This window comes from Niallia sp. FSL W8-0951, assembly GCF_038006525.1.
Lineage (GTDB): Bacteria > Bacillota > Bacilli > Bacillales > Cytobacillaceae > Niallia > Niallia circulans.
Genome location: NZ_JBBOVK010000004.1, coordinates 1 through 57,671, shown reverse-complemented (window position 1 = coordinate 57,671; position 57,671 = coordinate 1). Strand labels below are relative to the sequence as shown.

58 protein-coding genes and 2 pseudogenes (1 of these 60 running past the window's edge) are annotated in these 57,671 nt (G+C 34.7%); 19 read left to right on the top strand and 41 right to left on the bottom strand.

The window, feature by feature from the left end; translation table 11 throughout:
* The 3 genes from NSS71_RS24735 to NSS71_RS24725 all read left to right on the top strand — a co-directional run.
* Positions 1 to 688, top strand: the 3' portion of a protein-coding gene (locus tag NSS71_RS24735; RefSeq protein ID WP_061797771.1) for a fatty acid desaturase. Its footprint begins 344 nt before the window's first position; 688 of the gene's 1,032 nt are visible here — the last part of the coding sequence; the start codon falls outside the window, past its left edge; the stop codon is at positions 686 to 688.
* A 152-nt stretch (positions 689 to 840) separates the two neighbouring features.
* The gene (locus NSS71_RS24730; RefSeq protein ID WP_061797773.1) at positions 841 to 1,974 is read left to right on the top strand and encodes a sensor histidine kinase; all 1,134 of its coding nucleotides are present in this window, start codon (positions 841 to 843) and stop codon (positions 1,972 to 1,974) included.
* A complete protein-coding gene (locus NSS71_RS24725; protein ID WP_047942777.1) occupies positions 1,971 to 2,570 on the top strand; it encodes a response regulator transcription factor in 600 nt (199 codons plus the stop codon). Before NSS71_RS24730 ends, NSS71_RS24725 begins: the two co-directional genes overlap by 4 nt.
* 59 nt (positions 2,571 to 2,629) lie before the next feature.
* On the opposite strand, the gene NSS71_RS24720 is transcribed toward NSS71_RS24725, so the two are convergent.
* From NSS71_RS24720 to NSS71_RS24685, 8 genes are all read right to left on the bottom strand, one after another.
* Positions 2,630 to 3,334 carry a hypothetical protein gene (locus NSS71_RS24720; protein WP_061797777.1) on the bottom strand — a complete coding sequence of 235 codons (705 nt, stop codon included), beginning with the start codon at positions 3,332 to 3,334 and terminating at the stop codon, positions 2,630 to 2,632.
* A 158-nt stretch (positions 3,335 to 3,492) separates the two neighbouring features.
* On the bottom strand, positions 3,493 to 4,407 hold the full coding sequence (locus NSS71_RS24715; RefSeq protein ID WP_341152128.1) for a class I SAM-dependent methyltransferase: 915 nt from the start codon (positions 4,405 to 4,407) through the stop codon (positions 3,493 to 3,495).
* 318 nt (positions 4,408 to 4,725) lie between these two features.
* The gene (locus tag NSS71_RS24710) at positions 4,726 to 6,018 is read right to left on the bottom strand and encodes an apiosidase-like domain-containing protein (protein WP_061797788.1); all 1,293 of its coding nucleotides are present in this window, start codon (positions 6,016 to 6,018) and stop codon (positions 4,726 to 4,728) included.
* 110 nt (positions 6,019 to 6,128) lie between these two features.
* Positions 6,129 to 7,547: a PTS transporter subunit EIIC gene (locus NSS71_RS24705; RefSeq protein ID WP_053215706.1), complete on the bottom strand. Its 1,419-nt coding sequence runs from the start codon at positions 7,545 to 7,547 to the stop codon at positions 6,129 to 6,131.
* Positions 7,548 to 7,692: 145 nt separating this feature from the next.
* Complete coding sequence (gene glpK / locus NSS71_RS24700; protein WP_061797800.1) at positions 7,693 to 9,177, bottom strand: glycerol kinase GlpK; 1,485 nt, start codon at positions 9,175 to 9,177, stop codon at positions 7,693 to 7,695.
* A 12-nt stretch (positions 9,178 to 9,189) separates the two neighbouring features.
* Positions 9,190 to 10,155, bottom strand: a complete 966-nt coding sequence (locus NSS71_RS24695) for a transketolase family protein (protein ID WP_047942785.1) — start codon at positions 10,153 to 10,155, stop codon at positions 9,190 to 9,192.
* Positions 10,152 to 10,982: a transketolase gene (locus NSS71_RS24690; protein WP_412759303.1), complete on the bottom strand. Its 831-nt coding sequence runs from the start codon at positions 10,980 to 10,982 to the stop codon at positions 10,152 to 10,154. Before NSS71_RS24690 ends, NSS71_RS24695 begins: the two co-directional genes overlap by 4 nt.
* Positions 10,983 to 11,001: 19 nt before the next feature.
* Positions 11,002 to 12,438, bottom strand: a complete 1,437-nt coding sequence (locus tag NSS71_RS24685) for an L-fucose/L-arabinose isomerase family protein (protein ID WP_095258729.1) — start codon at positions 12,436 to 12,438, stop codon at positions 11,002 to 11,004.
* A 353-nt stretch (positions 12,439 to 12,791) separates the two neighbouring features.
* Between NSS71_RS24685 and NSS71_RS24680 the strand changes: the two genes are divergently transcribed.
* Entirely contained in the window at positions 12,792 to 13,841 is a 1,050-nt protein-coding gene (locus tag NSS71_RS24680; RefSeq protein ID WP_144546739.1) for a LacI family DNA-binding transcriptional regulator, read from the top strand.
* A gap of 145 nt (positions 13,842 to 13,986) precedes the next feature.
* Here the strand turns inward: NSS71_RS24680 and NSS71_RS24675 are convergent, their stop codons facing one another.
* Positions 13,987 to 14,238: a hypothetical protein gene (locus tag NSS71_RS24675; RefSeq protein WP_144546741.1), complete on the bottom strand. Its 252-nt coding sequence runs from the start codon at positions 14,236 to 14,238 to the stop codon at positions 13,987 to 13,989.
* Between the two features lie 211 nt (positions 14,239 to 14,449).
* On the opposite strand from NSS71_RS24675, the gene NSS71_RS24670 reads away from it, so the two are divergent.
* Complete coding sequence (locus NSS71_RS24670; protein ID WP_047942789.1) at positions 14,450 to 14,806, top strand: MmcQ/YjbR family DNA-binding protein; 357 nt, start codon at positions 14,450 to 14,452, stop codon at positions 14,804 to 14,806.
* A 450-nt stretch (positions 14,807 to 15,256) separates the two neighbouring features.
* Here NSS71_RS24670 and NSS71_RS24665 read toward each other — a convergent pair whose 3' ends face one another.
* The 8 genes and pseudogenes from NSS71_RS24665 to NSS71_RS24630 all read right to left on the bottom strand — a co-directional run bounded on the left by NSS71_RS24665 (position 15,257) and on the right by NSS71_RS24630 (position 21,000).
* On the bottom strand, positions 15,257 to 16,159 hold the full coding sequence (locus tag NSS71_RS24665; RefSeq protein ID WP_144546747.1) for a DMT family transporter: 903 nt from the start codon (positions 16,157 to 16,159) through the stop codon (positions 15,257 to 15,259).
* 35 nt (positions 16,160 to 16,194) lie between these two features.
* A complete protein-coding gene (locus NSS71_RS24660) occupies positions 16,195 to 17,019 on the bottom strand; it encodes an AraC family ligand binding domain-containing protein (RefSeq protein ID WP_047942791.1) in 825 nt (274 codons plus the stop codon).
* A 271-nt stretch (positions 17,020 to 17,290) separates the two neighbouring features.
* Positions 17,291 to 17,617 (bottom strand): antibiotic biosynthesis monooxygenase family protein, encoded by a 327-nt coding sequence (locus NSS71_RS24655; protein ID WP_047942793.1) that lies wholly within the window; start codon positions 17,615 to 17,617, stop codon positions 17,291 to 17,293.
* A gap of 68 nt (positions 17,618 to 17,685) precedes the next feature.
* A complete protein-coding gene (locus NSS71_RS24650) occupies positions 17,686 to 18,237 on the bottom strand; it encodes a hypothetical protein (RefSeq protein WP_047942795.1) in 552 nt (183 codons plus the stop codon).
* 11 nt (positions 18,238 to 18,248) lie between these two features.
* Positions 18,249 to 19,163, bottom strand: coding sequence for an alpha/beta fold hydrolase (locus NSS71_RS24645; protein ID WP_236691796.1), 915 nt, complete (start codon positions 19,161 to 19,163; stop codon positions 18,249 to 18,251).
* Between the two features lie 210 nt (positions 19,164 to 19,373).
* Positions 19,374 to 19,787 carry a YjdF family protein gene (locus tag NSS71_RS24640; protein ID WP_047942797.1) on the bottom strand — a complete coding sequence of 138 codons (414 nt, stop codon included), beginning with the start codon at positions 19,785 to 19,787 and terminating at the stop codon, positions 19,374 to 19,376.
* A gap of 269 nt (positions 19,788 to 20,056) precedes the next feature.
* Positions 20,057 to 20,194: pseudogene (locus tag NSS71_RS24635) on the bottom strand (cysteine hydrolase); the annotation flags it as partial.
* Positions 20,195 to 20,253: 59 nt separating this feature from the next.
* Entirely contained in the window at positions 20,254 to 21,000 is a 747-nt protein-coding gene (locus NSS71_RS24630; RefSeq protein ID WP_047942799.1) for an SDR family NAD(P)-dependent oxidoreductase, read from the bottom strand.
* A gap of 167 nt (positions 21,001 to 21,167) precedes the next feature.
* Between NSS71_RS24630 and NSS71_RS24625 the strand changes: the two genes are divergently transcribed.
* Positions 21,168 to 21,545, top strand: coding sequence for a winged helix-turn-helix transcriptional regulator (locus tag NSS71_RS24625; RefSeq protein ID WP_047942800.1), 378 nt, complete (start codon positions 21,168 to 21,170; stop codon positions 21,543 to 21,545).
* A 701-nt stretch (positions 21,546 to 22,246) separates the two neighbouring features.
* On the opposite strand, the gene NSS71_RS24620 is transcribed toward NSS71_RS24625, so the two are convergent.
* Positions 22,247 to 23,032 (bottom strand): ketopantoate reductase family protein, encoded by a 786-nt coding sequence (locus NSS71_RS24620; protein ID WP_047942801.1) that lies wholly within the window; start codon positions 23,030 to 23,032, stop codon positions 22,247 to 22,249.
* 131 nt (positions 23,033 to 23,163) lie between these two features.
* Here NSS71_RS24620 and NSS71_RS24615 point away from each other — a divergent pair, with 131 nt between their 5' ends.
* The gene (locus NSS71_RS24615) at positions 23,164 to 23,691 is read left to right on the top strand and encodes a TetR/AcrR family transcriptional regulator (protein ID WP_047942802.1); all 528 of its coding nucleotides are present in this window, start codon (positions 23,164 to 23,166) and stop codon (positions 23,689 to 23,691) included.
* A 446-nt stretch (positions 23,692 to 24,137) separates the two neighbouring features.
* Here NSS71_RS24615 and NSS71_RS24610 read toward each other — a convergent pair whose 3' ends face one another.
* From NSS71_RS24610 to NSS71_RS24595, 4 genes are all read right to left on the bottom strand, one after another.
* On the bottom strand, positions 24,138 to 25,661 hold the full coding sequence (locus tag NSS71_RS24610) for a hypothetical protein (RefSeq protein ID WP_341152127.1): 1,524 nt from the start codon (positions 25,659 to 25,661) through the stop codon (positions 24,138 to 24,140).
* 374 nt (positions 25,662 to 26,035) lie between these two features.
* Positions 26,036 to 26,710 carry a DUF421 domain-containing protein gene (locus NSS71_RS24605; protein WP_341152126.1) on the bottom strand — a complete coding sequence of 225 codons (675 nt, stop codon included), beginning with the start codon at positions 26,708 to 26,710 and terminating at the stop codon, positions 26,036 to 26,038.
* 341 nt (positions 26,711 to 27,051) lie between these two features.
* A complete protein-coding gene (locus NSS71_RS24600) occupies positions 27,052 to 27,570 on the bottom strand; it encodes an NUDIX hydrolase (RefSeq protein ID WP_328282854.1) in 519 nt (172 codons plus the stop codon).
* Positions 27,571 to 27,890: 320 nt separating this feature from the next.
* Entirely contained in the window at positions 27,891 to 28,388 is a 498-nt protein-coding gene (locus NSS71_RS24595) for an AAA family ATPase (RefSeq protein ID WP_047942806.1), read from the bottom strand.
* Positions 28,389 to 28,733: 345 nt separating this feature from the next.
* Between NSS71_RS24595 and NSS71_RS24590 the strand changes: the two genes are divergently transcribed.
* From NSS71_RS24590 to csaA, 4 genes are all read left to right on the top strand, one after another.
* Positions 28,734 to 29,075: a PadR family transcriptional regulator gene (locus NSS71_RS24590; RefSeq protein WP_047942807.1), complete on the top strand. Its 342-nt coding sequence runs from the start codon at positions 28,734 to 28,736 to the stop codon at positions 29,073 to 29,075.
* On the top strand, positions 29,068 to 29,550 hold the full coding sequence (locus NSS71_RS24585; RefSeq protein WP_047942808.1) for a hypothetical protein: 483 nt from the start codon (positions 29,068 to 29,070) through the stop codon (positions 29,548 to 29,550). Before NSS71_RS24590 ends, NSS71_RS24585 begins: the two co-directional genes overlap by 8 nt.
* Complete coding sequence (locus tag NSS71_RS24580) at positions 29,547 to 30,074, top strand: permease (RefSeq protein WP_047942809.1); 528 nt, start codon at positions 29,547 to 29,549, stop codon at positions 30,072 to 30,074. The genes NSS71_RS24585 and NSS71_RS24580 overlap by 4 nt, the downstream gene beginning before the upstream one ends.
* A gap of 1,155 nt (positions 30,075 to 31,229) precedes the next feature.
* Entirely contained in the window at positions 31,230 to 31,559 is a 330-nt protein-coding gene (csaA, locus tag NSS71_RS24575; RefSeq protein WP_095258702.1) for a chaperone CsaA, read from the top strand.
* A gap of 448 nt (positions 31,560 to 32,007) precedes the next feature.
* Here the strand turns inward: csaA and NSS71_RS24570 are convergent, their stop codons facing one another.
* From NSS71_RS24570 to NSS71_RS24555, 4 genes are all read right to left on the bottom strand, one after another.
* Positions 32,008 to 32,478: a GNAT family N-acetyltransferase gene (locus NSS71_RS24570; RefSeq protein ID WP_341152125.1), complete on the bottom strand. Its 471-nt coding sequence runs from the start codon at positions 32,476 to 32,478 to the stop codon at positions 32,008 to 32,010.
* Positions 32,479 to 32,809: 331 nt separating this feature from the next.
* Positions 32,810 to 33,280, bottom strand: a complete 471-nt coding sequence (locus NSS71_RS24565) for an NUDIX hydrolase (protein ID WP_341152124.1) — start codon at positions 33,278 to 33,280, stop codon at positions 32,810 to 32,812.
* Between the two features lie 198 nt (positions 33,281 to 33,478).
* Positions 33,479 to 33,751 carry a hypothetical protein gene (locus NSS71_RS24560; protein ID WP_172885222.1) on the bottom strand — a complete coding sequence of 91 codons (273 nt, stop codon included), beginning with the start codon at positions 33,749 to 33,751 and terminating at the stop codon, positions 33,479 to 33,481.
* A 461-nt stretch (positions 33,752 to 34,212) separates the two neighbouring features.
* The gene (locus NSS71_RS24555; RefSeq protein ID WP_341152123.1) at positions 34,213 to 35,106 is read right to left on the bottom strand and encodes a putative RNA methyltransferase; all 894 of its coding nucleotides are present in this window, start codon (positions 35,104 to 35,106) and stop codon (positions 34,213 to 34,215) included.
* A 395-nt stretch (positions 35,107 to 35,501) separates the two neighbouring features.
* Here NSS71_RS24555 and NSS71_RS24550 point away from each other — a divergent pair, with 395 nt between their 5' ends.
* The 5 genes from NSS71_RS24550 to NSS71_RS24530 are packed head-to-tail and all read left to right on the top strand — an operon-like array spanning position 35,502 to position 37,815.
* A complete protein-coding gene (locus NSS71_RS24550) occupies positions 35,502 to 35,747 on the top strand; it encodes a hypothetical protein (protein ID WP_047942817.1) in 246 nt (81 codons plus the stop codon).
* A 16-nt stretch (positions 35,748 to 35,763) separates the two neighbouring features.
* Positions 35,764 to 36,132, top strand: coding sequence for a spore coat protein (locus NSS71_RS24545; protein ID WP_047942818.1), 369 nt, complete (start codon positions 35,764 to 35,766; stop codon positions 36,130 to 36,132).
* Positions 36,133 to 36,150: 18 nt separating this feature from the next.
* Complete coding sequence (locus NSS71_RS24540) at positions 36,151 to 37,287, top strand: zinc-dependent alcohol dehydrogenase (RefSeq protein WP_047942819.1); 1,137 nt, start codon at positions 36,151 to 36,153, stop codon at positions 37,285 to 37,287.
* Positions 37,288 to 37,303: 16 nt separating this feature from the next.
* Positions 37,304 to 37,498: a hypothetical protein gene (locus NSS71_RS24535; RefSeq protein ID WP_336045160.1), complete on the top strand. Its 195-nt coding sequence runs from the start codon at positions 37,304 to 37,306 to the stop codon at positions 37,496 to 37,498.
* 17 nt (positions 37,499 to 37,515) lie between these two features.
* Positions 37,516 to 37,815, top strand: coding sequence for a spore coat protein (locus tag NSS71_RS24530; protein ID WP_047942823.1), 300 nt, complete (start codon positions 37,516 to 37,518; stop codon positions 37,813 to 37,815).
* Positions 37,816 to 37,962: 147 nt separating this feature from the next.
* Here NSS71_RS24530 and NSS71_RS24525 read toward each other — a convergent pair whose 3' ends face one another.
* Positions 37,963 to 39,060, bottom strand: a complete 1,098-nt coding sequence (locus NSS71_RS24525; RefSeq protein WP_336045159.1) for an L-dopachrome tautomerase-related protein — start codon at positions 39,058 to 39,060, stop codon at positions 37,963 to 37,965.
* 574 nt (positions 39,061 to 39,634) lie between these two features.
* Here NSS71_RS24525 and NSS71_RS24520 point away from each other — a divergent pair.
* Complete coding sequence (locus NSS71_RS24520; RefSeq protein WP_336045414.1) at positions 39,635 to 40,213, top strand: CBO0543 family protein; 579 nt, start codon at positions 39,635 to 39,637, stop codon at positions 40,211 to 40,213.
* A 275-nt stretch (positions 40,214 to 40,488) separates the two neighbouring features.
* On the opposite strand, the gene bglX is transcribed toward NSS71_RS24520, so the two are convergent.
* From bglX to NSS71_RS24505, 3 genes are all read right to left on the bottom strand, one after another.
* Positions 40,489 to 42,732 (bottom strand): beta-glucosidase BglX, encoded by a 2,244-nt coding sequence (gene bglX / locus NSS71_RS24515; protein ID WP_341152122.1) that lies wholly within the window; start codon positions 42,730 to 42,732, stop codon positions 40,489 to 40,491.
* Positions 42,733 to 42,748: 16 nt separating this feature from the next.
* Positions 42,749 to 44,152, bottom strand: a complete 1,404-nt coding sequence (locus NSS71_RS24510; protein WP_047942829.1) for a sucrose-specific PTS transporter subunit IIBC — start codon at positions 44,150 to 44,152, stop codon at positions 42,749 to 42,751.
* A gap of 110 nt (positions 44,153 to 44,262) precedes the next feature.
* Positions 44,263 to 45,099 (bottom strand): AraC family transcriptional regulator, encoded by an 837-nt coding sequence (locus NSS71_RS24505; RefSeq protein ID WP_047942830.1) that lies wholly within the window; start codon positions 45,097 to 45,099, stop codon positions 44,263 to 44,265.
* Between the two features lie 364 nt (positions 45,100 to 45,463).
* On the opposite strand from NSS71_RS24505, the gene NSS71_RS24500 reads away from it, so the two are divergent.
* The gene (locus tag NSS71_RS24500) at positions 45,464 to 46,444 is read left to right on the top strand and encodes an aldo/keto reductase (protein WP_336045527.1); all 981 of its coding nucleotides are present in this window, start codon (positions 45,464 to 45,466) and stop codon (positions 46,442 to 46,444) included.
* 60 nt (positions 46,445 to 46,504) lie between these two features.
* Here the strand turns inward: NSS71_RS24500 and NSS71_RS24495 are convergent, their stop codons facing one another.
* From NSS71_RS24495 to NSS71_RS24475, 5 genes are all read right to left on the bottom strand, one after another.
* On the bottom strand, positions 46,505 to 47,410 hold the full coding sequence (locus NSS71_RS24495; RefSeq protein WP_341152121.1) for a phosphotransferase: 906 nt from the start codon (positions 47,408 to 47,410) through the stop codon (positions 46,505 to 46,507).
* Between the two features lie 356 nt (positions 47,411 to 47,766).
* Positions 47,767 to 48,282 carry a hypothetical protein gene (locus NSS71_RS24490; RefSeq protein WP_047942835.1) on the bottom strand — a complete coding sequence of 172 codons (516 nt, stop codon included), beginning with the start codon at positions 48,280 to 48,282 and terminating at the stop codon, positions 47,767 to 47,769.
* Between the two features lie 168 nt (positions 48,283 to 48,450).
* Complete coding sequence (locus NSS71_RS24485) at positions 48,451 to 48,843, bottom strand: DUF454 family protein (protein WP_047942837.1); 393 nt, start codon at positions 48,841 to 48,843, stop codon at positions 48,451 to 48,453.
* A gap of 58 nt (positions 48,844 to 48,901) precedes the next feature.
* Complete coding sequence (locus NSS71_RS24480; RefSeq protein ID WP_156485448.1) at positions 48,902 to 49,075, bottom strand: hypothetical protein; 174 nt, start codon at positions 49,073 to 49,075, stop codon at positions 48,902 to 48,904.
* A 223-nt stretch (positions 49,076 to 49,298) separates the two neighbouring features.
* Complete coding sequence (locus NSS71_RS24475) at positions 49,299 to 49,787, bottom strand: CBO0543 family protein (RefSeq protein ID WP_144581168.1); 489 nt, start codon at positions 49,785 to 49,787, stop codon at positions 49,299 to 49,301.
* A 115-nt stretch (positions 49,788 to 49,902) separates the two neighbouring features.
* Here NSS71_RS24475 and NSS71_RS24470 point away from each other — a divergent pair.
* Positions 49,903 to 50,197 (top strand): annotated as a pseudogene (locus tag NSS71_RS24470) (hypothetical protein).
* Between the two features lie 93 nt (positions 50,198 to 50,290).
* On the opposite strand, the gene NSS71_RS24465 reads toward NSS71_RS24470, so the two are convergent.
* From NSS71_RS24465 to NSS71_RS24440, 6 genes are all read right to left on the bottom strand, one after another.
* The gene (locus NSS71_RS24465) at positions 50,291 to 50,692 is read right to left on the bottom strand and encodes a hypothetical protein (RefSeq protein WP_095320157.1); all 402 of its coding nucleotides are present in this window, start codon (positions 50,690 to 50,692) and stop codon (positions 50,291 to 50,293) included.
* 635 nt (positions 50,693 to 51,327) lie between these two features.
* Positions 51,328 to 52,503: a sporulation protein YhbH gene (yhbH, locus tag NSS71_RS24460; RefSeq protein WP_047942843.1), complete on the bottom strand. Its 1,176-nt coding sequence runs from the start codon at positions 52,501 to 52,503 to the stop codon at positions 51,328 to 51,330.
* Positions 52,504 to 52,761: 258 nt separating this feature from the next.
* Positions 52,762 to 54,657 (bottom strand): PrkA family serine protein kinase, encoded by a 1,896-nt coding sequence (locus tag NSS71_RS24455; RefSeq protein WP_047942845.1) that lies wholly within the window; start codon positions 54,655 to 54,657, stop codon positions 52,762 to 52,764.
* A gap of 212 nt (positions 54,658 to 54,869) precedes the next feature.
* Entirely contained in the window at positions 54,870 to 55,625 is a 756-nt protein-coding gene (nfsA, locus tag NSS71_RS24450; RefSeq protein ID WP_095320156.1) for an oxygen-insensitive NADPH nitroreductase, read from the bottom strand.
* 210 nt (positions 55,626 to 55,835) lie between these two features.
* Entirely contained in the window at positions 55,836 to 56,309 is a 474-nt protein-coding gene (gene trmL / locus NSS71_RS24445) for a tRNA (uridine(34)/cytosine(34)/5-carboxymethylaminomethyluridine(34)-2'-O)-methyltransferase TrmL (protein WP_095320213.1), read from the bottom strand.
* 80 nt (positions 56,310 to 56,389) lie between these two features.
* Positions 56,390 to 57,268, bottom strand: a complete 879-nt coding sequence (locus NSS71_RS24440; protein ID WP_328282858.1) for an amidase domain-containing protein — start codon at positions 57,266 to 57,268, stop codon at positions 56,390 to 56,392.
* Between the last annotated feature and the right edge of the window lie 403 nt (positions 57,269 to 57,671).

Below are 57,671 nucleotides of genomic sequence, written 5' to 3'. Positions count from 1 at the left end.
CAGCAACCTGGATAAACGAGGAGTCGGCGATTTATGGATGATGACGATAGAAGAGTACGAGAATGCCTCTTTAATGGTAAAAATCCAATATCGTTTATACCGTAATCCGTTCATCATGTTTATACTAGGACCAATTTATGAATTTCTTTTAGCCAACCGCTTCAACCGTAAAGGAGCTAGATTGAAGGAAAGACTAAATACTTATATAACGAATATGGCGATTGTATTATTGGCTGTGCTTCTTGGCAGTACGCTTGGCTGGTCATCTTTCTTGCTTGTACAGCTGCCGATTTTTCTTATATCCGGCTCTGTTGGCGTATGGTTATTTTATGTACAGCATACTTTTGAAGACACGTACTTTGAAGAAGATAAAAATTGGGATTATGTAAAGGCTGCTGTAGAAGGAAGCTCCTTCTATCACCTTCCCAAATGGATGCAGTGGCTGACTGGCAATATTGGCTATCACCATGTCCATCATTTAAGTCCGAGGGTTCCTAATTACAACTTAGAACTAGTCCATAAACAGACAGAGCCCCTGCAAAATGTTCCAACAATAACACTTGCAAGCAGTCTTCGCTCTTTAAAGTTTCGTTTATGGGACGAAAAGGACAAAAAATTTATCAGCTTCTATGAATGGAAGAAGCAAAAGAAATCCCTTTCCATATCTGCAAGATCAGAAATGCAATAAATAAAAGCTTCTATCAGTCAGGTCCACTATCTTTAAAGCAAAAAGATTCCGTTTGCTTTAAGCAACTATCTGAGCAGCAATTAGGCCATTAATTGCTGCTCCATTATGTTAAAATGAATAAATAACAGTCAATAAAACGAGGTTAGAAACTGATGATGAAAAGATTAGAGGTTTTAAAAAAAAGCACGGGGATCTCTCCTTATATTTGGACATTGCTGACCATTCTGCCATTTTATTTCATATTCCATGCCTCTTCTGCAGTTGATGTAATATCAGGCATCATCCTTACCATTTTATTTTTTATTTTTTATAGAATTGCTTATCTGTCAAAAGGCTGGACAATCTATTTATGGCCGTCCTTATTAATCGGAATCTCCACCTTTGCTATTTATACATACAGCTATGTGTATTTTTCCTTTTTTCTTTCCTATTTTATTGGCAATATTAAAAAGCGGATTCCTTTTTTTATCCTTTATTTTATCCACTTGGCAGTTACTACATTTGCCATTTACTTCAAAATTATAATAGGCGATGCCTTGCTGATAAAGCAGCTGCCTTTTGTACTGATCATCTGGTTTGGCGTAATTTTATTGCCATTGAATATCCAGAACCGCAAAGAGAAAGATCAGCTGCAGGAACAACTAGAAGATGCGAATAAGCGTATTTCACATTTAGTGAAACTCGAAGAAAGACAGCGAATTGCCAGAGATCTTCATGATACTCTCGGCCAAAAGCTATCTCTTATTGGTTTAAAAAGTGATTTAGCAAGAAAACTTATCTATAAGGACCCAGAACAAGCCCGCATAGAATTGAAAGATATTCAGCATACTTCTCGATCTGCGCTGAACGAAGTCCGAAAAATGGTCTCTGAAATGCGCGGCATACGATTAAAAGACGAACTCCTTCTTGTCCAAAAAATATTAGGTGCGGCAGAGATAAGCCTGACATGCAATATAGCTTCCAATCTAAGAATTTCATCGATTGCAGAAAACATTATCAGCATGTGTCTAAAAGAGGCGGTTACCAATGTGGTTCGACATAGTAATGCCACCGCTTGCTCTATAAGCATCAGCCAGAACAAAAAAGAAACAATCATGGAAATTAAAGATAATGGAAGCACTCCTTTTCAAGAAGAAAATATGCACAAAGGAAACGGACTAGCGGGCATGAGAGAAAGATTAGATTTTATCAATGGTACTTTAGAAATTAGTGCCGAGGAGGGAACCATCGTAAAAATTGCGGTTCCACGTGATGGAAAAATAATAGAAAAGGAGGAATTAATATGATCCGCATTGTCATTGCCGAAGACCAGCGCCTGCTTTTAGGTGCTTTAGGTTCATTGCTTGATTTAGAAGACGATATCACGGTTGTGGGCAAAGCAAACAATGGAGAAGAAGCCATTCAGCTAGTCAAGGAAAAGAATCCAGATATTTGTATAATGGATATTGAAATGCCTGCAAAAACAGGCTTAGAAGCAGCGGAAGAACTTATGAGCCACCCTTGCAAAGTCATTATCTTAACTACTTTTGCAAGATCTGGTTATTTCCAGCGCGCATTGAAGGCTGGCGTATCTGCCTATTTGCTCAAGGACAGTCCTAGCGACGATTTAGCCAATAGCATCCGCAGTGTAATGGAAGGAAGAAGAATTTACGCACCAGAATTGGTTGATGATGTTTACAAAGAAGAAAATCCTCTTACTGAACGGGAAAAAGAAGTTCTGATGCTTGTTGCGAACGGCAAAAACACAAAAGAAATAGCCCAAGAGCTCTCCATTAAAACAGGCACTGTGCGAAACTATATCAGCATGATCCTCGATAAACTCGAAGTAAAAAACCGCATAGAAGCCATCACTAGATTTAAGGAAAAAGGATGGTTTAAATAGAAAAAGGACTGGATTCCCAGTCCTTTTCTATTTAAAGTAGATTTCTAACCATAGCCAATTTACTGAGCAAAAAACTCAGGCAGTTGACCTTCACGTTTATCGAGCATAATCTGTTCCGGCTTGATGCCCTGTTCACGCAGTACTTCAATGTTCTGTATCAAGAAGTCATCACTGCCAACAACATAGAATAGACCATCCTTGTCTGCAGCTAAATTTTTCACTTCTTCATAATAATCATTACGGTTATCAACAAACTGGGCTTCAAACTTTTTGTCAGGTACAGATGTAAAAATATCTGTAAATAAAAAGGCTTTTGATGAATCAATATTCAAAGAATGAATGCGAGTGACGTTGTCAGCGCGGTCGAAATAATCCAGTACAATCGGTCGAAAAGTTGCCAGTCCAACCCCTGATGACAGTAGATAAACATTTTTGTTTTCTCTTTTAAGCGGTAAGTTTGAATGTGTTTTAAAGATAGCGACTTCATTTCCGACTTCAAGATTTCTTAAAATCGATTTAAATTCTGAGCACTGCTCTCTGATACGCGTTGTAATTGCGATTACATTTTCGTGTGGTAAAGAAGAGATAGACATATGGCGAATCAAACTGCGGTTTGGTTTGTCTCCGGCATTGAAACCTCTCAAAGCGAAATGGGTGTGGGAACCTTCTTCCCATGTAAAGTCTTGCGGACGGTCAAGCAAGTAAGTTTTAACCTCTGGGTTTTCCTCAATAATCTTATTTATTTTCGTCCAGTATATTTGCATGCTATATTCTCCTCTACGGTAACAATATTGTACTATCTACTATACAACAAATGATAATTATTCTCAATTAAAAAGATTACTTTTATAAAGAAAAGCAAAAATCCTTACCCGCCTATCATAAATAGGAACAGGTAAGGATTGGTAAGATTAGAACATAATTATTTTTTCACAGCATGTATATAGTGAATGGTTTCAAATGCTTGCAGGTTATCATCCCGATTAGAAAAAAACTGCTGTTGAATTTTTTGTGGTGATAGATGTTCATAGATTAATAATTCCTCATTAGCAAGTAAATCTTCTAATTCTGCAAGAGAAGCAGCAAACTTCATTGGTTCTCCGGCAGCTTGTGCCATCTGGACCATATTTTGCACACGATTAAAAATACCAGGTTCTGTAAACAAACCCTCATCGGCAAAATCAAAAATAATCGAACTTCCTTTTGAAAGGTCTTTAAAGAAGCCATGCAGCAACTGCTGAAGCACATCTTTTGTTAAATAATAAGATACCCCAAGTAAACTAAACACTGTTTTCTTAGATAGGTCCAATCCTGCCGCAGCTAGTTTTTCTAACGAAAGCTCTTTCGTGAAATCCATTGCTACAAACTTTAAATGAGCAGGAATTTCATAGCCCGCTTGCTCTAACCGTTCTATCTTAAATTTCTGTGTAGATGGGTGGTCAACTTCATATACAGTAACATTTGGTAATGTATCGTAACGCCAAGCAAAAGTATCTAAACCTGCACCCATAATGACATATTGTTCAGCCCCAAGCTGACATTCGTTCCGAACAACATTTTCTGCGTAGGCCGCTCTAGCAAGTGGTGTTGGTGATAGTTGAATTTGTGTAACCCACTTTAATATTGCGTCCTGATCACCTTTTAATTTTTCAGCCATTTCAGAACTAAAAAAAGTAATGCCATTAGACATATTTACTGCAATGGCTTGATATTCTTCTGATGATAAGAAATCTTGCGCTATATAATCATTGAATATAATCGGGCAGTCCTCTTTCACATGATATGCTCGACTAAATGCTGAAATTAAAGAAGTTAAACTTGATTCATTATTCTTCATCGCTAACACCCCAAAAAAAAGATTCCCCCCTGGCCAGGAGAATCTTATTATATCAGCAATGTTTATTATTGTGAATTATAGCACAAATTGATTTTTTTGTCAAATATTTCAACTTATCTCATAACTATTTTCCAGGAAATACCTTTAAAACAAAAGACGTAAATAAAAGTGCGAATCTCATATACTACATGGATTTAGACACTTCTTTTAGTACTGACCTTCTCATTCCCAAACGTAGACAAGGGCTTTTCCAAACAATAGAGTTTTGTTTAGCATTTTTTATACGCCGTTTTATTCCTAACTCTCAAAACTATCCCATTAGCTTCCCAGCTTTTTCTCCCCAATAATTACAACATCTGCTTCAAAATTATGCATTCCAATAACGGTTATATTATCTTTAAAGGAAACATCCGCTTCCGCAAATCTTCTTTGCTCTAAATCTATTATGGTGAATTCATAGTTTTCTAATAGCTTATTTAATTTCAAGGTAGTGTTAACTGGCATATAAATAGCTATCTTATTTAACCCTGCAGTACTCGCAACCCTAATTTCTTCTGTATTTTTTAACACAATATCCAATGGCTGCAGATCATGGAGACTAAATAATTTAAATAAACTTTTTGCAAAAGCATAATCCCACGCACCTTCAAATTTCACTGCGTCTCTCCAATCAAAAGGCTTATCAAATGCCTCACCAACTAAGCCAAATCCTTTCCCTTTCTTGTGCCAGCTCCATATACCATGGGCTCCGTATGTAATCCCTGCTTCTGCTCCTGATAATAAACTTTGCCACGCTGCTTTTCTCACATCAAATCTAGTAAATCTTCCGTATAAATTTCTGCTATAACCCATTTGCTCGTAACATGGTTCTGAATTAATAGAAGGTCTTTTTACCGGCTTATTACTAAACTCTTCTGCGAGCTGGTAAGACATACTTTGAAACTGAATATTATGACCAGATTGAAACATATAAAAATCCAAATTATCACTATATAGTAGCTCATCAGGTATTTCCATTAGCCTCCCTCTAACATGTAAAGTAGTTAAACATTGAGGACTTAACTTTTTAATGGTATTTAAGGCTAAAGAATAATAGGTAATAGTAAGTTCAGTTGGAAAATCAGTATCCCCACTTACTAAATAAATAGGATTATACTTAGAAAATTTTCCATCGACGTATGTTACATAATCCTCAACTACATCTAAAGGCATATTATTCACACTACTAATTTCTGACCCCCAAGTTTCTGGTACATAGTTGCACCATAATAAAACCAATGCAGGAACAAATCCTTTCTCAACTGCCATTTGCACCATTTTTTCTGCTCGTTCAAAGTATGCTTCATTTCTCTTGGAAAAATCGAATGATCCATCCTCTTTATATTCAAATGGCTTCATATTTAACTCAGTTTCACTCGCATCCCACTGTTGAAGAATATTAATTTGAAGTACATTAAATCCTTGAGTCTTTCTAAGCTCAAGATAATCATTCCACTCTTCTAAAGCTGCATTAGTAAAGGCACTCCAAACCGTATCTGCCAGGTAAAAAAACTTTTCTCCATTGGTTGTTTCCAAGCATTTTTTATTCTCCGCAACTCTTAATTTAATCAATTGATTCCCCTCCAAATTAAATAGTAAAGAGAAAATAGTTTCATTACTATTTTCTCTCTCGACTCTGTTAAATCGCAATTCTATTACCCTACTAAATCCATTTTATATGATTATAGATTACTGTCACTGGTTACTGCAGACTTCTCTTTCGCTGGTTTAGTACTCACTTTTTTGGAATAGCCAAATAAGAAAGTAAGTACAAAAGCAGTTACTAGAGCTGCAAGCAACGAAACAGCAAAGCCATAAAATTCAGAACTGATTCCGTCCGGATCAATAAACATCGGTATCCCAAAAACTCCCCCTGATGCAAATCCCCCATACATCTTCGCACTAAAGAAGCCGGCAATTGCACCACCAACGCCACCGCCGATACACGCCATAATAAACGGCTTCTTCAGTGGTAAGTTAACTCCATAGATGGCAGGCTCTGTAATTCCTAAAAATCCTGAGATGGTGGCAGTGGTTGATAACGATTTCATTTTTGTTTCTTTTGTTCTTAAGGAAACAGCTAAAGCCGCTCCAGTTTGAGCAAATACAGTACAATACAGTAATGCATTTATAGGATCAAATCCTAATGTAGTGATATTATTGATAAATATTGCGATAAAGGCCCAATGCAGTCCAAACATTACTGCAATTTGCCAAATTCCCGCTAATAGTAATCCCGCAATAACAGGGCTTAATGAGTATACAGCCATCGCTCCCTTAGCTAATAATTCACTTGCATATACAGAAACTGGTCCAATTATAATAAAAGATAATGGAACAATTATGACAGTAATAAATAAAGGAACAAAAATCAATTGCAATGATTTAGGAATTACTTTCAGCAGCACTTTTTCTAATTTAGCTGTTAAAAACGAAGCTAGTATGATCGGAATAACCGATTGCGTATAATTCATAAGGATAACGGGAATCTGAAGAAAACTTAATGCTTCCCCCGCATTATAGATTTCAATCATTGTCGGATAAACAAGAGCCGCACCAATAGTTGCTGTAATATAAGAATTCGTTTTAAACACCTTACCAGCTGAAAATCCTAACAGGATAGGCATAAAATAGAAGAATGCATCAGATGCGGCGAATAAGATCTTATATACTCCCATTTCTTCATCTATCCATCCAACCACCGTCAGCGCTACCAAAAATCCTTTTAGAATCCCAGCAGCTGCCATCGCTCCCATTACAGGCATAAATATACCAGAAATAAGGGACACAAATTTGCTAAACAAACCTTTTTTTTCATCCGATTCTTCCGCAGCCTCTACATTTTGAGAAGTTCCTCCCCCAATTAAATTGACCACTTCTGCATATACAATAGGAACTTGATCACCAATCACTACCTGGTATTGCCCTCCGCTAATAACCACGGTCATAACACCATCCATATCTTTGATGACTTCAGTATTTGCAAGTGATTGATCCTTCAGATTAAATCTTAACCGTGTTACACAGTGTATAACACTATTGATATTTTCTTTCCCGCCCACCTCTTGAACAATCTTCTTAGCAAGTGCTCCATAATTCATTTTTTGGCCTCCAATCAACATTATCCTAACTAGTTAATTAAATAACATGCATTTAAAAATTGGGGATACAACAAGAACCTCAAATAGATTGTAAGAGCATTCACCTCCCTTACATAAATTAAAAGCGCATTCATTTACAATCTTCTTAGATTAAGAGAGTGTGCACTGCTTTCATCCATTCCGCATAATACCGCTCGCTCGTTTCTCTATCCATTTTTGGGCTATAAATACGTTTTTCATTATTTAACTGAGATATTTCTTCAACTGATTTCCACATATTCATTCCAAGACCACCAAGATAAACAGAACCTAGTGCTGACAGCTCAGAAACATGTGAAACAATGACTTTGACTCCTAATAAGTCAGAAAGAAACTGCATTAGAAATTCGTTAGCTGTTGCACCGCCATCCACCCTTAACTCTTTTACCACTACGTTTGTTTCCTTATATATTAATTGAATAATATCTTTTACTTGGTAAACGATACTTTCTAACCCTGCTCTTACTAGATGTGACTTGTTTGTGTTTCTGCTCATCCCAGTAATTCCTGCCTTTGTATTGGGACTCCAATACGGTGCACCTAGTCCTACAAAAGCAGGAACTAAGTATACTCCTTCATTATTATCTAGTGTTTCTGCCAATATCTCGGCTTCTTCAAAAGTTGTGAAAAGAGTAAGATCCTCTTTCATCCAGCGGATAATATCACCTGTTGTATTAATAATCCCCTCTAAAGCATAGTGAACATTGCCATTGAATCCCCAAGCTATTGAAGTAACTAACCCTTCTTTTGCTTGAACATATTCATTTGTATACACCATTACAGAAGTACCTGTGCCAAAAGTAGCTTTTGCCATCCCCTTATTAAAACACCGCTGCGCAAATAAAGCTGCTTGTGAATCGCCTATTACTCCCGCTATCGGCACCTTATGTATTAATAGTTCACTGTCCTCGACCATTCCAAATATACGATCAGAAAAATTTACTTCAGGGAGCATTTCCTTTGGTATTTCAAAAATCCTCAGTAATTCATCATCCCAACATAAAGAGTGAATATTAAATAAAAGTGTTCTACTTGCATTCGTTACATCTGTGGCGTGAACCCTTCCATTTGTCAATTTCCAAATTAACCAGCTATCAATTGTCCCAAGTAGAATCTCTCCCTTTTCTGCTCTTTTTTTGAGACCTGGGACATTTTCTAAGATCCATTTTGCTTTCGTTGCCGAGAAATATGGATCTATCTTAAGTCCTGTCTTCGCATGAACCTTTTCTTCACAGCCCTTTGCTTTCAAAGAAGAGCACATAGACGTCGTTCTTCTGCACTGCCACACAATCGCGTTATATACCGGCTCACTCGTATATTTATCCCAAATAACAAGAGTCTCACGCTGATTCGTTATTGTAAGGGTCTTCATTTTTCTCATTAAAGATTGATTTGAATCAACAATACTATTTATTACTTTCTTCACATTATCATATATCTCAATCGGGTCATGTTCCACCCAACCCGACTGAGGATATAGCTGCTTATGACTTGTCGTTTCTTTTGCAATGATAGAACCCTTTTCATCAACAAGTAATGCTTTTGTGCCAGAAGTACTTTGATCTATTGCTAGGATGTAACTATCGCTCATCGCTGTCTCCTCCTATTGACCAAGTAATTTTCTAGCGATACTTGAAATATTCTCAGGACTAATTCCATAATGTTGAAATACTTCTTTCGTGGTTCCAGCTACTGCTGGTTCATCTGGAATTCCTATTATTTTCACGGGAACAGGACATTTATTGGAAGTCACTTCTGAAACCGCAGAACCAAGCCCGCCATATATGCTGTGTTCCTCGATTGTAATGATGTATCCCGTTTCTTTAGCTGCCTTGATAATCGCTTCTTCATCTAGTGGTTTTATCGTATGCATATTTAGGACCCTGCAGCTAATCCCTGCTTCCTTTAGCAAAAAGGCAGTATCAAGCGCAACACGTACCGTCTCCCCAGAAGCAATAATCGTTAAATCACCGCCCTCATGCATCGTAACAGATTTGCCAATTTGAAAGTCGTACTCATCACTTTGATAAGAGTCTTCTACTGGATTTCTACCAATTCTCATATAAACAGGTGTATCATAATCCACTAATGCTTCAATCATTTTTTTCGTTTCATGACGATCAGCCGGCATCATAACATGTAAGCCTGGTATCGCTCTTGTCACCGCTAAATCTTGGACAGAGTGGTGAGACATTCCAAGCGCTCCATAGCTGATACCACCGCTGATTCCAATTAGTTTCACATTTGTTCTTGAGTAAGCGATGTCCACTTTAACCTGCTCTATACTACGCATACTGAGAAAACAAGCTGGAGAAGCAACAAATGGTATTTTTCCAGAAGCAGCCAATCCCGCTGAAATCCCTACCAAGTTTTGTTCAGCAATTCCTACTTCCACTAACTGTTCTGGTAATGCATCTGCAAAAGGAACCATCGAAGCCGAACCTCTAGAATCACTTGTTAAAACGAGAATGTCCTTATTGTCCATTGCTAAATCTAATAAAGTATCGCTTACCACTGTCCGGTTTGCAATTTTATTGCCAGTATTTTTTTTTAGTATGACGTTATTCATGCTAATACCTCCAAACGCTTAGAAAGTTCCTTCATTGCCAGTTCATATTCTTCTTGAGATGGAACATGATGATGCCAGCCAGCCTCATTTTCAGCGAAAGAAATTCCTTTTCCCTTAATTGTATTTGCGAGTATAATAGTAGGCTTCCCTTCTGTCTTCGGGATTGAATGAAAGACTTGCACTAATTCAGCTATATCATTGCCATCCACTTCGATAACGTCCCAGCCAAAGCTCTCCCACTTTTTATCAAGAGGTTCATTGCTCATTACATCATCTGTACTGCCCGTAATCTGCAATCGATTTCGATCCACTATTCCTACTAAATTATCAAGCTTATATTGCGATGCTGCCATAGCGGCTTCCCACACAGAGCCTTCCGCGAGCTCTCCATCACCCATTAATGTAAAAACTCGATAATCCTTATGATCCATTTTGGCCGCTAATGCCATTCCTACGGATATGGATAAACCATGTCCTAATGCACCGGTATTCATTTCTACGCCAGGAACTTTATTGTTTGGATGCCCGATAAGTCTTGTATTGAATTTAGAAAATGTCTTTAATTCTTCTTTTGGAAAGTAGCCTTTATCCGCTAAAACAGCCCAATAGGATTCAACAGCATGACCTTTACTCTGAATATACCGATCTCGTTCTTCCCAGTTTGGATTAACTGGATCATTCTTCATTACCTCATAGAAAAGAACGGTTAAGATATCTGTATTGGATAAGGATGAACCGGTGTGGCCAGTGCCAGCCTCATAAACCATATCAATCACTGTCATTCTAATTTCTGCGGCTTTTCGTTCTAATTTTTTTATATCTATCATAATTATCTCCTCCATTGCATCAATAATTTATGTCACTGCCTCGCAGCCATGCGCGAATTTCCTCTTCAGTTGGATCAACTGGGTCGGGAGTCAATCCAGGAATATACTGACATGCTTCATAGATTATTGGTATTACATTGGCATGAATGCCTGTAGAATGGTGAATATATGGTCCCTTCACTAATTTTTCTTCCCAAAGCGGCCAATCATTTACTTCAACCCACACGTAGGAGCCTCTTGAATACGGTCCTTCTATCCCTCTTGCCTTTCCTAAAAAGATGGAATATTCCCCATTATCACCATCAAAACGAGCAATGGTCATTTCGCCCCCTTTTATTTCTCCTTCATGTGTACCAGGTGAATGATCATCAAATAAAAAGTGTTTATTCAATTGCGGTTTTTCTTCCACACTTAAAGAAACCGGGAAATTACCACAATGGAATAACAGTTCTCCATTTGGATTTTCGGGATGCCTAATCGTAATGTCCGCAAAAAAGGTTGGCAATGTATTTAGTGTTGCTGCTTGCACCATGATTGAAGTAATTGCGCCATGAATATCGGTTTCACAAGTAACAGGTATTTGCTCATCTGTCAAAATCGCATTTGCAAGGCAGGGCATAATTCCAATAATGTCTTGCAAAGTGGACCAGCATTGAATAGCAATAGCAGAACTGCCTGTTTCTTCCGCGTATTGCTTCATACCAACTTTTAGTGCAGCAATCCGACGAACATCTTCTTCCTTAACCGTACTCCAATCAAGTGTTTTTTTAATATAAGCTACTGCTTGCTCAAGTTCAGCGCCGCCCTCTTTTTCAATCTTAAGTGTTTTCTGTTTAATTTGATCTAAGGTAATCGGATATATTTGAATTCCGAATTTCTCTAACAATTCTCCTTCATTACAAATGACCGACCAAAAATCAGAAGGTCTTGTGGAGATTTGAAGGATTCGAAGTTTCCTAAAATGCTTAACAACATTTGCAGCCCCTATAAAGTTTTTAAAACCCCTCGCAAAAACTTCAGAGTCAACACTACTGTTTGTTATGTAAGTAAATTGGACCTTAAACCTGCGCAATACTTTTCCTGTCGCAAAAATTCCACATTGCGTATCCCGCAGTCTCATTCCATTTTCCAAAGGAGCTTCATCTCTAGGTCCCCAGATTAATACAGGCTTATCGATAGCCTTAGCAATTTTAGCAACAAGATCTTCGGTACCGAAATTACAATGGGGAAAGAATAATGCATCAACATCTTCCCTTTTAAATCGTTGAATGATTGCCTGCTCATCTGCACGATTATATAGTAATCCTTCTTCATTGATTCCTTCTAAATCCACAATCTCCATATCCAAGCCGAAACTTCTTATCTTCTCTTTTATTAGTTCTTTATATTTGTAAGCATCCTCTTTACTAAACACGAATCTCCGTGTTGGCGCAAAACCTAATTTAAACTTTTCCATGATATTCCCCCAATTGACATTCACTACTAAACTTTCTAAACTATCCTAAACTTTTCTAAACCGTTATAAACTATACAATTACATAATAAGTTTTGATTTATTTCTCGGTATTAGATTAACACCTAAACTAAATTAAAGTCAATAATTTTATATAAACTTTATTTGTTTTTTACCATATTGTAAACGTTATTTTTAGTTAAGTTTAGTTAAATCGTGTAAAAAACCCTAATAAAATAAGCATTATAGTAATCATTTAGTAGTTTGCTAGTTTGACACAACTAAACTTTTTAACTAAACTAATATATATACTCATTGGAAAATTTTTATTTACTTATATAGGGTGGAGGATTTAAATGAAGATAGATGATATTGCACAAATAGCGGAGGTATCCAAATCAGCTGTTTCTTTGGCGTTAAATGGAAAACCCGGTGTTAGTCAAGAAACGAGAGAAAAAATATTAAAAATCGCAAAGGAAAATGGCTATAACCCAAGAACTTTTTCAAAAGGGAAAAATACTTCTCCAACTAAAATATTTCGTTTTGTAGCATGTACCCATACCGGTATCGTTACCGAACAATATCAGTCGCAGTCTTTTTTTATGGAATTAATCAATAATATTGACCAGTCTATCTCATCAAAAGGATATTCCTTAATCATCTCCTCTATAAATATAGATTCGCTCGAGCAAGAAATAACGAATCTTGAAATGCAGCAACAGTCTTCTGGTATATTGCTGTTAGGGACCAACCTGACTGAAGAACAGATTAAAACCGTTTCTAAGCTGCAGCCAAATTTAGTTGTTTTAGATACTTGTTTTGAAACTTTGGATATTAACTTCATTGTGATGAATAATATCATTGGCGCTTACCAAGCGGGGGAATATTTGATTGAGTTAGGTCATAAGGTAATTGGATATGCAGAATCGGTTTCACGCATGTATAATTTTGATGCGAGGAGAAAAGGATTTCAAAAAATAATGAGTGAAAATGGATTAACCATTAAACCTGAACATATTTTCAAAATGTCTCCAACCGATCTTTCTGTGCAAGAGGATTTCAAACAAAATATAATGGAGTTAAAGGATAACCTACCATCCGCTATATTTTGTGAATGTGATTACATGGCGATTAGTATCATTAAATCACTCCATGAATTAAATATCCATGTACCGGAAGACATATCCATCATTGGATTTGATAATATTGTTGAATCTCAAATTGTCAGCCCAGAACTCACAACTATTCATGTCAAGAAAGACAAGATTGCATCACTAGCTGTTGAGAAGCTTATCCGAGAAATAGATGAAAACGAAGAAGATAAAATGAAAATATTTATAGATACAGAATTAGTGAAACGGAAATCTTGTGTAAAAGTTTCAAATCAAAAAACGATACTAACCTAATAACTAAAAGCAGAATCTAATTAGACTCTGCTTTTAGTATATTTACGACTATCAAACTCCAGAATACGAAGAAAATCCTCCATCAATCGGCAGTGTCATGCCTGTTATAAAGCTTGAATTTTGTAACAGCCATACAACGACATTATCACATAGAATTGACAGCCCAATGTATCAAACCTGTCATTATAAGCAAAAACACCATAAAGAAGGTGAAGTACAGCATAAGTCTCTTTATAATGTTTATTTCTATTATTTGCTTATACGTTACAAACCCTAGCACAATCGATATCAGCCATACAATCATTCCTTGAACGGAAAATAAATACGGTGAATTTGCTATCCATAATCCGGTAACAAGGAAATAAAAAAGCATCAAAAATAAAGCTAATCCCTTCATAATTCTCCCCCATTTTAATTACCTAATAATTAATCCTATTTCTATTATATAGTAATCCTATGTACATAGAAATACTATATAGTTAACAATAAAGCTTCTATTAAATATAGGCAAATAACATGGAAAAAAACATAAATAAATAATAGTGATATAATCAAGGACATAATCAGTTCATACTAATAAAAGAGGATAAAGAAAGGAACTAAACTTTATGACAACGAGAAAAGAAATTTTTTCTTATGCAAAAGAAAAGTATGGTACAAATCCAGAGTATCCTTGGAAAAAATTCCAAAACTATGCTGTGTTAAGACATGTTAATCAGGGCAAATGGTATGGTTTAATGATGAATGTTCCTAAAAACAAATTAGGATTATCAGGAGAAGAAGTAGTAGATGTCTTAAATGTAAAATGTGAACCAGAATTAAAAAATCTACTTCAGAAAGAAGAGGGAATCTTAACAGCATACCATATGAATAAGGAACACTGGATTTCTATCATACTTGATAGCCCATACCCTAAAGCTGACATCTATAATTTACTAGATACTAGTTATCATTTAACAAAATAAAATATGTTTATGTTTATTATAACCTTAAAAAGTTACAAAGAGATAATTTGCATTATAATGAATTCGTCCATAATCTACAGTTCTCTCTAGTTTATAACATCTACATTTGTAATATCATAATAAAGGACCCTGCTTTAAAAAAAGGAAGAGTCCTTTATAAAACCCTAAATCTAGCTATTCAATATGGCAGGAGATAAAACCATTTAAGCTGATTATGAAATTAATCTGTGTATATGAACAGCAATATGAACTATTTCCTTAATGTTGAATGTGCCATTCCTAGCTTGAGATACAAACTAGCAATCTGTCAAAAAGCATATTATCTATATCCTTCACTTAGCCAACACTTTACATTCCATGAAAAAATTAGATCATTTTAACAGTCTCATTTTATAAAGAACCACTCTTATAAAAAAGCAATCTCCCTCATTGCTATAAGTATCCCTCCATCTAATAACTACTTACCAAATCCTTTTTTTTCTTAGTAATTATTTTAGTTTCGGAAACGAAAAGGCCAGTTAGAGTAAGCAGGATGCCAAGAGCTGCCATCCAAGTTAGAGGCTCCTTTAAGACTATCATCGCCGTGATAACAGTAATTATGGGAACAAGATAGATATATACACTTGCTTTAATTGCCCCTAATTTTTTAATGGCTAAATTCCAAGAAACAAAACAAAGTGCCGATGCGCCTAACCCCAGAAAAATGATGTTAAATAAGTAGATCGGCTGGGCAAAACGTTCGATTCCTAGTTTAAAGTCAAACAAATATAAAACAGGGATCATAAATAAAATACCGTATAAAAAAATCCGCCTTGTGGCTTGAATCGTATTATATCCATAACTACTAATTTTCTTCGTAATAACAGAATAGATAGCCCATATAAGAGTTGCTGCGACAGCTAGTAGATCACCTAATGGATTTACTTTAAAATTAGCAGTGCCATTAAAACTAATGAGAAAAATTCCTATTAAAGCTAGAATAAAACCAATGAAGAAATTTAATCGCAAGGGTTCACTTTTCAAATAATAATAAGTGAGAATAGCAGTGAAAAATGGCACCATCGCACTTATTACTCCTACATTAGAAGCAGTAGTAAAGGTCAAAGCAATATTTTCTAAGAGGTAATAAAGTGTTACCCCACATAACCCCGCAAGTAAAAATAAATAATGATGCTTTCTATTTTTCATTTTTAATCGATATGGATAAATGATGCTCAAGGCTACAATTCCAATAACAAAACGAAAAAATAATACCTCAATGGGAGTAAAATCAGTTAATAATATTTTTGTAGATATGTATGTTGTCCCCCAAATCAATATCGTGATCATTGCTGAAATATGTCCAAACTTCATCTTGTTCGCCACTCTTTCCTTCTAGTTGAAACGATTTAATTTACACTATCTATATATATATTTCGGTATTGTCCAGGCGTTAATCCAATAAAGTCCATAAAATAATGGCTGAAATGGCTTTGATCCACAAAACCAGTCTGAGCAGCTACATCGGTTGGTTTCATCCCTTGTTCTAATAGCTTCTTTGCTTTGTTGATACGCACTGTCTGTAAATACCGATAAGGTGTAATTCCGCGAATTCGCGCAAATGAACGTAATAAGGTGTATTTATTCATATTGCATACCGCCACCAAATCATCAAGAGAAATCGGATCAACATAGTGCCTTTCAATAAATTCACAAACTTTTGATATTTCCTTGGCCATCTTATCCAATTTAATGTTTTTCTCTATGGCACTATATTCTTCAATCAATTGTTCCATTAAGAAATAAAAAGTTTCTTCTTTCTCCAGATCTCCTAACTCAGCCATGATCATTTGATGCAGCCGCTTTAATAATTCTGCATGTTCACTACGGAAGGCGACTGGACCTTTAAAGGAAGGCAGATAGTCTTTACCAGTGATTTCTTCAACTACTTTTCGCATTACTTCTGGCGTAATATTTAAACAACGATAATCTAAGGGCTCATCATCCATTTGTTCACAAGCATGATTATCAAATGGATTAAAAAAGATAAGATCTCCACTATTAATAACATAATCTTTATTTCTGCATGTCAATTTTCTTTGACCACTCTCGATAAAGCCAATAACATAATATTCATGAAAGTGATTGGGGAATTTTTGCATAATCCCGTGAAAACGATAGGCCTCAATTTGCAAATCTTCATCATAACAAATTTTTCTTTCTTCCCTTCTCATCTGATACCGCTCCCCCTTGTCTTCTGTTTAAATAGCTTAGCATATTTTTATTAGTTGTTCTTGTAGGATATTGACTAAAAAAGCTTTAAGCAAATAAAAAAAGCGTCAAACCATTTATCCTGGTAATAGACGCTCCTATCAAAAAAGTTACCTCACTTTTTCCATAGCTTAGTTCAAACTCATCATCAAAATTTTGTTCCTCTAATCAAAGAATCATTTTCCGCAAAGATGCTCTTCTTCTTTTATGGTTAGCCTAAAGAGACTAGCTTTATTACATTTCGAAGAAGTTATCTCTTTCTACTTTGCACACTCTTAGCGCAAAGCTCTGGTACCACTCTTTTTTTCCTAATTTCTGCGCAGCAAGATGGACGGAATTTTCCTTCCAATTCTTTATTGCCTCTAAGGAATCCCAATAGGAAACAGTAATGCCCAGTCCCTCATCACGTGCACTTTCTACACCTAAGAAACCTTCCTGCTGTGAAGCTAACTCTACCATTTTATCCGCCATTTTTCCGTAGCCTTTGTCACCTTCCGTTCGCTGGGAAGAAAAGATAACCGCATAGTAAGGTAGTTTAGGAGTTTTAGCAATCCCATTCATTTTTAGTTCCTCCAATACGTCTTATTTTCCAATCACTTTTAATAGATGATTATAGCATCGTTTTACCTTTAGTCTGGTAAATTGCTATTTAACAATTGATTATATTCACTCCAAAACTCATCATACATATTTTTATCAAAGTCATCAGCAATTCGTTTCTCTTTTGAAGAACGAAAGAAATCCCTTGCCTCTATTGTAAATTGACAAACTTGAAATGTATATTCGTTTCTACTAAGCTTAACATTTAAATCGGGATAGTAGATGCTGCCTGATTGATTGTCGGTACTAGTAAACTTAACAAAATCTGAAAGAAATACGTCATCCCCACAATGTTTTACTGTCCAATGAATGGAAATAGGACAACTCGTCATCAATATTAAACCACATCCATGGAGAATTAACCCTTCATCATCCTCGGGAGCACAAAGATAATCATTATCTAATGTTCGTAACAAAGCTAATGCCGATTCACTAATCCCCCATTCTTCATCTATTCCGGATTGAGTAATAACGGTGTCATTAACCTTTAAATATATTTCTCCATGAGAGCATAGATCCTCTTCTGAATCAGTTGATCCTAGCCAGTATTGTTTCTTGATATTGATTTTAAACAGTTGCATTGTTTAACCCCTTATAATCCATTTCTAATTTTATTCAAACTTTTAATTGCTTTTATTACTACGTCTGGACGATCAAGATAAATAGAATGACTAGAATTCTCAGCAAAAATTAATTCACTATCTTTACTAAGTCTAGCCTGTTTCATAATAAGCTCTTCCCACTTATCTTCTAATTTTCTCATCTCCCACTCGGGCAGTCCCTCCGCAATTCCCAATTGAATGTTATATTCTTTATCTCGTCCAATAACTATTAGAGGCAAATTGGGAAAAACCCCCAACCTCTTTATTCGTTCTCCATCCTTCTTCCAATTACACATTTCCAGGTACATCGTTTTATATAAGGCAGGACTTGTCTGAAAGTCAAGGACATGCTCTTGGAGATGAAGTGGTAGATTTTTTTGTTTATCCGTAAGAGTAGGTTTTACTATTTCTTTTAGTTCAGCTGGTTTCATTAGCGAGTAAGAATGGCATTTCTCTAACCAGACCTCATCCGTACCAGTCTCATCTAGCACTTGTAACTCTAATTCATCTAATTCTTTTAAGTCAACAGAAGTGGAATCAATCAATACGATTCCGGCAATTTTTTCTGGAAAAACCTTGGCATAATGCTGTGCACATAAACCACCATAAGAATGTCCAACTAAAATAACGGGCTCAAAAATATTTAATCCGATCAACAATTGACTTAATTCATCTATAACTGCGTTCGTATTACGTATCTCTTCACTTAATGGACTAAGCCCGAGTCCTGGTCTATGAAACATAATGACTCTGTTTGATTTCGCTAATGATTTTGTTACTTGATACCACTCATAAAACGAACAACCCATTCCTGTAAGTATAACAATAGGAATTCCTTTACTGCCTATATGTAAAAGTTCTATTTTCTTCTCTTTTACCATTATAAATTGGTTAATCTTATTCACCCCTGCTTTGGAATAATAGTTCTATCTCTTCCTTTTCCAATAACTTACTTATTCTATATAGTCTTGTATATTCCTTCTTCTGTTCCATGCCCTGATAGTTTGATAAAACATCCTTGTTTTTTAGTAAGATAAAGCAATTAATTCTATTTAAGTGAATGATGATAAATAAAAACAGACAACATTAGTTGTCTGCAAAAAATAGAAATTATGTTACCTGCCTTTATGTTTATTTTTAGCCTTTTGAACCATGCAATTTCTAATATACGTCTTTTTTTCTTCTCTTAGCTGTTTATTTTTAGCTGATTTTACTTTCTTCCGTTGTTCATATTCAGCCTTGATGGCTTCTTGTGCTTTAGAAGAAACAGAGCATTGCTTTAATTCTTTTGAGACTTTTCTTTGAATTCTTTTAGGATTAATTTTCTTTTGTGATTTCTGACAAATATGTATCCCTATTTGTTGATTAGATTCAATTACCCTTAATAATTTTCTGTTCACAAAATCTAATACTTCCTGATCTTTTGGTTCTTTACCGAAAATATATCGGCAGGCTTTAAGTTTATTTTCAGACACAATTTCTATAAGCCCTATATAAAATTGACCATCATAATAAATGGTTAGTTTCATTATAGGTCCCTCCTCCAGTTATACTAGAACGATGGACATCCCGAGGAGGGGAAGGCTACTGACATTAAATTTTTTAATGCATTCGGACTACCAACCGAATTGTGTTTTTTCATTCCAAAATATATTATACAATAATTTACTTTTTATGTAGAGGTAATAGTAAAAGATAGTTTTACTCTGTAACTGATCTTACTGAATTATTCTCCTACGTTTATGATAAAAGAATTTCTTTATTTAATACAGGAAAGCCGCTTAGTGCCATAAGCGTATTAAAAAAACTCGTTTAGCAATTTATCTGTTGTAAGTATTGTGGCAAATTCTTCGTGCAATGTAGCTAGAGATATATTATGGATAGCAGCTGCATCATAATATGTACCATCTTGGTCCTTCATACCAAAAGCAGCTGTTACAAGTAAATCCCCATTAACCTTTTTTAGGGACTATTTGTAATCTCTGCACAGTGAAATTATACCTGTGCTAGCCCGCCATCTACGAACAATTCAACACCCGTCAAGTAACTGCTTTCGTCTGAAGCAAGGAAAGATACAGCGTTTGCTACTTCTTCAGGTGTCCCAACTTTTCCAGCTGGAACAGTATTTTTGCTATTTTCCATTACTTCTTCAAGTGCATCACCAAAAAGCTCATCGTATGCAGGTGTAAGAATAGCTCCTGGACTAACCACATTTACACGGATTTCAGTACCTTTTAGGTCAAGAATCCAGTTGCGAACTAGTGCTCTTAATGCTGCTTTAGATGCTCCATATACACTAAACGCTGGGTTGCCAATTGATCCAGCAGTAGAGCCTGTTACAATAATTGAACCTACTTTGTCCGGGAATAGTGATAACGCTTTTTGAACAGTAAAGATGGTTCCTTTAACGTTAATGTCGAACGTTCTATCAACCTGCTCTTCAGTAATTTCACCTAATGGAAGGAAGTTGCCGATGCCTGCATTAGCAAAAAGAATGTCCAACTTACCTTTTTCCTGCTTTATAATGTCATATAGTTTGTCTAAGTCTTCAAGCTTAGAAATATCACCTTGAACACCGGTTACGTTCTTGCCAATTTGGTTAACAGCTTTATCAAGTTCGTTTTGTCTACGTCCCGTGATATAAACATATGCACCTTCGTTTACAAATTTTTGCGCTGTAGCAAGACCAATCCCACTAGTTCCACCCGTTACAAGCGCTATTTTACCTTCAAATTTACCCATACTTAACACTCCTTTAGAATTAATTTTATTTTATGTCTAGTACCTTAAGTACTTGAAGAACAACTTACAAGATATAGTATCCTTCAGTAAGCACATTATCGGAAGTACCCACTTTTTTGTGATATAGTAACTAAAAAGTAATAAATGTGGAATGGAGAGCTTTAGACATGAAAAAATTTAGTTGTGGGTTTGAAGTGACAAAGGAAGTTATTGGCGGAAAATGGAAAGGCCTTGTATTATACTTTTTAATGAATGGACCAAAGAGAACGAGTGAATTAAAGCGCATTATCCCAAATATAACTCAGAAAATGCTTATTCAAACACTTAGAGAGCTTGAAGCCAGTGGACTTGTGAGCAGAAAGATGTATAATCAAGTACCACCAAAGGTTGAATATTCATCCACTGAACTTGGAGAATCTCTTAAACCTATCTTGCAGGAGCTCTGTCAATGGGGAAGCCATTATGCGGAGCAAGAGTATGCAGAAGGTGAATATGAAATTGTACAACCAGAACAAGTTTCATATCAAGATAATATAATTTCATAGAGATCTAAAGGGATTAGTCATCTTAATCAATACCTTCAGAATAAGGTTTAGGAATACTTGAACGTACTATCAAGATATAATTACATAATGTAATACCGCATTACCTAAAAACACGGAGCTACTTTAGATTAGATGATTCTTATTATTATTTTAACTTTATAGTTTGGTGTATCTGATATATTTTCTAAAATTACAAAAAGAGAAAAACAATATATTAAAAACTATTTCAGATGATACTATTAAAAATTAGTCGAGATAAACTCGGCTATTTTCATTGCTTAAATTTTCTCTTGTTATTCAATTATCCTGCCCTGATAGCGATATTAGAAATACCTTTTTTTAACAAAAAGAAGCGTTAATCCTTCTTAACCTAAATTATGGTTTAAGACAGTAAAAGTCTAATTCTATTATATTCACACGAATATTCACTTTATTTTTGACTGCGTATTTTTCTTGGATATTACCTTTTTATAGACATTCAAATTTTTCTTCTCTGTAATATTTATTAGAATACTGCAGCCCTATAACATTTTCCTATTATAAGTAAAAAAAAGCTATATTATTAGGGTAGGAGTTTACTAATATTTTCGAGTGTATTTACATGTATATTTTTTCTTCTTGCTTCATCAAGAATTAATTTGGCGCTGCGTCCAGTTATAGTATTATTTCCTTCCATTAAAGATCGTGCTGTACTTCCACTTTTAAAGATAAACTTGGACATTATAATCCCTATAATTTTTGGTGATATCGTTGAAAAGTAAAGTATTTAAAGCATCATAACTCATTCCTCGCTCCTTCATTATAGGCTTTAGCTGTCTAAGATTGATGGAAATGTTTCCTAAAGCATCGATAGAATCCATCAATCCTATAAAACTCCCTTCTTTTAAAACTTCTATTTCAACTGCTACATTTAAGAGGAAGTGGTTCAATAAGAACTTTTTAAAGTTAGTCTGCCTTTTAACGCTGAATTCTGCTTGCTCAAATAATGTGTATACTTGCTGTACTCGTTCTTTCGAAGCCATCCCTATATCACCTATTATTATAATAGAAGAAAACGCACCATTAATTGTGTTTATCCCTACTGTTCCCCCGCCAGCAACAGGAAACCCGAATATAAGTTGAGATTGTGGTAATATTTCTGTCTGCTTGATTGGATCCCAAAAATTATTAAAAAACAGTACAGTGGCCTTATTCACCTTATTATTCAATGTTTTTACAACAGAACTAATTTGTTCAATATTGACGCTCACAAAAATCAAGTCATAGTTATGGTTTTGGGGAATTTCATATATTAAGTTAGTTTCCCACGATACATTAATCTTTTTAGACTTCCGTTTCCTCCAATCGTCTAGCTGCAAATTCAGCATTCGCGTATACTTATCTATTGATTCTGATCTAATATAAAAATCAATATTATTTCCATTTTCTTTAAAGATCCAAGCATATTGAGTAGAAATCACCCCACGCCCAATAACTAAGATATTCATTAAATCCCCCTCCAGTTCGTTCATTGAACAGTTGTTGATTTAATAGTATCATTTGTATTACAGGAAACAATCATCAAAAGGCAAGATATGTTGATTAATGAACATGATACTAAAATTGTTGAGGTGTGGAGATGGAAAGAAGAAAAAGGAGAACGCAAAAGCTGATAATAGACACTTTTTTCTTATTACTTAATGAGAAACCGTTTGATAAAATCACAGTAAATCAAATTACAATATTAGCTGATATTAACAGAGGCACTTTTTACCTTCATTATCAGGATAAATATGAATTACTGGAAAAAACCATTAAAACCTATATAAATCAAATGGACCAATACTGTCTTCATAATCAAGAAATGACTATTAACTCACTTACTTTAGCTTTTAATTACTTAAAGGAAAATTACAATTTTATTGAACCCTTATTGAGGAATGAAGGGTATCAACTATTCCAACACGAACTCAAGTCATCTATATCTTCCTTTATTGAAACTTCAGACTTATTTGATCTCCGCGTTGTTAGTATTTTGAAAAGAAGGGCTATCATATCAACTATTCTAGGAACTATTGAATGGTGGTTAGCTGAAGATGAATTGAACACAGCTCCATCAGAAATTGCTGCTGAATTAAAAGATATAATCTTTTCCATCATTACATAAATTTATTATATAATCTTGGTTTAAATATGGGCTGCTTCTCTTGGGGAGTATCGATAGTAAGAACACGAAATACCATTTCCTTTTCTAAAGAGATATTGTTGATTTTTTCGTGATTAACAGCTTTAAACTTTTTGAAAGACTTTTAACCTAACAAAATTCTGTGTTAGTAAGTGCGTAATCATAGTTACTGTCGTGTTTAGTAGGGGATTTATACTTGTGCTATCCGGTAAAGGCTATTAATAGCTTTTCGCCGCAAATTTAATTATCTTGTAAAACTTGAAGCTTTCTCCCCAACTTTTCCTTAACACTAGAACCGTTATTTACATTTTTCGCCTGAACTCCTCCAGCTTGTTTTAAACAATTGCCTGATTTTATTATTTTATAACGATTAAGTCCAACTTCTTTATTACACACATTGCAATAGCTTTTCGGTCAAAAGAAACCCTCTATAATAGGGCGTTGTACCAAATATCTCCATTAAATATACGGTTATTATCTACCAAAACAACTCTTAAGTTCCCAGAAGAACTTAAACGTAATTTTTGTTGATAATACCTTAAAAGTTGCTGCTCCGTACGATTATCGCTTTTATAGTGTAAAATGACTAAACTTTTATTTTCTTTCTCTACCAAGCTTCTGAACATTCCATTTATATGGCCATCATCTCCGTTAAAACCATAACCAATCACACATACTATGTCTGATTCAACAAAATGATCATAAAGATCAACATACTTTCTTGACATACTGACAGAAGTCAAAGGTTTAACACCACTTTGAGTAAACATAAATGGTACAAGAATTCTTCCTTGTCTCTCCTCGGAAGAAGGTTCTGTTAAAATTTCATTTTTGTATGGATCATAGTATTCATTTACACTTCCATTTAAATGATACACAGGTGTTTCTGCGATTTTCGTCCCTGCTAATACCTGTTGTACAAAATTGTTATAATTGGTAGTTCCCACAGCTTTAATATGAAAATAATTTCTTAAATTTATTAAGTCGTGATAATATCCGGGACCATCTGAAATTCTTGTTTCATCAACATGGACTTTGTTAGTAATATATCTTTGAACAGTATGAAGGAATATAGCAATTCGACTAAATTTAGCCCATTGCGCTTTAGGATTATACAGATATCTAAAATGACTATCTATTAAAGCTTGGTAATCCATTGCTTGGCAATAAATTTCTTCTAATATGCTTCTACCAAGTTCTCTAAACACTGTAAGTCCGTCTGTATCTTCCTTTAAATCAATCGAGGTTTCTTCAATTACAATTTCCATTCCAGTTTGTCCAACACCTTGATAATTCAAAGAAAAAACCCCCGATAAATCATCAAATACGTTTAATTCATCAGGTGCTGCAGTAAACAATTCTTCGTTTAGCTGCGAAACAAGACTTTGACCAATTGCTCCAACCAATAATTCCAAAAAAGCCCTTACAATTCTTTTCAAATAACGATCTGTTGGATATTTTTCTAATAATCTTAAGAATGCTGAAAAATAGTCAGATTCAAACAGCAATACACTGGAAGCAAGCTTCTCATTTAACCGAATTGCTTGATTATATCTCATATCACCAATTTGTTCGCCTGTTTCGTTTGTAAACTTATCACGTATTATTGTTTCATTAAACTTCCATTTATTTAACAACTCGGAAACGTTTTCATCAAAATGATCCAGATAATCCAAAATGTTGCTTCTTCTATTTTCTAAACTAGAGGCAATAAGGCCTTCAAACTCTCCTTTTCCAAAAACATTTAATCTCTTACTCGCATAATTATCTGGAAGCCATTGAGTAGCAATCTGTGACCTAGAGTCTAGGCTTTGAATCTGGCTTCTAAATATTTCCTTATCTACTTCATTTGAAACTCTAAATATTTCTAATGCAAATTTCCCTCCTGACGGCAAACCATAACCTATTTCTGCACCTGCTCCGAAAAATACTGATAATGTTGGTAAACTCAAGCATTTTCACCTCATCCATCTATTTTTCTATTATTTTACTTCAATATTCAAAAGGTTACAAAAATAAATTTTTTTAGTAAAACAAGCCTATGTTTTTTCGAAATTTATATCTTCTATGGTATACCTATTTAATGGCACTCACACATTCTCTCACAGTACTTAATTTCTTATATACGTAGTTTTATGAGAAACTAAGCATCCATCCCTAATGAACTACGCTCCATATTTCTTGGAGCCTGATAACCTTTTTCCTATATTCTACTTCTTAGGAAAAACCATGAACAAATAAAACCACATCATTAATACCAAAGCATATAAACGCACAACGAATGCCATCTTAGCTAGCTCAAAGTCCCTTTAAAATAAAGGGGTGATTATGTATATTTAGTAATCAGCAGCCCTCGGTCTTTTTGCCATTCTGCATAAAACACTTCCTTATACTTTTTAATTTTTTCTTGCTTTAATTGTCTATGTAACCACTCTTCTGTTAACCCAGCCAATTGAAGATTTTGAGATTGTAATTTCCCATCCATAATAATTGCAAAGGATATCTCTACTTGTTTAGGAGGTATGGCTAAATCCTGCGCTGTTGGAACACTAAATGCATGTTTTGGTGCAACACTTATTTTCCCGTCTCTTTCCAAAATTACATATTCTGCTTCATAGATAGAAAAATATCCCTGCTGTCTCATAAGCTGCTGTAATTGGTTTAGATCCATATTATTTTTTTTTAGCTGCTTATAAATAATCTCTCCTTTTTCAATTAAGATCGTGGGATTACCTTCAAAAAAACCCCGGAATTTTAGAGATTTTTGCGTTAAAAACTCTACTAGATAAATTAGTAACCCCCATATAACAATGCTAAATACTATCTCCAAAATTCCTGTTCTTCTTTCAAAAATTGCGTCCCCTACTAGGTTTCCCATTACCATGGCCGTGATAAAATCAAAAGGAGTTATTTGTGAAAATTGAATCTTCCCAAGTAATTTAAGGACTATTAATAAAGTTAAGAAACCAATAATCAATTCAACTGTTATGTCTTTGTACATTAGTATTTCCCCCTAATTAAGCCGTAATTTTCAAATCGTCATTTTCCATCTCTCACACTTTTGCACAATCCTAATTCTACATCGTACATATTATGTTATATCCGATTAGTACGAATATCATACAACGGCTTTAAAATGCAAAATTAGGAGCGTGTTCGGAAAAGAAAGTGTGGTAAATAAATGTACTTAAACAATCCTGCCCGTTCGTACAACAACAATAGGCTGCCAAAGCAGCCAAACGATCTTATACTAATGCCCCCATTACTTTAAGGACCATACTTCACATCATCTTTTTGTGTTCTCACCAGATCTTTATATGTTTTATACTTTGCACGTTTCATTTAAAGACGAACAGAGCCATAATGATTTCGCCCCTCAAAAAGAAAAGCAATGATACTCTCATAATAAGGTATAAATTTTTTCAGTTCGATTAGCTCCAAGATTTCCTCTTTAGAAGCCCATTTGGCTGCTTGTACCTCTTCAATCTGTAATGTCAATTCATTCAAATCAAAGTCATATTCAATTAAATAAAAATCATCAAAGCCACGTTCAAAGTTAATAGTAAATTGTGGACGAATCTTTTCAAAGTTATAATGAATCCCCAACTCCTCGAATAGCTCTCTTGAAGCAGCCTGCTGACTTGTTTCGCCTGCAACCGCACTACCACCACAAGTGATATCCCAAAGGTTCGGCCATCCTTGCTTAAAGGATTGACGCTGCTGAATGAGCATTTCACCTTTTGAATTAAATATACATATGTGTACTACTAAATGAAACTCTTCTGGTTTCATTTCATCTCCACGAGTTATTTGTTTCTCTATTTTATAACGATGTTTATCAAATAAATCCCACTTTTCCATTGCAAAACTCCTTATGTATATTATTGTAATAAGGTTCCCAGTATACTATATAATCAGATTATCATCATGAATTTCACAATAGATATTTAAAGAATCGGATAAAAGTTGAGTAACTTTTCCATAACGACGATTAGTAATATTTTTTACTTAGAGTTGAAAGTCCGCAAAAAAAAACTGTCCATCTCCTTATTGAGCTAAAGCACCCGTTCGTATTATAAGGTCATCCAGAGAAACTATTCTTACCCACATATCATTTTATATCAAATAGAGCACCTCCCCAAAAAAAGGCACTCTACACACACGAATCATTGAACTCCTTGTTATTCTTTTCCGCTATATTCTAAAATATTTAAACTCTCAGATGCCTCTGGTGCTTCAAAAAATTTAGTAACATGAATAAACACCGCTTCCGTGTCAAAAGCTGATCTTTCTGGTTGTTCATTACGCCTTTGTGCGATTTGACGTAAGCATTGCTCGTTATTTAGATTAAGGAAAATTAGTTGATGGTTTGCATTGACCTCTGACGCCATATCCAAAAACCACTTTCGCAGTTTTTGAGTGTTAGCTGGAAAATCCATCACTACATCTGTACCAACACTTAATATGTTTTGGACATGCTTTTTCACCAATGGCTTGAGCTGCGCTGAGAATTTTAGATAGTCCTCAAATGATGCAATTTGATTGGGATAAAGAGATGAAAGCCATTCATCCTCAGACAACAGTACCGCATGTTTGTCTATCGCCAATTGCTTTGATTTAGTTGATTTTCCAGCTCCCATTTTTCCACAGAAAAAGTATAGTGTCCCCAATTTTTTCATTTTTTTCAACCCTCTCAATTATTTTAGTTTAAACTTTTTACTTCATGAGTTCCCCATAGTTATTATCCTCTTATTAATATTTAAACGTTAAGATTTATATCCAGTATACTTATTCTACCGATTTCGTTTATTTTCCTTTTTTAGCAAACCCACTCTTTAATTCAATAAAAAGAGATGTCGTAGCACCTTCCGTTCCTAAATATAAGTCTAGTTAAAATATAAGCCTCACATTTAATTTTCATTATAAAAAGATTGACACATAACTGATAATAACACTATACTGTTAACAACAGTAATATATTGATAAAAAGTACATTACATTAAAATTAGGGGGTTCTATCTATTATGAAACATACAGGAAGACATACTGGTGCATTTCTTTTGCTGTTTTTATTGGAGGGAGATAACTATGGGGGAAAACTGTTGCAAAAATGTAAGGAAGAGCTTCCCATCAATCCAATTGATAGCGCCATACTATATCGCACACTAAAAAAATTAGAGGAAGAAGGTGCCATTGAATCTTATCTAGATGTTTCTGATCAAGATAAACCGGTAAGGATGTATAAAATCACTACACTTGGAAAAAGAAAATTAGAAGAATTTCAAATTGATATTCAAGAAAAAATTAAAAATTTATCATTTTTCCTGGAAAAATACAAAAAATGGAATTGTGAAAATAATGGTTAATGGAATTGTTTTATATACGATAGCTGCTATCTATCTGATCCTGTCTTTTATAAAAGACAAATATAAAACAAAGGCAGCCTTATTAAGCTCATGGAAAATGTTTCGCAATGTTTTACCGGATTTATTAGCCATTATGCTCTTCGTTGGACTGGCACTATCTTTATTAACACCGTCCCTTATTTCTTCCATTATTGGGGAAAATTCCGGTTTACTTGGTATCCTTTATTCAACAATCATTGGATCAATTGCTATAGTCCCTAGCTTTATCGTTTTTCCTCTTGGACATACATTAGTTCAAAATGGCGCTGCTCTTCCACAAGTTGCTGTATTAATGTCGACATTAATGTCTGTAGGACTGGCAAGTTTATTTATGGAACAAAAAACTTTTGGTCAAAGTTTTGCTTATGCCCGAAATATTTCTGCCATAGTAATGTCCCTTCTATTTGCATTAATTATTTGGGTGGTGATGACATGAAAAAGTTAAAAAGATATCGGTTCTTTCTCATTTTATTATTAGGCCTTCTGCTTATAGCATTTATGAATCAAACGATTGCTGCAAAAACAGTTCAGTTAACTGGTAAAAATATTTTGGATATGTTAATTCTACTCCCTCCAGTATTTATATTAGTGGGATTATTGGACCAATGGGTAAAGAAAGAAACACTCATTAGATATATGGGGGAAAAATCAGGTATAATTGGTGTCCTCTTCACCTTATTATTAGCAACAGTAGCTGCTGGACCTCTTTATATAGCCTTTCCAATCGCAGTACTTTTATTGAGAAAAGGAGCTAGCGTCCGTTATATAGTGTTTTTTTTAGGGGCTTGGTCAACAGTGAAATTGCCAGTTCTAGTGTATGAATTTACTTCATTTGGCCCTAAATTCACACTTATTCATATTTGTTTCGGGCTCGTGTTTTATTATTTAACAGGAATTCTTTTTGAAAAAATGTATAGCCAACAAAAGTTGCTAAAGTATGATACAACTATCGGAAAATAGATTTAAAGCATTTAGTATTTTAAACCCTACAATTCCAAATTCTTTAGTAGCTGTAGTCATTAAATTGATAACATTCTGTTAGGAACCCCGACTTTTTCACGATAAAATATTATGGAAAGTATTCAGCGAGAATACCATTCGCCAATAAATAATATCTAGTCAGGATTTGATCGTTTAGTATATTGATGTGCGCTCGATTACACCAATAGATTTTATAACTCGAAAAACAGCAAGTATGGATTTGTTGGTAAAAATAGATGCCCTGTTGTTAACTGAATATTTCAACAGATAATTAGTACAACAAATAGGACTGCCCACGGTGCAAAATCTTTTCTGTAGAATGTATCTCCAAACTATATAAGCAATCTGCTGCAAAAAATTACGGGATAGAGCACACAGAAGCATATTCACAATAAAATAATTGAGAAAGCAATAGATTGCTTGGTAACATCAACATTATCGGTTTGTAAAATCGCATACCAAATTAGATTTTAACATACCTAGTCTGTTAGTCTTTTTAAAAGCAATGCCAATAAAACTCCAACGAATTATAGAAACTCATTTAAGTGGGCATTTAATTTAACGTCACATACACTTCACCCAAAATGCCTGTAAGCCTCTTGATCAATCTCCCGGTGGAAGGCAATTATATGTAGTCACTAGTTATCTTGAAAATCGATTTGCAAAGCATGCCCTTGTTTTCATTATGCTGAATCATTAGCAGATAAAAACATAAACATTATTCTTTTTTATACTTAAACTAGAATAATAAGTGTATAACTTATTCATAACTTTGCCTCAAAGGAAGTTAAGTTTTTAATATATTATAATAGTTTACAATAAGGATATAAACCTTTTTATGATTAAGCATAATTCAGATGGAAGGCGTATTGATAAAGCAACCTATTTCACTGAGGATGCGGATGATATTGTTTGAAAACCATTCTAATGAAGAAACTACACATTACAGTTATGACCAACATGCAGATCTAAATCAAACTTAAAACTTGATAGAAAACTTAAGGCACCTAGAGATTGGTATGACCCAAAAAGACTTTCTCTCACCTCAAGGATCGGTACCTGTTCGATATTCTATCCAATTCATAGGCAATATTGAAGGTTTACAAGATATTAAAGATTATATGAGGTGTATTAATGGCAAATATCGAGGATTTTTTAAAATTAGATATCCGTGTTGGCACTGTGATTAAGGCAGAGCCATTTCCAGAAGCACGAAAACCCGCAATAAAATTAGAAATTGATTTTGGTAATATTGGTGTTAGACAGTCTTCAGCTCAAATAACACGCAGATACAAGGCAGAACAACTTATTGGTAGTCAAGTGGTAGCGATAGTAAATTTTCCTCCAAGGCGAATTGCAGGTTTTAAATCTGAGGTATTAGTAATTGGTGGTATACAAGGGAGAGATGACGTAGTGCTTTTAAAACCAGACCAACCTGTTAAAAATGGTACCCCAATCGCTTAAGAATAAATATACTGCCCTTTCTGGTATTGACGGAAGAGCCTGTCCATTTGATTAATAAATGGGTAATCAGGCTTTTTCTACATAACAGATTACAAAGGAACATTCATTTTATTGAAGAATTGTAAGAAGAAAACTGTTTAGATAAGAATACTTGAATATATCAAAAGCGGGGTACCTATGGTATGTATTAAAGACAACTTTTGGTAGAGTCGAAATACCGAAGCAGGGTATTTATTACAGGAACGCTGCCACCATATTGCTAAGTGAATGATTAGATAGCTCATTAATTTTAATTATTTAAGCCATTTTTCATTTTAGAATATGGCTAATTTCTTAATTTTGTGGAGTTTTACACTTATACTAACCTGCCCCGTTCGTACCATAGCCAAAAAAGGGAATTAATCCTTCATGGATTAATTCCCAATAGTTCAATGAGGTTCCAAATTTATTATAAATTCTTTTTAAATAAAACCCTATCTTGATTTGGTCCGTCATAGTCCTTATACACGGGAACTCCATCTACGACTGCATCTCCTTGTTCAATATCAAAACCCATATTAGTATGAAAGGAAATTGAAACTTTATTAATAGGTGAAGTTACACAATGGATTATACTAGCACCTTTTTGTTTAACCACATAAAAAAATTTGTTATAGAGTGTTTTTCCTACACTGTGTTTTCTATATTCTGGATGTACTCCAACGAAATGAATATACGCCTCTTCAGAATTTGATTGTGATAAAAACCCAATTAGAAACCCTACTATTTTTCCATCTTTTTCAGCAATAAAACTTGTATCTGTAAAATGATCAAAAAAGAGCTTTGGTAACTTATCAGCCATTTGTCTTCCACCCCACCATTGATTTAGTAATGGCGAGATTTCATAGTAATCTAAACTGTTTACTGAACGAATCTCCATTTTTAATCCCCCTACCTTGTATGTTATATTTACCCACTCCTATACTAATTACCAATTTTAGCACATCTTTTATTCACTTCTGATCAACTAACCTCCCCTTTAGCGACACAAGAATATCGCTAATCTGTAATTAAGATATTGCATAAACTCCAGTTAATTCAATACGAAAATAGCAACTACAGGATGTATGGAATTATAAATCTGCATACCATTTTGTAGGTTTATCAAATTTTCCACAGCCATTTTCCACTTTAGCAACATAGAATAGGCCACTCTTTTCTTTAAAGAAAGCCTCGGTTATTGATTATGTATAATTATTTTGTAGTTGAACTTATTTATATACACCTTTTCTTTTGAAAACCCAATCTTCTAAGGCATCTTCGTGTTGTTTAGTGAATAATTTCGGTATTTTATTTATTGGAAAGTACTTCAAATCCAATGTCTCAATACCATCTGCAGTAAGTTCCCCATCAATTGGCTTACATTGAAAAAAGTGAGTAATAGTCTGAGCTTTATCTCCGTTCGGAAACTCACCAGAATATTTAGAGTAGACACCAATAAGATGTTCAACCTTAACATTTAATCCTGTCTCCTCAAGAATTTCTCGTTTTGTTGTTTCTTCAAGAGATTCTCCTAGTTCCATAGCACCGCCTGGAAAACCCCACTCATTTCTATCTCCCCTTTTTTGTAAAAGAATCTCATTTCGTTCGTTATAAACAATACCTCCAGCAAAATTAAGAATAATTAAATCTTGTCCCACTTTTCCACGAATATAGCGAATGTAGTCACTGGATGTAGTCATAAATTTCCTCCTATATAAAAAATACAAGTTAATTATATACCAAATAGAAGAAAATGGTATTTCAAGTTATATTTTTCCGTCTTCCACTAACCTTTTATTTAAGGATGATTTTTTAACTTCCATTTCTAATAAGATTTAATATTAAATTCATTAGGATTGATTATAATAAGGCAAATAGGAACTGATATGTAAAACAAATTATTTAAAGTCTTCTTTAGATATTGCTATTGAAGGGTAATGCCCAATTTGGGTTAAATCCACATCAAAAGGGACACTGTAAACCATATAGTAGTTGTCATCGTTGACTACAGAATTTATTTCCTCGATAAAACTTCTAGCTTTGTTAGAATCTGTAGTTGCATAAACTACAGCGACAACACCAGCCCCCTCTTCCATCCATCCTTTTAAAATAAGTTTCAATGGATTACTGTCTTTCAATGCAGTCTCTATCATATTCATATATTCGTTCATTTGAATCCTTCCACCTTTCTAAATAATAATTAGAACACTCCTTATCCCCATCAAATTTATATTACCATAGCAATACCTGAGTTTTAATGCATTAACTCTATACTGTTAATTCCTTCTCATACTAACCTCCTTTAGTGCAATAAGAAAATGCGATACCTCCATATTACAAAGTGTTGCTATAGTAACATAAGAGCCGCTCTACACCGAGAAATTTTTTTACCTAAACTTGTTATTTTAAATCCATTTTTTCGGTAAAATCTTACTGCTTCGTTGTCTGTTATAAAGAACCTATGTTAATGTTTATAAGACTATAAATGGTATAAAATATATAGTTAGATGGTTCAACCTGCCCGTTAGCCCTAAAATAAAAAGACTTCCTTTTTATTTTAGAAAGCAGCCAATAATTGCAGAAAAGACTATTAGGGCTGACCCCTCACAAGGCCATCCTAATAGTCTTTTTCCTAAATTGTATTTTTACCAATTAATATATCCAAATCAACAGTTATTTGAGCCGAATCCTTAATTAAAAAAGATTTTATTTGTTCCTCTGTTGTTGACCAAGTCAACGGAGTCATTTGAACCAACCATTCAATTGAGGATTTATTAAGGTTCATGGTATAGCTTAATCTTGAACATTCTACAAATTGAAAACTCTTCTTAAATCTCTCCATAGTCTCTGCATTAGAGTAAAACTGTTTTTCGTTTTTTTGAAAAAGATGTTCTCTCAACTCTTTTAAGTAACTATTTTGAGGTACAATTTTGATTACTATACCATTTGGTTTCAACAATCTATCAAATTCAGCATAATTTGAGGGTGATAGGATATTCAGGATAACATCAAATTGTTTAAATTTAAATGGTGTGTTCGCGAGATCAGCCACAGCCCAAATCTTATCAGAATAGTTCTTAGAAGCTACCATAATTCCTTCTTTAGAAATATCTATTCCTACTCCTAATACACTTTTGAAAAAGTTGGAACGAATAATTTCACAAATATTAGAAAGATGTGAACCTTCGCCACATCCCGTATCAAGAATAGAAATTGTTTCTTTTGTCTTAACAAGATGTTCCATAATAAACTTTGCAATTGCATGGCTTAATGGTGTAAAAAATTCCCCTTGGGTAATAAGTTTTCTTCTTGCTTCAAAAAGAGCTTTGCTGTACTTAGTATTTACTGAGTGAGTCATCAAGTTCAGATATCCTTGCCTTGCAAAATCAAATGTATGGTGATTTAAGCAGATTAAACTTTTAAAATCGATAACCTGCATAGACGATCTACATATTGGACAAGCAAAAATGTTTTCAAAATTACTCACATATTTCGCACTCTTTATTCTTTTATTTTCTTTTAACAAAGAAGTCACCTCATTCATTCGTTTTTAGATAAATGAAAAAGGCATAGACAAATAAACCCTCATCAAATTTTTTTGAAAATTCGAGTTGGATTTTATCCAAGTCTATACCCTTTCTATCTATAGCGAATGAATTGAATAATCATGACACTAGCTCCTTTATCCATGTGCAGCATTAAGCCTCACAGTAAATAATAACGAGTCTTTCGAAAATTGGCAAGACTATAAAGCACATAAGAAAAAGCTATCTCTCATATGTAAGATAATTTCTGCTTACGCAGAAATTATCAGCCCTTATCCTTCAAAAATATTCCTTTCTTAAAACTTTTAAGAAAGGAATATTTTATCTTAAATTTGAAACAATACCTTTGTATAAGTCAAAAAAAAGGGGACCCATAATGGACATAAAAAAATTAGCCGATCATGAGTCATTGGATCTACATGAAGTTATTAATTTTAAAACCCTATGCTTAGCGAAATCAAAACTAATGCAAGGACTGGTATTTGATCAGGATTTGAGAGCATTAATGCAAAAAGATGTTCAGCAATCCATCCAAGCGCTTGGAGAATTACAGGAAATTTATCAACGCGCACCTTTTGAAGCTCCTGTTCCTCAAAACCGACCTACACCAATAATAAATTGAAAAGGAGGTAAATAAATTGAATCAAGACTATTTAGACCCTATTAACTCTCTACACATGCCTGAGTTAGCAGATACCACATTTGCGATGGATTTCCTCCTTCGTGCCAAAGAAGGTGTTCGCAATATTGCTGTCGCATTAACGGAGTCTGCATCACCTGATGTTAGAGCCCTTCTACGAAACCAGTTAATGCAAGGTATTGCCATGCATCAAGAAATTACGGAACTAATGATTGATAAGAAATGGTTCCATCCATACGAACTAAGTGAACAGTATAAACTAGATCAGCTCTCTGCCAACAATACATTGATGATTGGCAAAATGAATCTATTCCCGGTTGAGACCAATAGAAAAGGTATGTTTGACCGGACACCTGATGAACACTAACACTGGAGGCTATATATCATGAAGGCAGTTACGTATCAAGGTATTAAAAATGTTGTAGTCAAAGAAGTTCCAGACCCAAAAATTGAAAAACCAGATGACATGATTATTAAGGTAACGAGTACAGCAATATGTGGGTCTGATTTACACTTAATTCACGGCATGATTCCTAACATGCAAGAAAACTACGTTATCGGCCATGAACCAATGGGAATAGTCGAAGAAGTTGGTCCAGGTGTGACTAAGGTGAAAAAGGGAGACCGAGTCATTATCCCCTTTAATATAGCTTGTGGTGATTGCATTTATTGTAAAAATAATTTGGAAAGCCAATGTGATAATTCTAATGATAATGGTGATATGGGTGCCTATTTCGGATATTCTGGTACGACTGGTGGCTATCCTGGTGGGCAAGCCGAATATCTAAGAGTACCCTTTGCCAACTTTACTCATTTCAAAATTCCAGAGACTTGTGAAGAACCGGATGAAAAGTTAGCTGTCATTGCGGATGCCATGACTACAGGTTTTTGGAGTGTTGACAACGCAGGCGTCAAAAATGGAGATACAGTTATTGTTCTTGGCTGTGGTCCGGTAGGTCTTTTTGCTCAAAAATTCTGTTGGTTAAAAGGAGCAAAGCGAGTCATTGCCGTTGATTATGTCCATTATCGCCTCCAGCACGCCAAGCGAACTAATAAAGTAGAAATTGTTAACTTTGAGGACCATGAGAATGTAGGAAGTTATCTAAAAGAAATCACTAAAGGCGGTGCAGATGTTGTCATCGACGCTGTTGGTATGGATGGTAAAATGACAGATATGGAATTCCTCGCGAGCGGTTTGAAACTTCAAGGTGGAGCATTAAGTGCATTTGTCATAGCTTCACAAGCTGTGCGTAAAGGCGGGACAATTCAAGTTACTGGCGTTTACGGAGGCAGATACAATGGTTTCCCTTTTGGAGATATTATGCAGCGAAACGTGAATATCCGCTCTGGACAAGCACCGGTAATTCATTATATGCCATATATGTTTGAATTAGTTTCGACGGGAAAAATTGACCCAGGAGATGTCGTGAGTCATGTACTTCCACTTAGTGAAGCAAAACATGGATATGAAATTTTTGACGCGAAACTGGATAATTGTATTAAGGTCTTGTTGAAACCTTAAGGAAGGAGATAAAAAAATGAACTATGCTTTACATGAAGTTCTTGAAGTCCATGAGATATCTACATTTAAAACCACTTGTTTGACTAAATCAAAAACGATGAGAGCGTTAGTTACAGATCCGCAATTAAAAGATATTATGCAGTTAGACATTGATGTGTCTACGAGACAATTACAAGAATATGCTTCAATCCTTTCGAACGCTAAGCAGTAATTAGGAGATGAATATACATGAATCCAATCATTGAAAATTTAACTGGCATGAACGCACTATCCGACCAAGTAGTTACAATGGATTTATTAATTTCAGCTAAAAGTGGAGTTAGAAATTATGCCATGGCAGTTACAGAGGCAGGTACACCAGAAATTAAAGAAATGCTCACTCGCCATTTAGTGGAAGCTCTTGATATCCATGAACAGATATCCGCTTATATGGTAGAAAAAGGATGGTATCATGCTTGGGATACAAACGAACAAATTAGTTTAGATTTAAATAATATCCAAACAGCATTGAATTTACCGACATTATAAAAAATTCTAAGGTACAGTTTATAATTTACCAAATAAACTGTTCCTAAAAATATTTTAAGTTTTTTACGCCGGAAGTAAGTTAATACTTCTGGCTTACTTATGTTTGTTTTACACTATATTAATGAAAATAATTAATTAACTATTTTATTATGAAAAGGTCGGAGCAGGATTTTCATCAACTTTGAGACGAAGTAAACTATAAGGTTTCTGTCGTAAGTCTTTTCCATAATGAAATCTAGGCTGCCGATGTAATTGGTTCACAATGACATACAAATATTGATCCGGACCAATTGAAAAAGTATCCGGCCACAGAATTCTAGGATCATGGGCAATAGTTTCCATTATGCCATTTGGCAATATTTTACGGATACTGTTGTTTTCATAATCCCCCGCATAAACATTTCCCTTTGCATCAGTGATCATTCCATCAGATGCACCTTTTTCTCCCCAATACTCCAGATGATAACGTAAAGCCATGTCTGGTATATTTCTGTCTCTCAAGGCTTCTGTTGAAATCGAAAACAAATGACGACTGGTTAATGGCGCAAAAAATAACCTCTTTCCATCGGGAGATATCGCAAGACTATCAGATGCCAATCTAAATGGAGAAGTTGAACCATCTTTGTTTCTATTCATCAAAATTTCGCCTTCTACTTTCGGTAAAAAGTAAGGATCAGGCGAAGTTGATTTTGCACCATTTAACCGTCTAAACGCGTTCCCACTTGATAAATCTACAACAATAATAGCTCCTGGTCCTTTTGAAGAAGAATCCGTTATATAGGCATAACCTGCTTTTCCAACACGAAAATCAAAACGGACATCATTCATATAAGTTGTAGGCAAGACAACATCTTCTGTAAAATTATATACTTTCCTTATTGTATTTGTTTCTAAATCAACAGCGACTAGTTTTGCTTCACCTTTAATAGGTTCAGAAAAATTTGGTGCTGCTGTATCTAATATCCAAAGCGTTCCTCTACCATCTGCGACTACACTTTGGACGCTGATGAAAGACACTTTGTTATTCGCAGGGTTAAACAAATTAGTTTCATAACTAGGATAAGGCTGCAATTTCCCCCCAACAATTTCAGCTACAGTAAATTTAACAAGGTCTCCCCACTTTGGAAAGCAAATGAAAACGCGACCGGTTTCTGATACACTAACACCTGTAGGCATAGCTCCATAAAATGAATATACTAGTTCTAACTTACCGAAATATTTTTCCATAGGTAATAGTGGTTCCATTATATCCTCCTCATCAAAATAAAACTGGATACCATTTATATATGATTAAATTTCTTTCTAGTGCATGGTTCATACAGTGTATTTAACCAAACGAGAAAAACAAACTAATTAAAAACTGAATTGGAGGAACGAACGTATTAAATCACGTTTCTCTTAGGAAACTCTTACTAGTTTTTTATCTGGAACTTTACCTAATATATAATCTTTACCTTTTATAGTATCCAAGCCATAAACAAAGCTGACTCAATACCTAATTCCATTTACTTTTGGTATTAAAAACGTACCAAAAGAAATCATAATTAACCTCAAGCCTTTTCGAATACTGATTTAGCATTAATTGTATAACCGACTATTAAATTCCGGCAGCTACTTGGTTCAAAACAACCAACAAATCGTAAAAGTTTATTAATTTTACCCATTCTTTCATTTGTATAAAGCTCTTTCCATGTTTCCCCCCAAAGTACTGCTGCACTTACTCAAAAAATGAAATAATTACCTTCTTTAATTATTAATAAACAAAATATATTAGGTTATTCTAACTATATAAGGCAAATATGAAGGAGGAATTTTTTTTTTGAATCGTTTACGTGAATTTGACAAGATTCTACACGGTAGAAAAGAGAATACTGATTCTTTAATTAATTATTGGACAGACTATTCTAACCCTTCTACGTGGCAGTTCTGGTTTTTAATTGTTATTCTTTTAATCCCATTGGTTATTCTTTATATCAAAATGGACCGAAGTAAAGTATATCTAATTGGTTTCTATGGATATAATGTTCATGTTTTTTTTACATTCATCGATTTATACGGTATAAATCGAGGGTATTGGCATTACCCTTATCAAATTATCCCTGCACTGCCAAGCATCTCATTGGACACCTCCATGGTCCCTGTGGCTTTCATGCTTATTTATCAATGGACATTAAATAAGCATAAAAATTATTACCTATACTCTATAATAACTGCTGCCTTATTTGCTTTTATTTTAAAACCTATTTTAGTAAGTATTGGTCTTTTTAGAATGTATGGTGAAATTAATTATTTCCATTTATTTTGGGGTTACGTATTAGTACTTCTGATAGCAAAATTTATAACTTGGTTATTTCATATATTACATAAACCTAATTACTCAACTTCCAATAGAGAATAGGAAAAACACTTATAAAATATGGGTTCTTTTCCTATATTTTTGATTCCAAACATTTAATAAGTATATATTATCAATTATGGTTTTATATGAAAGAAATCCCCGCGTTTGTTCAAGTCAATTATTTCACAAACTTTTTTTATTTTACCTCGCTATAAGCTCTCCGGAACCATAAATAAGGAAAGGTGAATTTGAGTACTTCAAATTCACCTTTCCTTATTTAGTTAAAGCTGGTTATATTCCAGCCTTAGACTCATTGCATTTCTATATAAATTCATTTAGCTTGTTTGAATTAATTCAAAACTTTCTTTTAAAGGTAAATCTTCACTACTAGAACCGATATAAACATCAAATTGACCAGGCTCGCTAGCAAAGCTTAAATCACTTCGATAAATTTTCAATTGCTCCTCTGTAATTGTAAATGAGATTGTTTTCACTTCGCCTTTTCTAATAAATACCTTTTTGAAGTCTTTTAGTACCTTTACTGGTCTAGCAGTACTGCCAAACTGGTCTCTTATGTAAAGCTGCACAATCTCATAACCGTCATAATCCCCAGTATTTTCAACCTCAACTGTTATAATTAATTCATCATGGCTATTTTGCCTTATTAACTTTTTATTAAGTGAGACAGAGTTATACTGATAAGTTGTATAAGATAATCCATAGCCAAAAGAGAATAATGGTTTATTAGATTCATCAATATATCGTGAAGCAAAGCGATAAAAAGCATTTTCTGGCAGATCTGGTCTCCCTGTGTTTAACTCATTATAATAGATTGGTATTTGTCCAACACTCCTTGGGAAAGACATCGACAGCTTTCCTGATGGATTACTTATCCCATAGAGAATATTCCCTAAAGCCTTACCTCCCATAATACCAGGAAACCAAGCCTGTATAAGAGCATCTGAGTGTTTTTCTACATCAGTTAAAATTAAAGGACGCCCACTATAAATGATAGTAATTATTTGTTTATTTAATTTTTTTATAGCTTCGAATAATTTTTGTTGAGGTTTAGGTAATGTAATCTCTGTACGTGATCCACCTTCACCACTCTGAAAAATACTTTCACCTAATGCTAGTATTACAATTTCAGAGTCCTTTGCTAAGTTAACAGCTTCTTCTATTAATTCATCATTACTTATTCTTTTATTTGGAATTTTATCTTCAAATTTTCCAAGTAAGTGTGCAGTTTCCTTCTCTATTAAATGTGATCCTCTGCAAAAAGGATTCTTATTATTCCCTACAATCTCGTTTATCCCATCTTTCAGTGTAATAGTGTCATTTGTGTCGCCTTTTATAGCCCACATACCAAGTGTTGATTTTTCATCGTGATATGGACCAATAATTGCAGCTTTTTTGCCCTTTTCTAATGGCAAGATACCATTATTCTTTAATAAAACAATCGATTCCTCACTTAACATTAAAGCAATTTTTTTATGCTCAGAACATAAGATACTAGAGTTTTCTGCTGATCTTTCTTTTAATCCTCTATATGGATCTTCAAATAAGCCCAGATCATTTTTTAAGGATAAAATCCTATAAACCGCTTTATTTAGTAAATCCAGCATTTGCTCATTGTTATTAACAATTGCACCTAATTCATTAGCAAAAACCGATGTTTTCATATCAATATCTACTGTTGCTTTTAATGCTAGCTGCGCTGCTTCTTTTGGTCCATTAGCATATCCATGAGTAATTAATTCCTCAACAGCTGCATAATCTGAAATAAGAACTCCCGCGAATTTAAATTCATCTCTTAATATCATCTTATTTAACCACTCGTTACCGGTTGAAGGTACGCCATTTAAAGTATTAAATGCCGTCATAACAAGCTTAACTTTTGCTTTTACTGCCGATAAGTAACTCGGTAAATATACCTCCCGCAATGTATGCTCAGACATATCTACTGCATTATACTCACGCCCTGCTATAGGAGCTCCATATGCTGCAAAGTGTTTAACACATCCAGCAATTTTATCTTTCGGTATTTTTTGCTCGGAATTACCTTGAAGTCCTTTTATTACTCTTTCTGCAAATAATTCGGCCATAAGCGTATCTTCTCCAGGAGATTCCATAACACGGCCCCATCTTGGATCTCTTACAATATCAACCATAGGAGAAAATGTAACGTGTAATCCTTCTTCATACGATTCCTTAGCACTAATGGAAGCTGCTTCTTCTATTAAATCAAAGTTCCAACTACAAGTTTGTGCCAATGGAATGGGAAAGATAGTTCTAAATCCATATATAATATCTGCCATAAAAAGCAAAGGGATTTTATGGCTTGAGTTTTCTAAATATTTCTCTTGAATTTTAATTATTTCATGAGCATTAGTAATATTTAGGATTGATCCTGTATGATAAATATTATAATTTTCATTTAATCCTAATTTTTTTATTGGACCAGTTATCGTTTCTTCCGTTTCATTAGTAAAAAAATCTCCAGTTAATTGCACAAGTTGACCGATTTTTTCCTCAACGGACAGAGAATCGATTAAAGCCATAACTTCATTTTTTTGCATCGATACTCCCTCCTTATTATTTTGTTTTTGGGTGATCTTTATATCCAAAAAGATAGGTAAGAATAAATGCCACACCAAACCCGATTAGGGATACTAATAAATATCCAAAAATTTGACTATTCAGAAATAGCAAAGTCCCTGGAATAGCTGTGATAGACATTCCTGTGGCTGATAAGTGCATTAACCCAGCTACAAATCCACCAGCAGCACCCCCTATTAATCCCATAATAAAAGGCTTCCCGTATCTTAATGTAACACCAAAAATAGCTGGCTCAGTAATTCCTAGTAATGCAGACATAGTGGAGGGATATGCAATAGCCTTAGTTTTCACATTTTTTGATTTAACTGCGACTGCAAATGCAGCTCCTGCTTGAGCACAGATCGAAGCAGTACTTATCGGGTTAACCAAATTTTTTCCTGTATCAGCAAGCATTTGGATTTCAATTAAATTAAGAGGATGGTGCAATCCTGTTATAACGATTATTTGATTAATCCCACCATAAATTAAACCACCAATACCAAATGGTAATTCTAAAACATATGTTACTGCATGTAATAATAATAATTCTACTTCATGAAAAACAGGGCCAATTAAGAAAAACGCTAAAACTATCATGATTAATAAAGTGAAGAACGGAGATAAAATTAAATCAAGAGCACTCGGCACTCTTTTTCTAATAAATCCTTCCACCTTTGCTCCCAAAGCCCCAACAATAAATGCAGGAAGAACAGAACCTTGATAGCCTGCAACTTTTATAATTCCGAAAAATTTTAAAGGCTCTGCTACATTTTGTGCAACATCCCATGATGTGGGCAGACTTGGATGTACAAGCATTAGCCCTAACAGAATTCCTAATAATTGCGAACCTCCAAATACTTTGAAAGCAGACCAACAAACTAATACAGGAAGAAATGCAAAAGCAGTATCTGTTAATATTTGAGTAAACTTAATAAAATTATCTGAAATATGGTCTGGCGTTAAACCAAATACTGCGAGGATATCAGGTTGTAAAATCAATCCTCTTACACCCATAAATAACCCAGTAGCTACCAATGCCGGTATAATTGGCACGAATACATCTCCGAACAAACGTATCATTCTTAAAAAGATATTATCATCTTTATCTGAAGCAATCTCTTTCAATTCAGACTTTGTTGTTCCCGAAACGCCTTCTTGCAACATCGCATCATAAACATGATTTACTGTACCCGTTCCAAAAATAATTTGATATTGACCAGAAGTAAAGAAGAAACCTTTAGCAAAATCAATATTTTCAATCAATTCATCATCAATTATATCCCTATCTTTTACAATTAATCTTAGCCTAGTAGCACAATGAGCCATCGAAATAATGTTGTCAGTCCCACCAATACCACGTATTACTTCTTGAGCAATATTTTTATAATTTTTATTACTCATTTCTCCCCCTCATTTCTGTTTATTAATTATCAAAAACACGTGTAATTTAGCTAACCACACAAACAAGGATAACAGGAATACGTTTACATTACGTTGCATTTTCTTACTAATTAAGGGTCATTTTTTGACCTTTTATAGTATTTGGGATTAATATTCATGGTTGATCGAAAATAGTTTCTAAATGATTTTACATTTGAAAAACCTGATTCATAGGCAATTTGTGTAATGGTTTTATCTGTTGTATTCATAAGCTCAATTGCTTTTTCTAAACAAAGATTTCTTTTAAAATCTATGAAAGTCTGTCCAGTTATTGTATGAAATAATCGAGAGAGATACGCTTCAGAATATCCACAGGCATTGGCAATTTCTTTTAAGCTAGGATTATCTTTATAGTTATTTTTCAGATGCCTTATTACAATTTCAAGCTGCTTCAATTTTAATTGTTTGCGATTATTATCTTCACATTTCCCATTAGCTCCAGAGGAAAAATTTGTTACCAACAAATATTTTAGATGAAGTATTTTACTCTGTTCTAATAAGTAGTCATATTCGTTCGTCGATACATGGTATTCTATAATTTCAGTTATTATTTTCCTAGTATAGTCTATTACTTGCGCATCATATTTGTTTTCGCAAGTGCTTAAATGAATCGATTTATTTTCTTCTTCAAGAAAATTTCCAGGAAACTGAATGATGCATACATTATTATGAGTTATACTTTGGGTAGAATGTGGGGTATTAGAATTGATTAATAGCAAATCTCCCTTTCCCAGGGTAACAATTTTTCCTTCATACCAGACTTTTAGCTTTCCTTCTACACAATAAATTAGTTCAGGACTATCATGCCAATGCATAGGGATAATTCTTTCTGTATCTTTGGCTTTGAATGAGAAAAATTTTATTGTTTTTTTCTGATTTATTTCAATATATTCATATAGTTCACCCATCAGTAATTTATCCTTTCGCCCCTATTAAATATTTTCCATACATTATAGCAGATTAATAAAATGATGGAATTTAAAATAGTTAGTGCATTAATAAAATTTATTCATAGTTTTTTTATTTAAAATGGAATAAAATATATTTTTTGTTCGTATAGCTCATACCGTTTTTTATAAAAAAATATGTCATTTATAACCTTTATCCTTCTATTCCATAGTACAATTCATTACGAACCATATGGTAATTTTAACTTACCACTTTTCTAAATTATTAACTCCTCCACTAATGTATTCCCTTACAAACTTAATTCATTTCCCTCGCATAATGAATAGCCCCTCTTTTATAATAAAACTAAAGGAGGAGTAGCAAATGGATTATGTTAAATTAGGATCTACTGGTTTAGAAGTCTCTCGTCTTTGTCTTGGTTGTATGAGTTATGGGGAACCCGATCGTGGCGGCCATGCATGGACATTAACAGAAAATGATAGTCGTCCCTTTATCAAAAAGGCATTAGAGCTTGGCATTAACTTTTTTGACACAGCTAACGTCTACTCTGATGGTTCAAGTGAAGAAATAGTAGGAAGGGCATTGCGTGATTTTGCTAATCGTGATGAGGTCGTTCTTGCTACAAAGGTACACGGAAGAATGCGTCCAGGTGCTAATGGAGCTGGTCTTTCCCGCAAAGCAATTATGAGTGAAATTGACAATAGTTTAAAAAGACTGGGCACCGACTATGTTGATCTCTATCAAATACATAGATGGGATTATGAGACACCTATTGAAGAAACAATGGAAGCATTACATGATATTGTCAAAGCTGGCAAAGCCCGCTACATTGGTGCATCCTCCATGTTTGCATGGCAATTTTTAAAAGCAAATCATGTAGCAGAGAAAAATGGCTGGACTCGTTTTGTTTCCATGCAAAATTACTTAAATCTGCTCTACCGGGAAGAAGAACGAGAAATGCTGCCTCTCTGTAAAGAAGAAGGTATTGGAGTTATCCCTTGGAGCCCGATGGCACGCGGCCGCTTAACTAGAGATTGGGAAGAAACAAGTATGCGTAAAGAAACGGATGCCTTTGCAAATACGCTATACTCCCAAACAGAAGCAGCAGACCGTCAAGTAGTCGAGCGAGTGAAAGCAATAGCAGAAAAACGCGGTGTGCCTCGTGCCCAAGTTGCCCTTGCATGGGTTTTACAAAAAGAGCCTGTTACTGCTCCAATTATTGGTGCAACGAAACTGCATCATCTAGAAGATGCGGTTGCTGCACTTTCTTTACAATTGTCACAAGAAGAAATCGCTAGCTTAGAAGAACCATATGTCCCACATCCAGTTCTAGGGTTCAAATAATTTTTTTAACCGGGCGTAACCATTAATGTTCGTCCGGTTATTTTAAAAAAGGGAAAAAAATTAGTTTTCTCCCATTAAAGCGAAAGATAAGCTAATTTTCCCCTCTTGATAAAGTTCCCAATCTTTTTTATCTATACTGTAGATAAGCAAGGTTACTGTCGTAAATATTGCTTTAAACTGAGCGAGTTTCAACGTAGTATTATCTACTTCGCCATAGTTAGTGAAAAATTGTTTTCTCCCTTCAGAAGGGCACAGACTGTAGGCAATCGATAAATCCACAGCAGGATGGCCAATATGCGTATCTCCCCAATCAATAATTCCCGTTAGTTCCTTTTTTTCATTAATAAGCATATTGCGAATATGGAGATCACCATGTGTAAGGACATGAACAATTGGGACTTCTATATGGGTTAATTTTTTCGCATAGTCTGCTACTAAATGGAATAAAGGTATATCTTCATGCATACGCAGCTTCTTAATCGAATCGATTAAGCGGGATTTTCTTTTATCAATATGAAGTCGATCAAATTCATCGTATGGAACAAGCTTGAATTGCTCGGTGGAGAAAGAATGCAATTTTTTCAAGAAGCGTCCTAATTGCTCTGCCATCTGTATTCTTTCCTTATTCGTTAAACCTTCTGGAGTATTTCCTGGTAAATACTCATATCCTATAAAAATTCGCGGAAAGGCCCTGCTCGCTGACCCTATATAAACCGGCTTAGGTATGGGGATAGGCAGCTGATCTGCAATAATCCGCAAAAGCTCCCATTCACTTGTTAAAAGCTTCACCGCTATTTCTCTTCTTGGGAAACGAAACGTATAACAATCGTTAACGAGAAGAATTGTATTATCAAACCCCTCCCCTATTTCTCTAATAGAATGAACACTAATTGGAAACTGTTCCTCCAATAATTGAGAAGCTTGCTCCTTTGTTATGGTGTATTCGGGGTCCCATATATTTGGCATTAGACTCCCTCCTTTCTAATCATTTTAATGATAAACAAAAATAAAGCCAACCAAAGAATAAAACTATTCTTTGATCGGCTTCGTCATAGAAGGATAAGAGGACTTAAATGGTCTTCAACCACCATTGCAATAATTGGTAAAAGGTAAAGGGTAAACGAGTAATGGGTTAGTGGTCATTGGTTTAGCCAGCACCATGTAAACGTACCTTTGTACACAAAAAGAGAAATCCTTCTATCCTTGAATAGGAGTCTCACCTATTCAAGGCAATAATAGATAAGTAAGTTTGAGTTCCTTTCGCGCCTTTTCAAGATAGGAGCAGCAATTTTGCTGCCTGCCCGTTAAGCATGCTATAAAAATTAAAAATATTTTTCCCCATCAAATTCTAGCTCAATTTGATAGTTTTTGCTGTTAATTAAATTGGATAAACGGTTTGCTTTTCGTTCGCATTCTAAGCTTTTTAAACGATAATCCTCTGGTTCAAAGGTGGCTACCTTCATTAGTTGGACTGTTTCACTATAAGAATAGACGTATTCTTCCTTTTCCGCTGCCGCAAACTCTTTATATTTTCGGGCTTTTGCGCGGAGCTGTGTCGCCAGTTCAATTGCTTCCACAATGGTGATATTTGTATTTTCAAAGCTTATTTCGTTTTCGATATTGGCACTATACATTAATTTATCAAGCAATCGATAATCAGTGCGTACTTCTTCTAGCTCTTGCTCAACATCAAGGATTGTTCGTGTTTGCTTCGGAATAGGCTTGCCTGCTTCTACTTGTACAAATGCAACTCTATCCATTTCCTCTTCTAGTTCATGAATTCGCTTAGAAAGGACACTTTTTAATTTAACTGCTTCTGCTTGTGAAATTTTATTCATCTTTACCTCCAATAGGAAATGTTAGTGTGACTGGGGAATTATCTTGAGGCTATTAATTGGAAATTACTAGAATCCTATTTTACTATTAAACAAGTATTTTTTTCAACTATTAACCTATAAGAACAAAAAAAAAGGATTCCTTAAAAAAGGTCATCCACTGTTTTTTTCTTATTCTTTTATGATTACTTCCGGTTCCTCTTTTTTCGTCTTTATGATAAACATTGAAATGGCTTGAACAATCGCAATACAGCCCAGCATGATTCGAGTATAAAAATGATCTACAAGAATAGCGCTGATAGCTAAGCAGCTATAGCACGTGATAATGATTTTGATTTTCTGCTTTTTCGTCAATGCGCCTTTACGAAATCCTTTCACATAGTCACGATAGAACGTTGTAGAACGAAACCATTTATTAATACGCTCAGAACCCCGTGTATAGAAAAAGGATGTTAATAATAAAAAAGGTGTAGTTGGCAGCAAAGGTAAAAAGGCTCCAATTATTCCTAAAACCAAAAAAACTGTCCCTAGAAAAATATAGATCCATCGATAAACAGGCTTCATCTTTTGCTCCCTTCCTACCCTTTTTAAGCAACATTCCATTTCATAAACGGCCAAATTCCTAACGTCTTTTTCTTTTCACCCCTCTAACAACATCTCTTAAACCAAACAGAAGCATAATTACACCAGAGGATAAAAACTCCACACGGAAGATATCCGTATCAAGTACTCCTGCTGCATAAAGAACAATTCCAATGACATTAATTAACAGAATGATATTTACGATTTTTGTCATTTGCTTTCCTTTCTTAGGATTAACTTCTATCCTAATCACGTACAGTATGTAATTACTATTATTGAATGAAACAATCTACGTTACACTATTCTACTTCGCCATTTTACAATAAAAAGAAGGAAATAACTATGTTTTCTTTTAAAATGGGATAGAAAGATTTAGTCTGTCTCCAATATTTTCCCCTTGTTTGTAAGTACATAAACTTTAGAGAAAGCAAATTAGCTCATTTTGTCAAAAAGTTCTTTTTCCTTAACATTTCGATAACGAATCTTGTTATTAATGACTTAAGAATTATGCTTAGAAAAGAATAGTACCATTTCCACCACTTATTCCATTCAATTAATTTTGTCTTATTTTCAGCCCATAATTCAATAATAAAAAAGGGAAGTGTAAAAAAAATCAATTTATAGAAAATAGCAAAGGGTTTATCTCTCTTCGTTAATTGATTATAGAAAACAGTAAATGTCGGATAAATTAAGAAATCAAATAATATATGTATATTAAATATCGTCGGCAGAAAGCGAACTGGATATCTAATTACTTTATGAGATGTTAAAAGCATATCAAGCAAACCATTGGTAATAGCATTATACACAAACACAATAATCCAATCTCTAATTGGGGGTTTTCTATATAAAATCGGCAGCAGGATCAATAAATTCCCGATAAGTAAACCATTTAAAAATCGTTTCTCCATTTTATTTTTCTCCATTAAATACCACCTCAGCATTAATATGCGCTTCCTTAAGCGGTTTATTCGATACTTTTGAATTATGTATTAGTTACAAAGGTAAATGGAATACTAAACCGTAAATGTGGTGGATGTAATGGATTTCCCAACAATACAAACAAACTTCTGGGATGCTGTCATCGCAGTCCCTGTAGTGATGATTATGACACAATTACTGAAAATGATGATAAAGATACCGAAAAAATATGTTCCGACCATCGCCCTAGCTTTGGGATTATTGATCTCTGTCTTTATTAGTCATAGACATAGTCTTGTTGCTGGTTTGTTTATGGGCTGGTTTTTACGGCTATTCAGCCATTGGTTCCTATGCTTCTATGAAAACAACGATTTTAACTTTTCTTGAAAAGAGGAAGAAAAAGGCAGGCAAATGATAAGATACTCAATCGCAACCATATTTAATCGTATACAGTTTATTTGAGGAAGCATGGAAAGTTTCTCTGCCATTCGAATAATTAACTTCTTAGCTATATTTTCACAAATGTAGTGACACTTCTTTTAGAAGCAATGGTTCGGCTTGAAAGATCTTCCCGCCATCTTTTAGGATCCAATTGATATGCACCATATTGATCCTTATACGTTTTCTTCCAAAGATTAATGGTTCTTGCTTCTTCTGGAAAATTTTCAGAGAGCGTTATACCATTTCTTCCTTCTTCATAAATATAGTGTTCCACAACATCCCCTAATTGCATGAAGTCATCAAGAAAGATTATTAATTCTCTATCATCTTCCCCCCATTCATAGATGTATGGTAATGTAAAAGGTAATTCCTCTTTATAAGCCTCACCACTTAGAAAAGAGTAGTTATTGTCCCCTTCATGAAATTCAGGAATAGCTCGCATTGTAGCAATAAAATAATGACTCGTCATTTTTCCACTTCTTTCTCTAGAATTAATTTAATATCGAGTAAAATCTAATCTTTTTTAATATTTGCTAGTATTGTATTATATCAATTACCAAACGGTAAACTATCTACTTAGGAATAGGGGATGAAAATGAATAGATTTTCTCTTGCTACTATATTAACAATTTTTATTCTGATTTTATTTATGATGGATATGATTACCGATAGACTTTTTGTCATAGCCTTTATCCCTTTGAGTATTTGGATGCTATTTATCGGTGTCTCTGCATTAAAAAAAACATTAAAAAGTAGAAAACACTGTTGAAGAAGATACAAACAAGCTTAAATAAGAAAACGCAAAAATATTCCTTTTTACTCTTTCTTACTATTCATGCTGTACTAAGAGAGTAGTTTCTCTAAGTTTTAATTTTTGTAAAAGTTAAGACTTGTATCCATCATTAAATTTTGTATCATTTAGGCTTGTTAAACCTACTTAAATACCACTTTGTCAAAAGTATCTAATATTTCACCCTGTATATAAGGGTCAAACGAGAGTGTGCTCTTAAGAAAATAAGTTGTTAAAACACGGACATCCTATTTCATCACACTTGTCCGATCAAAAAAAAACACAACCCATTTAATGAGTTGTGCTTCTATTCTTTATGCGTACATCTGTCCCTCTTCCTCTTTCCGGAAGAAACTTGCCATAGCATTAAACACATCGGCTTTTTGTCTTAGTAAGTAGTAGCGGAATCTTTCATCTTGAATATTTTTGTAGGCAGACATGAGCGTACTGTGGCGATTGTATTGGTTCACTTCCCCATAGCCAAACATATTGGATACTTCCATCAGCTCTTCTACTAGCTTGACACATCGAGCATTATCAGACGTTAAATTGTCTCCGTCTGAAAAATGGAAGGGATAAATATTAAATCTGCCTGGGTCATACTTATCATTAATCAATTCCAATGCTTTTCGGTAAACAGAGGAACAAATCGTACCACCGCTTTCTCCTTTAGAAAAGAAATCTTCTTCCGACACAACTTTTGCTTCCGTGTGATGGGCAATAAATTCTATTTCTACTGTTTCATATTTGGTGCGAAGAAATCTCGTCATCCAGAAGAAAAAGCTTCTTGCCATATACTTTTCCCACAAGCCCATCGAGCCGCTCGTATCCATCATCGCAAGGACAACTGCTTTGGACTCTGGTTTTTGCACTTCGTTCCACGTCTTGAATTTTAAATCCTCTGGATAAATGGGATGAAATGCTGGTTTCCCAGACATGGCATTGCGCTTAAATGCTGAGATCATTGTTTTTTTCTTATCAATATTACCCATTAAGCCTACTTTTCTAATATCATTAAATTCAATATTTTCCACAACAATTTGATCTTGTTCTTTTCGTTTTAAATTCGGCAATTCTAATTGCTTAAATAGAGCTTCTTCTAATTCCATTAAAGAGACCTCTGCCTCAAAATAATCTTCTCCTGCTTGATCTCCTGCTCCTTGCCCTTTTCCTGGGCCTTTTTGATTTCCAGATCCATCGCGTGCGACCACATCGCCAACTTGACTGTCTCCATTCCCTTGCCCAATATGTTTGTTTTTATCGTAATTATATCGAATCTTGTATTCATCTAATGAACGAATAGGAATTTTCACTACTTCTCGCCCATTTGACATGACGATATTTTCTTCTGTAATTAAATCAGGGAGGTTATTTTTAATGGCCTCCTGCACCTTTTCTTGATGTCGCTGTTGATCATCGTGGCCTTTGCGATGGAGGGACCAATTTTCTTGGGATATTACAAACTGATGTTTATTTTGCTTTTCGGTCATTTTACCCCTCCTAAAAAATTTTTCTACGTTTTGCGCACATATGAAGTCCTCTGCGCATACACTAATTTGGGTATCACTCTATCTAAATAAAGTGATTACTCTATCATATGCAGTTGTCTTAAATAATTTACTAATAATTTCGATAATTTTACTTTTTTTAGAAATAGCTTTAGACATGCTCCATCTATTCACTTATTCTATCTTTAAGCCAAAAGAGGAACAGACGCCTTTTAGCCTGTTCCTCCTTGACCAATTTAATTAACGATTTAATAAGCTTCCTACATAACGCAGCAACTCGTTTGCTGATGTGGAATTATAGCCATGTTCATCGATAAGACGTGCAACCACTTCATTTACTTTCTTCAATTGCTGTTCATCTGGTGTCTTAGTAGATGTAGTAATTTTTACAACATCTTTCAGATCTGCGAATAACTTCTTCTGGATGGCTTCCCGTAAGCGATCATGAGAGTTATAATCAAATCGTTTTCCTTTTCTTGCATAGGCAGAAATGCGAATCAGGATTTCTTCACGGAAAGATTTCTTTGCATTTTCGGAAATACCAATTTGCTCTTCAATCGAACGCATTAGTTTTTCATCTGGATTGATCGGCTCACCAGTTAATGGGTCACGAAGCTTATTTTTATTGCAATAGGCTTCTACATTATCTAAATAGTTATCCATTAACGTTTTAGCTGACTCTTCATACGAATAAACAAATGCCTTTTGTACTTCTTTCTTCGCAATTTCATCATATTCCTTCCGTGCTAAGGAAATGCAATTTAAGTACTTTTCTTTTAATTCATTCGTAATAGAAGAATGCTGATCCAAGCCTTCTTTTATGGATAAAAGCACATCTAATGCATTGATGCTTGTGACATCCTTGCGAATAATGGTAGAAGAAATCCGGTTAATCACATAACGCGGGTCAATGCCACTCATTCCTTCATCCCCATATTCATTTTGCAGTTCCTTTAAATCAGCCGAACTAAAGCCTTCTACACTTTCGCCATCATATAGACGCATTTTTTTCACTAGATCAATATCACCTTTTTTCGGCTCCTTTAATCTAGTTAAAATCGTAAAGATAGCGGCTATCTTTAAAGTGTGTGGGGCAATATGAACATCGGCAACATCACTTTCGCGAATCATTTTCTCATAGATTCTTTCCTCTTCTGATGCTTTTAAATTATATGGAACTGGCATGACAATAATCCGGGAATGCAGTGCTTCATTTTTTTTATTGGAAATAAAAGAGCGATATTCCGTTTCATTTGTATGGGCCACAATCAACTCATCGGCAGAAATAAGAGCAAATCTTCCCGCCTTAAAGTTACCTTCTTGTGTTAAGGATAATAAATGCCATAAGAATTTCTCATCGCATTTTAACATCTCCTGGAACTCCATCATCCCTCGGTTTGCCTTATTCAGCTCGCCATCGAAACGATAGGCTCTTGGATCTGATTCAGATCCATATTCAGCAATTGTCGAGAAATCAATACTTCCCGTTAAGTCAGCAATATCTTGGGATTTCGGATCAGATGGACTAAAGGTTCCTATTCCAGTTCGCTTATCTTCTGAGAAAAATACTCTTTCGACGATTACATCTTCGATTTTTCCATTATATTCTTCCTGAAGTCTCATCATATTAAGTGGTGATAAGTTTCCTTCAATGCGGATTCCATATTCATCATAAAAATCTTTTCTTAGACTATGTGGGATCATATGAAGTGGATCTTCATGCATTGGGCAGCCTTTAATCGCATATACCGCTCCACGATCCGTGTACGTATAGGCTTCTAAGCCTCTTTTTAACATGGTTACCAATGTAGATTTTCCACCACTGACTGGACCCATTAATAATAAAATACGTTTCCTTACATCTAAACGCTTAGCAGCTGGATGGAAATATTCCTCTACTAATCTTTCTAACGGCTCTTCTAAACCAAAGAGCTGATCAGAGAAAAATTTATATTGTTTTTTTCCATTTACTTCATCAATACCTGCATCTTTAATCATGTTATAAACCCTTGAATGCGCGGATTGACCAACCCATGGCTTTTCCTTCAATATTTCTAGGTATTCTTCAAATGTCCCTTCCCACTTCAACAACTCTTCTTCTTGTCTATGCATCTCGATTTTCTTTAATATACTCATATGGACCTCCCCTGTCACTTTATCAGAGACGATTAATATAATCTATGCACCAGCGAATACGAACATGCTTAAAAGAGGGAATAGTTTTTTTAGTGAAGCGAACTAATTGGAGGAAAAACCTTTTCTTTGTAGGAGAAATGCTGTCTTATAATCACTAATTTCTATTTAAACAAAAAAACAGCATCGGTATACTTCCGACACTGTTTTTTTGTTTATTTCAAATCAAATTTTTTCTGCTGCACAAACTCCTTCATATACATACGCGATTTATGCTCAAAATGAGCAGCCATTTGCGCAGTCCACGTATCCGATCTTGCTCCATTTGTTCTTTCCTGATAATAAGCTGTGATTTCTTCATTATATTCCTGTAGTCCTTTTTTATATTGTGCATCATCCTGCTCATATTGATCTTCATGATAAATATGATGAAAAGGAGCTCTAGGCTTTTTCTCTGTTTGTTGGTCTGGATAACCTACAACTAAAGCAAATAATGGCAGTACATGATCAGGCGTTTTCAATAGCTGACTTACTTCCACTAAATTATTGCGAATACCACCTATATAACAAATACCAAGTCCTAATGATTCTGCAGCAATGGCCATATTTTGCGAAGCAAGCGCAGCATCAATAAGGCTTACCATAAACTTTTCCGTGCTTTCAATGGAGTCCTGAGCTGCTTCCTTCTTTCCTTCCATTTCAGCAGCAACTGTATGACGATATAAATCAGCACAGAAAATAAATAAATGACCATTATTCTCTACGTATTGCTGATTTCCAGCTAAGGATGCTAGTTTTTTCTTTTTCTCCTTATCCTTTACCCCAATAATACTATATGCTTGTACAAAGCTAGAGGTAGAAGCACTTTGCGCAGCTTCAACAAGGAGACGAATTTGCTCTTGTGTTAACTCCTCATCTGTAAATTTTCTAACAGAATGATGATTGAGTATGGTTTCGATTGTTTGATTCATGAGATCTTCTCCTTTGTTTTTTCTTATTGTCTCCCAAAATTACTGATAGTAACTATATCCTATATAATATACCAATAATCTTTCTGACCAAAAGAATTAGCCTGCTTGCTAAACTAGATGCCTTTTCTCACTGTAATTCCAAAAAAATAAACAAGTATACGTAGAATCTTCGTATACTTGTTTCGATTTATCCAGTTTTCTAGTTTCATTTTATTTTAAATGAGCGAAGTTTTGCTGCCTTAAAGCCTCATAAATAAGAACAGCTGCTGTATTCGAAAGATTGTAGGAAAGAATATTGTCCGTCATTGGAATTCGTAACGTTTTATTTACATTATTCTGAATGACTTCTTCAGGGAGACCTGTTGTTTCACTTCCGAAAATAAAATAATGCTCTTTATTTAGCGTACTGTAATCGAAGGAGTCATAGGGAGATTCCCCTGCCTTCGTCACATAGTAAAAAGCTCCACCTTCATTTTTATCGTAAAATTCCTCTAAAGAGTCATAATAATAAATCTTAACAAACTCCCAATAATCTAAGCCGGCTCTCTTTAACGCTTTATCCTCCATAGAAAATCCAAATGGACGAATTAAATGAAGCACCGTGTCTGTTCCCGCACATGTTCTGGCAATATTGCCTGTATTGGAAGGGATTTGTGGTTGGTATAAAACAATATGTATTGCCAAGTTTGTCACCTCTAAACTGTTACTTTCCGTTCCATTATACACTTTGTGAAAAGGAAATGCGAAAGAGATATGTCTCCTTTTTATCCATCGATAATCGTAAAAAATTTGTATTTAATATTCGGTGTATAAGCTGTCGAATCTTCATATTTCCAGTAACGCATGCGACTATTATACGTATGCGCATTTACTAATGGCTCGCCATTCGCATCTTTCCCTGTAACAATCGTTGTATGATTATATTTCCCATCGCCTTCAAAATCATAGCAAATGACATCTCCAAGTTTTAACTCCATGGCACTATCCACCCGCTTTGCCCGCAAGCCAGCAGTAGAGGTTTCTAAGTATCTTGGGAACGCATTCGCTACGGCCCAGCTATAACTCCAATTGTTATTTTGCATCCACCAGCCTTTATTTCGATTAGGATAGCCTCTCATTGGTGCCCCGCCTTCATGCACACACTGAGATATATAATTGGTGCAATCTACCTCAAATTGATGGTATTTCGGATTATAGCTATTCCACCATTTTTCTGCATATTGAACAGCCTTTAAACGATCATACTTATAGCGGCTCTCTCTTTCTATTGTTTCTCCCCATTCTTCCGCTAATGGCACCTCTCGATAGTCTTCTGGATAAGCTGGCAGAATCTCTGTATCTTCAATTATTACCCCCTTGAAAACAACAGCTTTTCGATTTTCGACCTCTTCTTCAATCAAAAAAAGCTCGCCCTGCTTGATAAAATATTGAAAATGAACAGAATACACTAATTCTTCTGTCTCATCCGCCTTTTTTTCCATATCTTCAATTTTCCCTTTCGCCTTCACATGAACAATTTCAGCTTTTCTTTTATGCATACTATTTCTTTTTCTCTCTAATTTTTCATCCACTACTGCTTCCCTATCCTTTGTAACACATTGCTGAATCCTTTTCTCGATTAACTCCATTAATTGTTGTCTCATTCCATCTACTCCCTTCATTAATAACTATGTTAAAGCAGAGTAGAAGTGTACAAAAAAAGAAGGCATTGCTAGCCTTCTTTTTTCATCTCGTATTAATTTGTTAAAATGATGAAGAGTATTTTTCTAATGAACGCCGGTTTTCTGCTTGCTCTGTGGATTTCGGCTTTCATCCGACTGATGAACACCACTTTTCCTCTTGCTCCACGGGATTTCGGCTTTCATCCGACTGATGAACACCACTTTTCCTCTTGCTCCACGGGATTTCGGCTTTCATCCAACTGATGAACGCCTCTTTTTCTCTTGCTCCACGGGATTTCGGCTTTCATCCAACTGATGAACGCCTCTTTTCCTCTTGCTCCACGAGATTTCGGCTTTCATCCAACTGATGAACGCCTCTTTTCCT

Bases quoted from the DNA above. Each gene is read 5' to 3' on its own strand.
- NSS71_RS24730 (WP_061797773.1), top strand. From the start codon at position 841: ATGATGAAAAGATTAGAGGTTTTAAAAAAAAGCACGGGGATCTCTCCT.
- NSS71_RS24725 (WP_047942777.1), top strand. From the start codon at position 1,971: ATGATCCGCATTGTCATTGCCGAAGACCAGCGCCTGCTTTTAGGTGCT.
- NSS71_RS24720 (WP_061797777.1), bottom strand. From the start codon at position 3,334: ATGCAAATATACTGGACGAAAATAAATAAGATTATTGAGGAAAACCCA.
- NSS71_RS24715 (WP_341152128.1), bottom strand. From the start codon at position 4,407: ATGAAGAATAATGAATCAAGTTTAACTTCTTTAATTTCAGCATTTAGT.
- NSS71_RS24705 (WP_053215706.1), bottom strand. From the start codon at position 7,547: ATGAATTATGGAGCACTTGCTAAGAAGATTGTTCAAGAGGTGGGCGGG.
- glpK (WP_061797800.1), bottom strand. From the start codon at position 9,177: ATGAGCGATAGTTACATCCTAGCAATAGATCAAAGTACTTCTGGCACA.
- NSS71_RS24695 (WP_047942785.1), bottom strand. From the start codon at position 10,155: ATGAATAACGTCATACTAAAAAAAAATACTGGCAATAAAATTGCAAAC.
- NSS71_RS24690 (WP_412759303.1), bottom strand. From the start codon at position 10,982: ATGATAGATATAAAAAAATTAGAACGAAAAGCCGCAGAAATTAGAATG.
- NSS71_RS24685 (WP_095258729.1), bottom strand. From the start codon at position 12,438: ATGGAAAAGTTTAAATTAGGTTTTGCGCCAACACGGAGATTCGTGTTT.
- NSS71_RS24680 (WP_144546739.1), top strand. From the start codon at position 12,792: ATGAAGATAGATGATATTGCACAAATAGCGGAGGTATCCAAATCAGCT.
- NSS71_RS24675 (WP_144546741.1), bottom strand. From the start codon at position 14,238: ATGAAGGGATTAGCTTTATTTTTGATGCTTTTTTATTTCCTTGTTACC.
- NSS71_RS24670 (WP_047942789.1), top strand. From the start codon at position 14,450: ATGACAACGAGAAAAGAAATTTTTTCTTATGCAAAAGAAAAGTATGGT.
- NSS71_RS24665 (WP_144546747.1), bottom strand. From the start codon at position 16,159: ATGAAGTTTGGACATATTTCAGCAATGATCACGATATTGATTTGGGGG.
- NSS71_RS24660 (WP_047942791.1), bottom strand. From the start codon at position 17,019: ATGAGAAGGGAAGAAAGAAAAATTTGTTATGATGAAGATTTGCAAATT.
- NSS71_RS24655 (WP_047942793.1), bottom strand. From the start codon at position 17,617: ATGAATGGGATTGCTAAAACTCCTAAACTACCTTACTATGCGGTTATC.
- NSS71_RS24650 (WP_047942795.1), bottom strand. From the start codon at position 18,237: ATGCAACTGTTTAAAATCAATATCAAGAAACAATACTGGCTAGGATCA.
- NSS71_RS24640 (WP_047942797.1), bottom strand. From the start codon at position 19,787: ATGAAACTAACCATTTATTATGATGGTCAATTTTATATAGGGCTTATA.
- NSS71_RS24630 (WP_047942799.1), bottom strand. From the start codon at position 21,000: ATGGGTAAATTTGAAGGTAAAATAGCGCTTGTAACGGGTGGAACTAGT.
- NSS71_RS24625 (WP_047942800.1), top strand. From the start codon at position 21,168: ATGAAAAAATTTAGTTGTGGGTTTGAAGTGACAAAGGAAGTTATTGGC.
- NSS71_RS24620 (WP_047942801.1), bottom strand. From the start codon at position 23,032: ATGAATATCTTAGTTATTGGGCGTGGGGTGATTTCTACTCAATATGCT.
- NSS71_RS24615 (WP_047942802.1), top strand. From the start codon at position 23,164: ATGGAAAGAAGAAAAAGGAGAACGCAAAAGCTGATAATAGACACTTTT.
- NSS71_RS24605 (WP_341152126.1), bottom strand. From the start codon at position 26,710: ATGTACAAAGACATAACAGTTGAATTGATTATTGGTTTCTTAACTTTA.
- NSS71_RS24600 (WP_328282854.1), bottom strand. From the start codon at position 27,570: ATGGAAAAGTGGGATTTATTTGATAAACATCGTTATAAAATAGAGAAA.
- NSS71_RS24595 (WP_047942806.1), bottom strand. From the start codon at position 28,388: ATGAAAAAATTGGGGACACTATACTTTTTCTGTGGAAAAATGGGAGCT.
- NSS71_RS24590 (WP_047942807.1), top strand. From the start codon at position 28,734: ATGAAACATACAGGAAGACATACTGGTGCATTTCTTTTGCTGTTTTTA.
- NSS71_RS24585 (WP_047942808.1), top strand. From the start codon at position 29,068: ATGGTTAATGGAATTGTTTTATATACGATAGCTGCTATCTATCTGATC.
- NSS71_RS24580 (WP_047942809.1), top strand. From the start codon at position 29,547: ATGAAAAAGTTAAAAAGATATCGGTTCTTTCTCATTTTATTATTAGGC.
- csaA (WP_095258702.1), top strand. From the start codon at position 31,230: ATGGCAAATATCGAGGATTTTTTAAAATTAGATATCCGTGTTGGCACT.
- NSS71_RS24570 (WP_341152125.1), bottom strand. From the start codon at position 32,478: ATGGAGATTCGTTCAGTAAACAGTTTAGATTACTATGAAATCTCGCCA.
- NSS71_RS24565 (WP_341152124.1), bottom strand. From the start codon at position 33,280: ATGACTACATCCAGTGACTACATTCGCTATATTCGTGGAAAAGTGGGA.
- NSS71_RS24560 (WP_172885222.1), bottom strand. From the start codon at position 33,751: ATGAACGAATATATGAATATGATAGAGACTGCATTGAAAGACAGTAAT.
- NSS71_RS24550 (WP_047942817.1), top strand. From the start codon at position 35,502: ATGGACATAAAAAAATTAGCCGATCATGAGTCATTGGATCTACATGAA.
- NSS71_RS24540 (WP_047942819.1), top strand. From the start codon at position 36,151: ATGAAGGCAGTTACGTATCAAGGTATTAAAAATGTTGTAGTCAAAGAA.
- NSS71_RS24535 (WP_336045160.1), top strand. From the start codon at position 37,304: ATGAACTATGCTTTACATGAAGTTCTTGAAGTCCATGAGATATCTACA.
- NSS71_RS24530 (WP_047942823.1), top strand. From the start codon at position 37,516: ATGAATCCAATCATTGAAAATTTAACTGGCATGAACGCACTATCCGAC.
- NSS71_RS24525 (WP_336045159.1), bottom strand. From the start codon at position 39,060: ATGGAACCACTATTACCTATGGAAAAATATTTCGGTAAGTTAGAACTA.
- bglX (WP_341152122.1), bottom strand. From the start codon at position 42,732: ATGCAAAAAAATGAAGTTATGGCTTTAATCGATTCTCTGTCCGTTGAG.
- NSS71_RS24510 (WP_047942829.1), bottom strand. From the start codon at position 44,152: ATGAGTAATAAAAATTATAAAAATATTGCTCAAGAAGTAATACGTGGT.
- NSS71_RS24505 (WP_047942830.1), bottom strand. From the start codon at position 45,099: ATGGGTGAACTATATGAATATATTGAAATAAATCAGAAAAAAACAATA.
- NSS71_RS24500 (WP_336045527.1), top strand. From the start codon at position 45,464: ATGGATTATGTTAAATTAGGATCTACTGGTTTAGAAGTCTCTCGTCTT.
- NSS71_RS24495 (WP_341152121.1), bottom strand. From the start codon at position 47,410: ATGCCAAATATATGGGACCCCGAATACACCATAACAAAGGAGCAAGCT.
- NSS71_RS24490 (WP_047942835.1), bottom strand. From the start codon at position 48,282: ATGAATAAAATTTCACAAGCAGAAGCAGTTAAATTAAAAAGTGTCCTT.
- NSS71_RS24485 (WP_047942837.1), bottom strand. From the start codon at position 48,843: ATGAAGCCTGTTTATCGATGGATCTATATTTTTCTAGGGACAGTTTTT.
- NSS71_RS24480 (WP_156485448.1), bottom strand. From the start codon at position 49,075: ATGACAAAAATCGTAAATATCATTCTGTTAATTAATGTCATTGGAATT.
- NSS71_RS24475 (WP_144581168.1), bottom strand. From the start codon at position 49,787: ATGGAGAAAAATAAAATGGAGAAACGATTTTTAAATGGTTTACTTATC.
- NSS71_RS24465 (WP_095320157.1), bottom strand. From the start codon at position 50,692: ATGACGAGTCATTATTTTATTGCTACAATGCGAGCTATTCCTGAATTT.
- yhbH (WP_047942843.1), bottom strand. From the start codon at position 52,503: ATGACCGAAAAGCAAAATAAACATCAGTTTGTAATATCCCAAGAAAAT.
- NSS71_RS24455 (WP_047942845.1), bottom strand. From the start codon at position 54,657: ATGAGTATATTAAAGAAAATCGAGATGCATAGACAAGAAGAAGAGTTG.
- nfsA (WP_095320156.1), bottom strand. From the start codon at position 55,625: ATGAATCAAACAATCGAAACCATACTCAATCATCATTCTGTTAGAAAA.
- NSS71_RS24440 (WP_328282858.1), bottom strand. From the start codon at position 57,268: ATGAGACAACAATTAATGGAGTTAATCGAGAAAAGGATTCAGCAATGT.